Genomic DNA, 54,678 nt, shown 5'->3' on the forward strand with positions numbered 1-54,678 from the left:
TCGGGGCGGGTGGCGAGAACAGCATCGAGGCGACGCTGATCGACGTCGTGTTCCAGGGCGCTCGGGTCCAGCTCCATTTCGAGGCGCCGGCGGGCGGCCGCCTGCTCGTCGAGGCGCATGAGGCGCCATCGGGCGCAGCGCCGGGCGCCAGGCTGCCCTTGAGCTGGCGGCAGGCCGACACGCTGGTCTATCCCGCACCCGCAGAGGGAGGCGCGGCATGAGCGCCACCCGCCGATTCGATCCGATCCTGCTGCTGGCCGCTCCAGCCGTCGCCTACCTCACCGTCGTCTACGGCCTGCCACTGCTCTTCCTGCTCGGTCGCAGCCTGCTTGGAGCCGGCGGCTTTTCGGCCTTCGCCGGTTTCTTCGCCGATCCGTTCAGCTGGACCGTTCTCGGCAATACCGTTCGCAGCGCAGCGCTGGTGACGCTGGTCTGCCTCGTGATCGGCTATCCGACGGCGCTCGTGCTGGCGCGCGCCAGCGGATTCGTCCAGGCGGCGATCCTCGTCGCGATCATCCTGCCGCTTTCGGTCGGCGTTGTGGTCAAGGCCTTCGCCTGGCAGATCGTGCTGCGGCGCGACGGCGTCGTCTCGCAGATCTTCACCGGGCTTGGCATCTGGGACGAGCCGCAGCGCCTGCTCTTCACCGAGACCGGCCTCGTCATCGGGGCGGCCAATATTTTCGTGCCCTTCATGATCCTGCCGATCTATTCCGTGCTGAAGCTCGTCGATCCGCGACTGGGCGAGGCGGCGGCAACGCTCGGCGCCTCGCCGGTCTATCGCTTCTTCAAGGTGGCGATACCGCTGTCGCTACCCGGCATCATCACGGGCATAGCCTTCGTCTTCTCGATGGCCGCCTCGATGTATGTGATTCCAAGCCTAGTGATCGGCGACCGCTTCCAGACGCTGGCGACGCTGACGGGGCGCTCCTTCCTGTTCATGCGGAACGAACAACTCGGCTCGACGACCGCCGTCGTGCTGCTCGCGCTGACGATCGGCATCGTCGTGGCGAGTTCCAGGCTGTCGCGCCGGCTGGGAGGCGCCGCATGACCGCGATCGAAAAAATCGCCGGCCGGCTTGCCGGGCTGCTTGCGACCTTCACCGTCGTCTTTCTGCTCACCCCGCTCGTGGTAACGGTCGCCGTCTCCTTCGGTTCGAGCGCCGTCTTCACCTTGCCGCCGTCATCATGGTCGCTGCGTTGGTACGAGGCGCTGGCCCGCTCGCGCGATCTCTGGCCGCCGGTCTTCGCCTCGGTGAAGCTCGCCGCATTCTCGACCGCGGTCGCGCTGGTTCTCGGCACGCTCTGCGCCATCGGCCTCCTGCGCGGCCAGTTCCGCGGACGTGAGGCCGTGGTCACCTTCCTGGTCTCGCCGCTGATGCTGCCCGGCCTCGTCATCGGCATCGCCATGCTGGAGAGCTTCCGCGCGGCCGGCCTGCGCGACGTCTGGGTGAGCCTCGTGCTCGCCCATGTCGTGATCACGCTCCCCTATGTGGTGCGCACCGTCTTTGCAGCGCTCTCGCTCTTCGACTTCACCTTGATCGACGCCGCCCGCACGCTCGGCCTGACCTATCCGAAAGCCGTGTTCAAAGTGCTGGTCCCCTCGCTCGCGCCCGCCTTCCTGACCTCGGGCATGTTCGCCTTTCTCGCCTCCATGGACAATTATCCGATCTCGATCTTCTTCACCGATGCCTGGACCAAGACGCTGCCGATCCAGATGCTGCAATATGTCGAGGAAAGTCCCGATCCCACCATCGCCGCGATCTCGACGCTGCTGATCCTGCTGTCGATCGGCGTTCTCGTGCTCGGCGACCGCCTCGTCGGCCTGCGCCGCATGGCCGATCTGTGATGAGCGGGATCATCGGCAGCGACCGCGATTTCCGCGGCTACGGCAGCGCGCCTCCAGCCGTGCGCTGGCCCGGCGATGCGCGGCTAGCCGTCTCGGTCGTCATCAACATCGAGGAAGGCGCGGAACTCTCGCTCGGCCAGGGCGATGAGCGCAACGAGTCCGTCTATGAGGTCGTCGAGGAGATTTCCGGCGTCCGCGACCTGTGCATGGAGTCGCATTTCGAATACGGCCCGCGCGCCGGCTGGCCACGCATTCGCAAGCTGCTGCAGGACTATGGCGTGCGCGGAACGATGAACGCCAATGGCCGCAGCTTGGCGATATCGCCCTGGCTCGCACGGGAGGGTGTCACTGATGGCCATGAGGTCGCAGCCCATGGCTGGCGCTGGGAGCGCCACGCCAATATGAGCGAGGATGAGGAGCGTCTCGCCATCGCCCGCACGGTCGAGGCCATCACGGCCGCGGCCGGGGTGCCGCCGCGCGGCTGGCACACGCGCTCGGCAACCTCTCCGAACACCCGGCGCCTCCTCCTGGAACAAGGCGGATTTCTCTACGATTCCAATGCCTATAACGACGACCTGCCCTATCTCGTAGGGGTCGAGGGCCGCGACCACCTGGTGCTGCCCTATGCCTTCGACACCAACGACATGCGTTTCCAGCGCGGTGGCGGCTTCGTCTTCGGCGATGACTTCGCCCGCTACTGCATTGATGCCTTCGACCGGCTCCATGAGGAGGGCGCGGACGCGCCGCGCATGATGACGGTCGGCCTGCATCTGCGCATCATCGGCCGCCCCGGGCGGATCGCCGGTCTGGAGCGCTTTCTCGCCCATGCGGCGTCGAAGCCGGGAACCTGGTTCGCGCGGCGCGACGAAATCGCCCGGCACTGGCTGCGCGAGACCGGGCGCGAGGAGCTGATCGACGGGCGTTGAGGCGCCCACGCCCGCAGCCTCCGGGACAGCTCAAGTCAACGATGCTCGATGCGCGCCGCCAGTGCCTCCGAGAGACCCTGCGTCGGCTTCGCCGGCGGCCTGCGGAAGGTTCCGGCGCTCGCCTTGCGCGGCTGCAGGGCGACCAGAGCCTCGGCCTGCTTCAGCGCCGCGCCGACCTGATCGATGACGGGCACCGGGATGCGGTGGGCCACCTTGGCCGCCAGCCCGGCCAGCGGCGCCCCTGCGAGGATCACGCAATCGGCCCCATCCTCGACCACGGTCCGGTTGGCGAGCGCGACGATGACCTCCTCCTTCTCCTCCTGCACATCGCCGACATCGGCGAAGGTTTCGTCGAGCATGCGGACCCCGGCGCAGCGGCCGCCGAGCCCATGCATGGCGACGCATTCCTCGTACCAGGGCCCGAGCGCCCGCGCGAAGGTGACAATGGAAAAGCGCTTGCCGAGCATGCAGGCGGTCAGCATGGCTGCCTCGGCCATGCCCACGACAGGAATGTCGAAGAGTTCGCGCGCGCCCATCAGCCCGGGGTCGCCAAACGCGGCGATGATCGCGGCGTCGACCGCGTGGTGATGCTCGGCCAGCATGTCGAGCGCAATGGCTCCGCCGATCTGAGCCTCGGCACGGCTGGCGATATAGGGCACGCCACGCGGCGCCGTCAGCGGCACGATCTCGGTCTGCGGCGCCGCCACCGCCTTGGCCGCGACCAGGAGGCGCTGGGTAATCGCTTCGGTGGTATTGGGATTCAGCAGAAGGATGCGCATGGATCTCCGTCCTCACGGGCGCGTTCAGAAGCGGCCGCCGGGCAGATAGTGAAGCGCGTCGCCGCGTCCGTCGATCTCGCATTGGCTAAAGCGCCCGGCATGCAGGATCATCGCGTTTGCCTCCGCGATCCCCGGATGTCCCGGCAGTCGCCGGGGATCGTGATCGCTTACGTCGCAAGCCCTGGAGCGCCAGCCGGCCAGGCCGCGCGTTCCATCGGTCGTGGCCTGATTGGCTCGTCTCATTCCGCCCCTGCAGCGACGCATCCGTCCATGACCGCGGCGATTTCGGCAGCGGACAGGGCCGCCAGCTCGGCAATGAACACGATCCTCGCGCGCGGCAGCCCCGATGCCGGCGCACCAGCCGGGACCAGGGTCGCCCGGCCACCCGCGAGCTGAAACACAAACTGCCGGCCCGGCTGCTCCACCGTCTCGAACAGCCCCTTGGCGCGGGCGAGTTTCGGGGCAAGCCGGGCGATCGCCTGTTGCAGGAGCGGCAGCGAGACCGGCTGGTCGGAGGTCCAGCTCAGGCTCTCGAACCGCTCGAAGCTCGGGCGACGCCTGCCGGGCGCGCGCGGAACGGGCGGCCGATCCGGGCTGTCAGGGAAAACCAACTCTAGCGGCACCTGGCCGTGCGGGGCCTCGATCTGGAGCACGCCCGGGCGGATCGCTGCGACGGCGTCGCCAATCCGCTGCCGCTGCGCCGCGTCGACGAGATCGACCTTGCTCAGCGCCACCATAGTGGCGGCGCGAAGCTGCGCGCGCAGCAGAGGGTCGTCCAGCGCTGAAGAGGCCGCTGTCGCATCCACCACGCACAGCACCGTCTCCAGCGGCGCCTCCTGGAAGGTCACGGGATCCAGGAGATTGCGGACGATGTCCTCGGGGTCGGCGACGCCGCTCGTTTCGATCAGGATGGCGTCCGGCCTGGGCTTGCGCCGCAGGATCATCGCCAGCGTGCGCAGCAGGTCGCCCTCCAGCGAGCAGCAGATGCAGCCATTGGCCAGGCTGACGACCCCGTCGCTGGCCCCAGTGATGAGTTCGGCGTCTATATTGATGGCGCCGAAATCATTGACCACAGCGGCGATGCGCCGCCCCCCGGCATGGGCCAGGATATGGTTCACCACCGTCGTCTTGCCGGCCCCCAGAAAGCCGGCCACGAGCAGGATCGGGACGGACATGCCGGCTCAGGCGCCCGAGGCGACGGGCCGGCGCACGGGCTGGCCGGGGCGCGCCGCCACCTCCATGACGCCGTCGCTGATCACGGCCTGCCCATTGACCAGAAGATGCTTCACGCCCTCGGCCGGGCGGTTCATCGCCGTGAATTCGGCCCGGTCGGTCAGCGTCTCGAAATCGAAGACGACGATATCGGCATCGGCGCCGCGCCGCAGCCGCCCCTTGTCGCGCATGGCGGGCGTGCTCGCCGCCAGGATCTCCGCCGGGATCAGCGTGCATTTGGCGATGCCGTCCAGCAGCGAAACAGCCTGACGCTCCCGCACCCAGTGGCGCAGGAAACGGGTGAAGGTTCCAGCCGAGCGCGGATGCGAGGTCGCGTCCTCAGGCAGAGGCCAGGCATCGCCGGTATAGGTCGTGGCGTCCGGCAGGCTCCAGGGCATGGCGTCGGAGGCGATCGCGCCGCCGGGATAGAGCACGGAGAGATCGAGCATGCGGCGGTGGTGCTCGTTGTTCTCGGTGTCGAGGATATGCCAGAGCACCAGCGTGGAGGGCTCCTCGGCCTGCGCCGCCAGCAGCTCCTGCCGGTCGCGGAAGCGGCGCCCATCGGCGACGCGCTGCACGGAGTCATAGCCGGTGCCGTTGCGCGTCTCGAATTCGGGGTCGCTGAAGAAGGCGGCCGCCAGCACGGTGGAGCCGGTGCCATAGGGATAGGCCTCGACCGTGATCGGCAGGCCCTGTGCCTGCGCCTTCATCACCAGCTCGGCGCAGCGTTCCACATCGGTTTTGCTGGAGCTGTTGAAATGGCAGATATGCATATGCGCGCCGGTCGCGCCGGCATAGCCGATCAGGCGGATATAGGCCTCGACGGCGCTTTTGGGATCGATGCGCGACATATAGGCAATGTGGGTGAAGGTGGGCACGCCCTGGGCCGCCGCGAGCTGGCAGACCGCCGTCAGCTCCTGCACGCCGGCGCCCGGCGCATAGGCATTCAGGATGCCGATGCCGATGCCGCCCTCGTCCAGTCCCTGCGCGATGCGCGCGATGATCCCGGCCTGCTCGCTGTCGCTGGCGATATTGTCCATCCAGCGCGGGTCGCGCATGGCGCGGCCGAACGCCTCCAGAGACGATTCCTCGTTGATGCCGACCATGGCGCCGATCCGGGCGAAGGCCCAGTTGGTGGAGGCGCCATAGTTCAGGATCCGCCCCTGCTCGGCCTGGCGCCGATACCAGGAGGCGACCGGCATCACGCCGGCTTCGAGATCCAGCGTCGTGGTGACGCCGTCGAAGGCCTGCATGCGGTCTGCGGGGATGGACTGGCCATGCGCGTGCAGGTCGATGAAGCCGGGCGCCACGACCAGCCCCGTCGCGTCGATGACCCGTTCGGCCTCGCCGAGCCCGGTTCCAACAGCGGCGATCTTGCCATCGAGCACCGCTATCTCGGCCACCGCATCGATCCCGCTTTCAGGATCCACCACGCGTCCGCCCCGGATCACCAAACCGCTCATATCGCCGCTCCGTCTGCCAAACGCTGCGCCTCGGGCCGGCGTCGCCCCCGGCGACGCATTCGACCAGCCATGGGCGAACAGGGCCGGCAGTAGAGGCAGATTCTCCGGCGACCGCAATCGGCTGGCGGCGCATGCCGTGGCCGCGGATTTGCTTTCACGTCCTGACGCGACAGCGTTCGAGAGGACGAGGCCGGCCTCATGGCCGACAGGCCCGCCGCTTTGGACGAACGCCGCAAGAATCAGGAGAACAGATCAGCATGAAACGCCGCCACCTCCTTCTGGGCGCAGGAGCCCTCTTGGCCGGCAGCCGCCTCACGGCTCCCAACATCGTCCGCGCGCAGGACGCCAAGGTGCTTCGCTTCGTGCCCCAGGCCGACCTGCCCAATCTCGACGCCGTCGCCGGCACGCAGCTCGTGGTGCGCAATGCGAGCCTCTTGGTCTTCGACATGCTCTACGGCATCGGCGCCGACCTCACCCCCAAGCCGCAGATGTGCGAGGGCCATGAGGTCTCGGCCGACGGCAAGACCTGGACGCTGAAGCTGCGCGACGGGCTGAAGTTCCACGATGGCGAGCCGGTGCTGACCAGGGATGTCATTGCCAGCATCAACCGCTGGATGCCGCGCGACGGCATGGGGCAGATGATCCAGTCCCGCCTGGACGCGCTGGAGGCGGTCGACGACCGCAGCTTCCGCTTCCGCCTGAAAGCGCCGTTCCCGAAGCTGCTTTACGCGCTGGGCAAGAGCAACACGCCGCTCCTGGTGATCATGCCGGAGCGCATCGCCAGGACCGACCCCTATACCCAGATCAAGGAATATGTCGGCTCCGGCCCGATGGCGTTCAAGCGCGACGAATGGGTCTCGGGTTCGCGCGCCGTCTTCCAGCGCTTTGCCGGCTATCAACCGCGACTGGAGAAGAGCGACTGGCTCGCCGGCGGCAAGGTCATGAAGGTCGACCGCGTGGAATGGATGACCATGCCCGACCCCGGCACGGCCGCAAGCGCGCTCCAGAACGGCGAGATCGACTGGTGGGAGAACCCCATCGCCGATCTCGTTCCGCTCCTCGCCAAGAACCGCGCCATCAAGGTCGGCATCGCCGATCCGCTGGGCAATGTCGGCGCCATGCGCATCAACCACCTGCTGCCGCCCTTCAACAACAAGCTCTGCCGCCAGGCGCTGCAATGGGCCGTCAGCCAGGCCGACTACATGCAGGCCATCGTCGGTGAGGACACCGCGCTGTGGAAGGAGATGCCGAGCTTCTTCACGCCCGGCACGCCGCTCTACAGCGAGGCCGGCGCCGAGCGCCTGAAGGGCCCGCGTCAATACGACAAGGCGAAGGAGCTCCTGAAGCAGGGCGGCTACAACGGCGAGAAGGTGGTGATGCTGGTCGCCGCCGATGTGCCGATCACCAAGGCGCAGGGCGACGTCACCGCCGATATGCTGGGCCGCATCGGCGTCAATGTCGACTACCAGTCGCTGGACTGGGGCACGGTCGGCTCCCGCCGCACCAGCAAGAAGGCGGTCACCGAGGGCGGCTGGAACATCTTCTTCAGCTGGCATTCCGGCGTCGATTGCATCAACCCCGCCCCCTACAAGGGCGTCAGCGCCAGCGGCGACAAGGCCTGGTTCGGCTGGCCGAGCAATGACGAGGTCGAGCAGAACATCGCTGCCTGGTATGATGCGCCCGACCTCGCCGCCGAGAAGAAGGCGATCGAGGCCGTCAATCGCGCCGGCATGGACGATGTCACCTTCGTGCCGACCGGCTTCTTCCTCGGCCATTCCGCCTGGCGCAACGCGCTCTCGGGCGTGGCCCAGGCACCGTTTCCGCTGTTCTGGGACGTCAGCAAGGGCTGAGAGGCTTCTCTGTTTGGAAACCTCCCGAGCCCTCATCCTTCGAGACGGCCGCTTTCGCGGCCTCCTCAGGATGAGGGCTGGAGTTTCCAAACGAGTTCGGAGCAGGGCCTCTGCAACGCGAAGCGCGGCTCCGATCAGGCGACGCTGTCCGCGTCTTGCCGCGTGTCTTGCCGATAGCCGAGCCGTTCGCTGATCTGCCGGCAGGCCTCCTTCAGCATCGCGACCAACTCATGGCTGCGGGCGTGGTAGCGCATCGTCACCACGCCCAGATTGAGCGCCGCCACGACGCTGCCGTCGCGGCCGTGGATCGGCGCGGCGAGGCCCGTCGAGCCGGTGACATGCTCTTCGTCGCAGACGGAAACGCCCTCCGCGCGTATCCTCATGAAGAGCGCGCGGATCGCATCGGGGTCGGTCACGGTCTTAGGCGTCCGCGCGATCAGGGGAACGCGCGCCAGATAGGCATTGGCGAGGCCGGCCTCCCAATGCGCCAGCAGCAGCCTGCCGGTCGCGGTGCAGTAGGAATCGCTCTGGCCGTCGAGATCGACATCGAAACGGATGGCCTGGCGGCTCACGCATTTCGCCAGACGCTTCGATTCACCCCGGGTGGTGCGCACGGCCAGGACGACGGTCTCGCCGGACCTGTCGCGCAGCTGCTCCATGATCGGATGCGCAGCGGAGAGCAGCCTTGCCTCATGGGCGCGGGTCGCGGAGCGATGGCGGCTGGCGTGAACCAGGACATAGCGTTCGGTGGAATCCTGGATGGCGTAGCCGCGGGAGACCAGCGTCTGGGCGAGCGCATGGGCGCTGCTTTTAGGAAAGCCCAGCGCGGCGACGATCTCCTTGAGTTTCACCGGCTCGGCGCAGCCTGCGAGATACTCCAAGAGGTCGAGGATCCGGGCCGCCGATTTCACTTCGGTATTCATATATGTGAACCTGATCCTGCTTGTCGAACAAATTAGCCGACGATACGCTCCCCTTCAATCCTGATGAATTCAACACGTTCGAGCGGCAACACTTGCAAGCGGCAATACCTGCAAGCGGAGTGAATTCAACGCATGACGGCGGCGAGCGAAAGATCAGTGGCGATCGTGACCGGTGGCGCGCGCGGCATCGGCCGTGGCTGCGCCAAGGCGCTCGCCGGAGCCGGCTTCGACATCGCGCTCGTCGATCTGCTGCGGCCGGAGCTTGACCGCACCGCCGATGAAATCCGCGGGCTTGGCCGAGAGGTCCTGACCTTCGAGGCGGATGTCTCCTCTTTCGCGGAGGCGCAGCGCATCGCCGCGGAAGTCGTCGGCGAGTTCGGCCGCATCGACGTGCTGCTCAACAATGCCGGCCGCTCGATGGCCAAGGGCATCCTCGAGATCACGGAAGACGAGTTTGACCGCACCATCGCGATCAATCTGAAGAGCTGCTTCAACTATGTCCGCGCTGTCGCTCCGGCCATGCTGGCGCAGGGTGGCGGCCGCATCGTCTCGATGTCCTCGCTCAACGCGCATTCCGGCGGCGTCACCGCGGCCGTCAGCCGCTTCGCCTATGCCTCGGCGAAGGCCGGCATCATCGGCATGACCAAGGCCCTGGCCAAGGAACTGGGCCCGACGATCCTGGTCAATGCGATCTGCCCGGGCGTGATTGAGACCGAACTCGGCAATGTGCTGACGCGCGAGCGCGGCGCCGCCATCGCCGCAAATGGCATCGCGCTGCATCGGCTCGGCACCCCGGAGGATGTCGCGCAGCTCGTGCTGTTCCTGGCCGCCTCAAAACCCTGCTTCATCACGGGCCAGGCGATCACCATCGACGGCTTCCAGTATCAATGGTGAGCACCCGCCAATGACCGTCTCCATCCGAAGCGAGCCCCGGATCTGGCCCAAGGATGTCCGGCACAAGGCGCTCGGTCCTGTTCGCGCCGACCTGCTGCGCATCCTCGCGATTCCGACCGGGCGGAGCTGAATTATGGGCTATCGCGTCGGCGTCGATATCGGCGGCACCTTCACCGATTTCTGCGTGTTCGACGAGGACAGCTACGCGCTGCGCACGCTCAAGGTGCTGTCGCGGCCGGACGCGCCGGGGGCCGAGGTGCTGCAGGGGCTCGACGAGATCGAGCGCCGCTTCGCGATTTCACCCGGCGCCATCTCCTATTTCACCCATGGCTCGACCGTGGGCGTGAACAGCATCATCCAGGGCACCGGCGCGAGACTTTGCCTGTTCGTGACCGAAGGCTTCCGCGACGTGCTGGAACTGGCGCGGCTGAAGATTCCCGACCCCTATGACCTGTTCTCGCGCAGGCCGCCGCCGCTGGTGCCGCGCGACCGCGTGATCGAGCTCGGCGAGCGGATGAACGCGGCGGGCCAGGCCGAACGCGTGCCCAGCGATGCGGCCATCACCGACGCGCTGCGGCAGGCCGAGAAGGCGGGCGCGGAAGGCATCGTTCTCGCCTTCCTGCACAGCTACACCAATCCGGCGCATGAGCGATTGGTCAAGGCCCGCATCGCTGAGCTCAACCCGTCCCTGCCGGTGTTCTGCTCGGCCGATGTCTGGCCGATCGTGCGTGAATATGAGCGCACCATCACGGCCTGCATCCACGGCTCGGTGCAGCCGCGCGTGTCGCATTACATCGGCCGGCTCGAGGCGGCGCTCGCCGAGCGCGGCGTTGCGCCCGCGCCGATGATCACCAAGTCGAATGGCGGCGTCATGACCGCGGCTGCCGGCAAGGACCGCAGCATCGAGATGCTGCTCTCGGGTACAGCGGCGGGCGTGAACGGCGCCGGCTTTGTGGCGCAGCGCTCCGGTTTCAGCCGGGTGATGAGCCTCGACATCGGCGGCACCAGCGCCGATGTCGCGCTGCTGCGCGACGGCATGCCGGATTTCCGCTCCGGCGAGTTGGTCGGGCGTTATCCGATCTATCTCCCCACCGTCTCGGTCTCGTCGATCGGGGCCGGGGGCGGCTCCGTCGCCAGCGTCGATACGCTCGGCGTGCTGCGCGTCGGGCCCGAAAGCGCCGGATCGACGCCCGGCCCAGCCTGCTATGGGCGCGGCGGCGAGCGCGCGACGATCACCGACGCATTCGCCGCCATGGGCGTCCTCGGCACTGGGGGGCTCGGCTACGGCGCTGTCAATGTCGACCGGGAGCGGGCGCTTGCGGTGCTGACGCCGCTGGCGGCGGGGCTTTCGCGCGATGTAGCGGCGACCGCCGAGGCGATCGTCGATCTCGCTGTCGCCAACATGTATCGCGAGATCAGCCGCCTGTTCTCACAGGTCGGCGAGGAGCCGAGCGGTTATGCGCTGCTCGCTTTCGGCGGGGCCGGGCCGATGCTGGGCTGCCTCGTCGCCGAAGCGATCGGGATGGAGGCGGTGATCATCCCGGAGACGCCCGGCGTGCTCGCCGCGCTCGGCGGCCTGCTCGCCGATCTGCGCTCCGATTTCGTGCGCGTGGTCTTCCTGGACATGACCGCCGAGGCGATGGGCACGCTGGCCCGAGCGTTCGAGGGGCTCACTGCTGAGGCGCGGGACTGGCTCCACGGCAACCAGGGCCATTCCGGCGAGGCTGCCCTCACCATCTCCGGCGACATGCGCTATCGCGGCCAGTCCTACGAGATCGAGACGCCCTTGGAGGCGGCCTGGATCACCGCAGGCGACCAGGCTGCAATCACTGCCGCCTTCCACGCCAAGCATGCCGAGATCTATGGCCATGCCGACGACAAGGCGGCGGTGCAGATCGTCGCGCTGCGCGTCGTCATCGCCGGCCGCACGCCCAAGCCGGCCTTGCCGGCGCGCGAGATGACGAAGTCCCATGTCGTCGCAAGCCGGACGCTGATGGTCACGCATCGTGGCGCGGATATTGTGGCGGGCCTGTTCGAACGTCGCGAATTGCCGCCCGGCAGCCGCTTCGACGGGCCGGCCGTGGTGATCCAGGACGACACCACCACCTGGGCTCCCCCCGGCTTCACCGGCGAGGTCGACGCCTACGCCAACCTCATCCTGCGACGGAGCGGCACGGGACGGAGCAGCATGACATGAGCACGCTCGACCCGGTCACGCTCCAGATCCTGAAGAGCCATTTCGAGGCCGCAGCCGAAAGCATGGCCTATACGCTGCTGCGCACGGCCCATTCCGCCTTCGTCAAAGAGACCGAGGATTTCACCAGCGGGCTGACCACGCCATGCGGGCAGACCTTCGCCAGTCCGAAGGATCTTGGCGCGACCTGGTTCATCGGGCTCGACTATGCCGGCGCCATCGAGGCGATCCCGGATTACCGCCCCGGCGACATCTGCGTCACCAACGACCCTTATTCCGGCTTTGTCTGCACCCATGCGCCCGACATGCATTTGTGGATGCCGATCTTCGCGGGCGAGCGACTGATCTGTTTCGCCGTCGGCCATATCCACAACACCGATATGGGCGGCGCGGTGCCGGCCTCGCTGTCGCGGGCGCTGACGGAGGTCCATCAGGAGGGCATCCGGATTCCGCCGATGAAGCTCGTCGATGCCGGCCGAATGAATGACGAGGTGCTTCGGATCATGCTGCGCAATGTGCGCATGCCGGATCAGAACTGGGGTGACCTCAAGGCCCAGATCGCCTCGCTCAAGACGGGCGAGCGCAAGATCATGGACGCGGTCGCCCGCTTCGGCGCTGATACGGTCTGCGACGCGATGTATGGCGTGCTCGATCTGGCCGACCGGCAGGCCCGGCGCCTGTTCGCGGAGATGGCTGACGGCGACTACGTCTTCACCGACTATATCGACGAGGACAGCCCCGGCGGCGTGCCGTGCCGATTGAAGCTCTGCGTGCAAGTGCGCGGCGACGAAGCGGTGTTCGATTTCAGCGGCAGCGACCCGCAATTGCAATCGGCGCTCAACATGCCGACCGGCGGGTTGCCCAGGCATATCCTGCCGCTGGTCGGCTACAACTATGTCGTCTACTCGCTCGACACGACGGTCGCGCTCAATGCCGGGTTGCTGCGGCCAGTGCGCTGCATCCTGCCGGAAGGATCGGTGGTCAATCCGGTCTATCCGGCGGCAACCGGCATGCGCAGCCTAACCTGCACCCGGATCCAGGGCATGGTCGTGGGCGCCTTCTCGCAGGCCATGCCGGACCGGCTGCCGGCTGGCCCCGCCGGCGGCGGCGGCATCCTCAATGTGCGCACCACCGACAGCCGAACCGGGCGCCTCGCCATGGCCTCGATCAATCCGATCACGGGCGGCGGCGGCGGCTCGGCGCGCGAGGATGGGCAGGACGGCTCAAACTCCTTCCTCAAGAACACGCCGATCGAGATCACCGAAGCCGAGGTGCCGATCAAGGTGCTCGGCTACGGGCTGGTGCCCGATAGCGGCGGCGCCGGGCGCCATCGCGGCGGGCTGGCGGCCCAGATGACGTTCCAGCTGTTCTCGCCGAACTCGGTGGTCACGGCACGCAACCGCGACCGCGTGCGTTTTTCCTGCTGGGGCCTGGAGGGCGGCCAGCCTGGCGCGACCTGCGGCTTCCTGCGCAACCCCGGAACGGCGGGCGAGGAAGCGCTCGGCAACACCGATGTGGTGCGCTGCGCGCCCGGCGACGTGCTGATGATCTCGGCCTCGGGTGCCGGCGGCTGGGGCGATCCATTTACCCGGCCGCTAGCCGAGGTGCTCGACGACGTCGCGCAAGGCAAGGTCAGCGAAGCCGGCGCCTTGGCCTATGGCGTGGTGATCGCGGCGGGCATCGTCGACCAGGAGAAGACGCTCGCTTTGCGCGCCCGGCCAAAACCGGCGCTGAACGGCCCGACGCCAGGCGGCCTGACGCTCGATCCAGCGCGCCTCGCCTTCGAGACGGTCTGGTCCGACACGGCCTGGGACCATCTTTCCGAGAGGCTCTTTGCGCTGCCCGTCGAATGGCGTTTCTTCATGAAGCACCAGATCTTCGCCGCCGTGAGCGCTGATGCTGCCGCCGCGAGCGACCCCGTCGCCGCGATCGAGCGCGCCTATGCGAGCCTTCTGGGGTTGTATCCGCAGATGGCGCCCCGGACGATCGGAGCAGCAGCATGAACATCACGTTCGAGGGGCAGAGCGTGCTGATCGCCGGCGCCGCCCGCGGCATCGGGCGCGGCGTCGTCGAGAGTTTTGCTACGCGCGGAGCCAACGTTTTCGCCGGCGACCGATTGGCCGACGAGATGGCCGGGCTCGAAGCGCACAAGACTGCACTCGACCTGCGCGACAAGAGCCAGGTTCAGGCCTGGGTCGCCGGGAGCGAGACGATCGCCGGCCGGCCGGTCGATGTGCTGGTCTATGTCGCCGGCGGCGTGCTCGGCCAGAGCGCCAAGCCGCTCGAAGAGGTCGATGAGGCGGATTGGCGCGCCATTCTGGACGTCAACCTGACCGGAGCCTTTCTGGCCGCACAGGCGGTCGCGCCCGGCATGAAGTCACGCGGCAAGGGCCGGATTGTGCTCATCGCCAGCGGGGCGGGCCTGCGCACGTCGCTGACCGGCATCCAGGCCTATGCCTCGGCCAAGGCCGGTGAGATCGGGCTCGCGCGCCAGCTCGGCCAGGAGCTCGGCCCCTTCGGCATCACCGTCAATGCGGTGGCGCCGGGCTTCCAGCGCACCAGCCCCGATTATGAGCGCCAATGGAATTCCTATTCGCCCGAGCGCCAGGCCGGCATGATCGAGAACACGGCGCGCCGGCGGGCGGGGACGCCGCAGGATATCGCGCATGCCGTGATGTTCCTGGCCTCCGACTACGCCGACTTCATCACCGGTCAGGTGCTTTCGGTCACGGGAAGCCCCTGACCCAGCAACAGAGGAGGATGGCATGACCAAGACACGCAGAGATGCTCTGAAGACAGTTCTGGGTTCGGTCGCCCTCTCCTCGGCCGGATGGGCCGGCGCCTCGGCGCAAAGCGGCGGCAAATTCGTCTATGCGAACAACAGCCCCTACGACAATCTCGACCCCCACACGATCTTCGACACCGCCCGGGCCGCGTCGCGCTTCAATCTCTATGACGGGCTTTATCGCTGGGTCGACAATCCCCCGAAGATGATCCCCTGGCTCGCCGAGAGCCACAGCGTCTCCGGCGACGGCAAGGTCTACACCTTCAAGCTGCGCCAGAACGCGAGGTTCCATGACGGCAAACCCGTCACCGCCAATGATGTGGTCTATTCGATCGAGCGCATCATCGCGCTGAAGAAGGGCGCGGCCAGCCTCTATCTCGATGCGATCAAGCCCGGTTCGACCAAGGCGCTCGACGCACACACCGTCGAGTTCAATCTCAGCCAGCCCTCCGCGATCTTCCTGACCACGGTGCCCGACATCCTCGTCGTCAACAGCGAGCTGGTGAAGGCCAATGAGAAGAACGGCGACTGGGCCGAAGCCTGGCTCGCGCGCAACGAGGCCGGCAGCGGCTCCTATGCCCTGCGCCGGCATGATCCGGCGGTGGGCTGGACCGGCCGGCGCTTCGTCGAGCATTTCGCCGGCTGGACCGGGCAGCCCTTCGACGATGTCGAGTTCCGCACCGTGCTGGAGACCAATACCCGCGTGCTCGGGCTGATCCGCGGCGATTATCAGGGCGCCGACGGTTACCTGCCCTACGACCAGATCCAGCGCCTCAAGCAATCGCCCAATGTCCAGATCATCGACCAGGAGTCGATGCGCGTCTTCATCCTGGCGCTGAACACCAGCAAGCCCCTGATGAACAACGTCCATTTCAGGCGGGCTCTGGCCTATGCCTTCGACTATGACGGCTTCATCGCCAACATCATGAAGGGCTCGGTCAACCGCAATCCGGGTCCGAACCCCAACAACATCTGGGGCACGCCGCCGGGGCTGAAGGGCTACAGCTACAATCTCGAGCTCGCCCGCGAGGAGCTGAAGAAGGTGACCGAGCCGCTGCGGCCGATCACCATCAACGCGCTGGCGGGCTTCAGCGAGTCGGAGCAGGCCGCGACCCTGTTCCAGAACACGCTGCGGCAGATCGGCGTCGAGGTCGTGGTCGAGGTCTCGCCCTGGTCGGTCGTCTCGAACCGCATGCGCAACGCCCAGACGCAGGCGGACATCATCCCGCTCTGGAAGAGCACCTATTATGTCGACCCCAACAACTGGGTCGGCGAGCTCTACGGCACGCGCTACCACGGCACGCGAACCTTCTCCTATTACAGCAATCCCGAGATCGACAGGCGGCTCGACCGCGCCCTGGTCTCGAGCGACCAGGAGGAGCGCCGCAAGCTCTATGAGGAGATGACCCAGATCGTCAGCGACGAGGCGGCGGGCATCTTCGTCTACAACACCAAATGGTACGGCCCCTATTCGAGCAAGGTCGAGGGCATCCGCTTCTCGCCCGTCAGCAACGGCCAGGACATCCGCTGGGCGTCGTTGAAGCGAGGCTGAGCACGCGATGCGAGCGGAGGCGACTGCATGAACTGGCTGTCCCTGGTGGCGAACCGGCTGATCTGGTTTGTGCCGACCATGCTTGGCCTGCTTGCGATCGTCTTCGTCCTGTCGCGCGTCGTGCCGATCGACCCCGCGCTTCTGGCCGCCGGTGAAAACGCCTCCGCCGAGCAGCTGCAGCAGGTGCGGGAGCGCTTCGGCTTCGACAAGCCGCTGCCAGTGCAGTTCCTGCGCTATGTCGTCGATGTCGCCCAGGGCAATTTCGGCATCAGCCTGTTCACGCAGCAGCCGATCATCCACGACCTCGTCGCGCGCCTGCCGGCAACGCTGGAATTGACGCTCGTGGCGGTGCTGATCGCGGCGCTGGTCGGGATTCCGCTCGGCGTGCTCTGCGGGCTCAACCGCAATTCCTGGATGGACCACATCCTGCGCGTCGTCACGGTGTCGGGGCTCGCCGTCGCCTCGTTCTGGTTTGCGATGCAGCTCCAGTTCCTGTTCTCGATGAAGCTCGGCTGGCTGCCACTCTCGGGGCGGATCGAGGGCTTTCCGCCGACCCCGGTGACGAATCTCATGGTCGTCGACGCCCTGATCGAGGGCGATGGCGAGATGCTGGGCGACGCGTTGCGCCACCTGGCGCTGCCGGCGCTTACATTGGCATTGCCGGCGGCCGCGACGGTGGTGCGCTTCACCCGCAACGGCGTCATCGGCGTGATCAACTCGCCCTCCGTCGCCTATCAGAAGGCGATGGGCTTTCCGCGCCGGGTGATCGTCTGGAAATATGTGCTGCGCATGGCGATGACGGCGACGGTGACGCAGCTCGGCCTGATCTTCGGCATTCTGCTCGCCGGCGCCGTCGTGGTCGAGACGGTGTTCGACTGGCCCGGGCTCGGCGCCTATGCGGTGCGCTCCATCCTGCAATCCGACTACAACGCCGTGATGGGCTTCACGCTTTGCACCGGGGCGCTGTTCGTCTTCATCAACCTGCTGGTCGACCTGCTGCAGGCGGCGATCGACCCGCGCGGGGCCGCCTGATGCCGGCTCTGCTCAAACGCTTCGCGCGCGACAAGGCGGCCCTGCTTGGCGCCGGCCTGCTCGGGCTCCTCGTCATCGCGGCGATCTTCGCGCCATGGCTTGCGCCCCATCCCGGCGACGTCACCGATTTCCACATCGAGCGGCGCCTGCAGGCGCCGGCAGCCGCAGCGCTGTTCGGCACCGACCGGATGGGCAGCGACATTTTCAGCCGCCTGATCTTCGGGGCGCGCATCACCTTGATGCTGGCCGCCATCGCCGTCGGCTCGGCCCTGCTCATCGGCGTCCCGATCGGCCTTGTCGCCGGCTATTATAAGAACTGGGTCAGCGACGCCCTGATGCGCGTCGCCGAAATCTTCCTGGCGGTGCCGCAGATCGTTCTCGCCATCGCCATCGCGCAGACGCTCGGCCCCTCCATCGAGAACGTCATCCTGGCGCTGTCGCTGACCTATTGGCCGTTCTGGGCGCGGCTCGTCTATGCCGAGACGCGCTCGATGCGAAACGAGGTCTTCATCGAATCCGCCGTGGCGCTGGGCGCCTCGCCCTGGCGCGTCATCGTGTTGCACATCCTGCCCAACATCGCCTCGCCGATCATCGTGCGCACCTCGATCGGCATGGGGGCGACGATCCTCACCGCCGCGACGCTCGGCTTCCTGGGCCTCGGCGCTCCGCCGCCGACCCCGGAATGGGGCCGCATGATCGCCGAAAGCCGCGAATATCTGCCCGAGGCCTGGTGGTATGCGCTCGCGCCGGGCATCGCGATCTTCCTGACCGTGCTCGGCTTCAACCTGTTTGGCGACGGCCTGCGCGACATTCTCGACCCGCGCACGCGACGGAGCGTCTGAGGCGATGGCGCCCCTGCTCGACATCGCGAAACTCTCCCTCAGCTTTCGCACCGAGAGCGGGCCGGCGCGCGTGCTCGACCAGATCGACCTCGTCGTGCAGCCCGGCGAGATCGTCGGCCTTGTCGGCGAATCCGGCTGCGGCAAGACCACCTTGGCGCGCGCGATCCTCGGCACCTTGCCCGAGCGCCTGACCGAGATCGGCAGCGGCCATATCCGCCTCGACGGCGTCGACATGCTCCGCGACGACCAGGCCGCCGAGAGCCTGCGCGGCCGGGTCGTGACCTTCGTTCCCCAGGACCCCTTCGCCAGCTTCAACCCGCTGTTCCGCATCAGTGCCCAGATCGGCGACCTGATGCGCTGGAAGACGCCGCGCAGGACGGCCTCGCGCTTCGGCTGGCGCTCGCGCGCGGAGCAGAAGGCCGATGATGAGGCCGTGCTCGCCATGCTGGACACGGTGCAATTGCCGCAGCCGCGCCGCATCCTGGAAAAATATCCCCACGAGCTCTCCGGCGGCCAGCGCCAGCGCGTGATGATCGCGATGGCGCTCCTGCCGGAGCCGCGCCTGATCATCGCCGACGAACCGACCACGGCGCTCGACGTCACCGTCCAGGCGCAGATCCTCGGCCTGCTGCGCCGGCTGGCGGTCGAGCGCGGCGTCTCGGTGCTGTTCACCACCCATGATCTCGGCGCCGCCTGGGAGATCTGCGACCGCGTCGTCGTGATGTATGCCGGGCAGACCGCCGAGATCGCACCCCGCGAGGCCTTCTTCGCCCATCCCCGCCACCCCTATACCCGCATGCTGCTGCAGAGCCTGCCGGAAGAAGGGCGCGATGCGGTCGGCATTCCCGGCGCGGTGCCAAGCCCATTGCAGCCGCCGCCGGGCTGCCGCTTCAACCCGCGCTGCCCGCAAATGACCGGGATTTGCCGCGACGAGCGCCCTGCCCTATCCGGACAGCACGGCGCCCATCAGGTCGCCTGCCATCATCCCGTCGCGATGAGCGAGGTCGCTGGGAATGTCTGACCTCCCGGCGCCGGCCCTGCTCGAGGTCGATCGGCTCGGCCGCCATTTCCCGGTGCGCGGCTTCCTCAACCGCCGCGTCGGCACCTTGCGGGCTCTGGACGATGTCAGCTTTTCGGTCGGGGAAGGCGAGGTGCTCGGCATCGTCGGCGAATCCGGCTGCGGCAAATCCACCCTCGGCAAGACCCTGATGGGCATTCACGAGCCGACCAGCGGCGAGGTCCGCCTGGAGGGCGAGCGTATCGCAGCGCCCGGCCAGAAGCGGGCCGCGGCGGTGCGGGCCAAGCTGCAATATGTCTATCAGGATCCCGGCGCCTCGCTCGATCCGCGCTGGACCTTGCGGCGCTCGCTGCATGAGCCATTGATCATCCACACCGATTGGTCCCGGGCCAAGCGCGAGGAGCACGTCCAGGCGATCGTCAGCGCGGTCGGCCTGCCGCAGGCGCATCTCGACCTCTACCCGCATGAGATCAGTGGCGGCCAGCAGCGCCGTGTCGGCCTGGCCCGTATCCTCGTGCTCGGCCCGCAATTGATCATCTTCGACGAGCCGACCTCGGGCCTCGACGTTTCCGTACAGGCGACGGTGCTGGCGCTGTTTCGCGACCTGCGCGAGGAATTCGGGCTGACCTATCTCTTCATCAGCCACGACCTCGCCGTCGTCCGCTCGATCTGCAACCGCATCGTCGTGATGTATCTGGGCCGCATCGTCGAGATCGGCGACACCGCGGAGGTCTTCCGCGCCCCACGCCACCCCTATACCCGCTCGCTGCTCGCCGCCGCCCCGCGCATCGGCGGGCCGCGCATCACCGAGAGCTTCACCCTGCAAGGCGAGCCGCCGGACCCGTCCAACGTGCCCTCCGGCTGCCGCTTTCGCACGCGCTGCCCGCTTGCGATCGATACATGCGCGACAATCGAGCCGGCTATCGATCTTGAAAACGGCCATGGTGTTGCCTGCCTGCGCTGGCGCGAATACGCCGCGTGATGTCATCGATCACGCAACCCATTCCCATCTCCCCCGACCCGACAGGCTGACCCAAGCGATGTCTTCAGACGAGGTCCAGTCGGCGGCCGACAGCAAGCCTTCCGATGCTCCGCCGCAATGGATCTCGGCGCTCGTGACCATGACCGCCGTCCAGGCGGCGACGGCGTTCCTGTCGCGCATCCCGCCGACGCTCGCGCCGGCTTTCACGGCAGAAAGGGGCTGGTCGGATGCGATCATCGGCTATCTGGCGAGCCTGGGCACGCTCGGCTCGATCATCTTCCTGACGCTCGGCGCTCCGATGCTGCGCCGGCTGGGCTCGGTCCGCGCGCTGCAATGCGGGCTATGCCTCGGCGTCATCGGATTGCTGCTGCTCCTGCCGCCCTTCTGGCCGGCTGCCGCCGCGGCCTCCCTGCTGATCGGGCTCGGCTACGGCCCGTCCTCGCCGGCCGGCAACGATGTGCTGCACCGGACAGCGCCTGTGCGCCACCGCGCGATGATCTTCTCGATCAAGCAGGCCGGCGTGCCGGCGGGCGGCATCGTCGCCGGCCTGATCTTGCCGCCGGTGGTGGAAGCCTTCGGCTGGCGCGCCTCGCTGCTGGTATCGGCTGTTCTGGTCATGCTCGTGCTTCTCGCCGTGCAGCCCATGCGCGAGCGGCTGGACGCAGGCAGGACGCACGACCAGGCGGTGACGGTGCGGGCCTTCCTGTCGCCGGCGAATATCCGGGCGCCGCTTGCGGCGCTGACCAGCTCGACCTCCATCGTCAGGCTCGCCATGGCCGGGGCCTGTCTGGCGCTCGGCCAGGGCATCTGGTTTGCCTATCTGATGACGTTCTCGGTTTCGGCCATGGGGCATGATCTCCGCGCAGCCGGCATCGCCTTCGCGATCATGCAAGCGAGCAGCGTCGTCGGCCGCATGCTGCTCGGCTGGCTGGCGGACCGGCTCGGTTCGCCGCGGCAGCTTCTCGGATTGATGGGTCTGGCCTCCGGCCTGACCTCGCTCGCCATGGCTCTTGCCGGGCCGGAATGGTCCTACGGGCTCTTCTGCATTCTCGCAGCGGTGGCGGGCGTCACCGTGTCGAGCTGGAACGGCGTCCAGTTGTCGGAGGTCGCCCGGGCCTGCCCGGCCCATCTCGTGAGGGAAGCCTCCGCCGGTGCGACCTTGATCATCTTCCTGGGCTATGTCGTCGGCCCATCCGTCTTCGCGGTTCTGCTGATGCTCACGCATCGTTTCGATATCGGCTTCCTCCTCTGCGCCCTCTTCGGCGTCATCTGCTTCGCGATCATGCCGCGTCGCGCTTCGACCGCGCCTGGCGGCCACGACTAGTGCGGTTTTCGATCTGACAGAACCGTCATTGCGAGCGCAGCGAAGCAATCCAGGAGCGGCAGAGTTCTACGTCCTCCTGGATTGCTTCGCTGCGCTCGCAATGACGGGTCCGTTTTTCACTCAGATCCAAAACGGCTCTAGAGCCGGATCGATGCGAAAAACCGGTGCCCAGTTTTTCGCATCCTGCTCTAGGTTGCGGCTCGATCACATTGGAGTTGGCTGCGATGAGGATGGACGTCCTGGGCCTGCAGGCTTTCGTCAGCATTGCCGAACGTGGCAGCTTCCGGGCGGCGGCCTCGCATCTCAATCTGTCGCAGACCGCGCTCAGCCATCGCATCCGCAAGCTCGAGGAGTCGCTCGCAACGCCGCTCCTGCTGCGCACGACCCGGCAGGTCTCGCTCACCCCCGCCGGCCTCGCTTTGCTGCCACGGGCGCGGAAGATCTTCGAGGAGCTCGGCTCCGCGATCGACGAAGTCAGGGCCGATGCGAAGGACAGCGGCGAGCAGGTCGTCATGGGGTGCCTGCCGACGGTGGCGATGCATTGCATGCCAGGTGTGATCGCCGAATTCGAGAAGCGCTATGACGGCTTCCGGGTCAGGGTCCATGACAATTCGGCCTCCGAGATCGCCAGCAAGGTGCAGTCCGGCGAGGCGGAGTTCGGTGTGACCATCGTCGCTGCCAATCGCTGGGACCTTGAGCTCAAGCCGGTGGTCAAGGAGCCCTTCCTCCTCGTCTGCCATCGCAGCATGCCACTCGCCCAGTCCGAATCCCTGACCTGGGCGCAATTACAGGGGCTACCGCTGGTGCGCATCAGCGCCGAGACCGGCAATCGCATCCTGATCGACGATGCGCTCGGATCGCGCCGCGAGACGCTCACCTGGCGCTATGAGGTCCAGCGCGTCATCACCGCCGTCAGCCTGGTTCGCTCGGCCATCGGCTACGCGATCGTGCCGCAGCTCGCACTGGACATCGTCGACGCAGGAGAGCTCGTCGCGATCCCGCTGCGCTCGCCCACGGTCACGCGCACGCTCGGCATCATCACCCGCAAGAACCTGCCGCTGAAGCCCCCCGCCCGATATCTCCTGAAGCTGATCAGCGAGGCCCTCAAGCGCAGCGTCTCGGTGCGGTGACCACAGTCATTGCTGCATGAAAATCATCAATCGCTGCAAAGTGATCATTTGAAGTAAGAATAGCCTGGCCCCAGGCTTGTCGCGGGACATGGAAACGCACAAGCAAGGGGTCGACGGATGGCTGAAGCCACACCGGCAACGATCGCATTCATCGGATTTGGCGAGGTCGGGCAGACCTTTTCGCGCGGCCTGCTCGCCAGCGGCCGTGTGCGCATTCGCGCTTATGACGTGCTGTTCGGATCGGGCGCGGGACAAAAGCTCGAAACGGCTGCGAGCACGATCGGCGTCGCGACGGCGGCATCGCTCGAAGAAGCCTGCGCCGGCGCCGACATCCTGTTCTCGGCCGTGACCGCCGACAAAGCGGAAGCGGTCGCGGCCCAGGCCGCGCCGTGGCTCAAGCCCGGGCAGATTCTCGTCGACGTCAACTCGGCCGCGCCATCGACCAAGCAGCGCGCGGCGAAGGCCGTCGAGGCCGGCGGAGCGGATTATGTCGAGGGCGCCGTCATGGCGCCCGTGCTCAAGCCCGGCATCAAGGTGCCGATCCTGGCCGGCGGTCCGCTGGCCGAGCCGACCTCAGCCTCGCTCAACAGCCTGGGCATGAATCTGACGCCCGTCTCGGAAGTCCATGGCCGCGCCTCGGCGATGAAGCTGTGCCGCAGCATCATGATCAAAGGCCTGGAAGCGCTGATGGTCGATTGCACGGCAGCCAGCGAAGCCTGGGATGTGAAGGACGCGGTCTTTGCGAGCCTCCACGCGACATTCCCCTCGATCGATTTTCACGCGCTCTCCGCCGACATGCGCGAGCGTGTCGCGACGCATGGCGTCCGCCGGGCAGCGGAAATGCGTGAAGCCGCCGAGATGCTCGCCGCGCTCGGACTGGATCCCGAGCTCGCCCGCGCGGTCGCCGACAGCCAGCAGCGAGGTGCCCGCCGCAGCTAGCTCGAAGCCTGACCAACCAACTTAAAAAGCAAGATCAAGAGGGAAACGCACCATGTCGCTCAATCGCCGTTCGCTGCTCGCAGGAGCGAGCCTTTCGATGGTTGCCGCCGCCGCACCGCGCGCTTTCGCGCAGGCCGATACGATCAAGATCGGGCTCATCGCGCCGATGACCGGGCCCTTCACCTCGACGGGGCGCATGCTCGATGCCGGCACGCGGCTTTATATGCGGCAGAAGGGCGAGACCGTCGCCGGCAAGCGCATCCAACTCATCCTGCGCGACGACACCGGCGTCGCCGATGTGACGCGCCGCATCGCCCAGGAGATGGTCGCCAATGACGGCGTCCATGTGCTGGCGGGCTTTGGCCTGACGCCGCTGGCGCTGGCCGTCGCGCCGCTCGCGACGCAGGCGAAGGTGCCCCAGATCGTGATGATGTCGGCGACCTCCGTGGTCACCGAGCGCTCGCCCTTCATCATCCGCACCGCCTTCACCCAGGCGCAGACCACTGTGCCGCTGGCCGAATGGGCCTATGCCAATGGCGTGCGCAAGGTGGTGAGCCTGGTCGCCGACTATGCGCCGGGAATCGATGCGGAAGCCGGCTTCAACAACCGCTTCAAGGCGCTCGGCGGCGACATCGCGCAAACCATCCGCGCGCCGCTCGCCAACCGCGACTTCGCGCCCTTCCTGCAGCGCGCCGCCGACGCCAAGCCCGACGCGCTCTTCGTCTTCGTGCCGACCGGGCTGGGTGCTGCGCTGATGAAGCAGTTCGTCGAGCGCGGCCTCGACAAGGCCGGCATCCGCGTCCTCGGCGAAGGCAGCGTCACCGAGGACGACATCATCACGCAGATGGACGATTCCGTGCTCGGCATGGTGACCTCGCACCACTACTCCGCCGCCCATCCCGGCCCCGAGAACGAAGCCTTCTGCAAGGCTTTCCGGGCGGAGGCCGGCACGCGGCCAAACCACATCGCCGTCCACGCCTATGACGGCATGCACCTGATCTACGAGGCCTTGAAGAAGACCGGCGGCGCGACCGGCGGCGAAGCGCTCGTCGAGGCGATGAAGGGCCTGTCCTGGCAGAGCCCGCGCGGCCCCCTGAGCATCGACCCCGAAACCCGCGAGCCGATCCAGAACATCTACATCCGGCGCGTCGAGCGAGTGAATGGCGAGCTCTTCAATGTCGAGTTCGCGACGGTGCCCAACGTCAAGGATCCCGCGAAGGTCAAGGCCTGAGCGGTCGGCACCGGCACGGGGGGACAGGATCATGATCAACCGACGCAGCGTTCTGGCCGGGCTCGGCCTTGGCGGCTTCTCGGGCTCTGGGCCGCTGATGGCCCAGTCTCCCTGGCCGTCGCAGATCATCAGGCTCGTGGTGCCGTTCACGCCCGGCGGCAGCACGGATGTGCTGGCGCGCCTGATCGCCAACAAGCTCGAGCGCACGATCCCGGGCAAGGGCTTCGTGATCGAGAACCGTCCAGGTGCGGGCGGCATGAACGCCGCCGGCCAGGTCGCAAAGGCAGAAGCCGACGGATACACGCTGATGATGGGCCATATCGGCACGCTGGCCTTCTCGCCCTCGCTCTATCCCAACGTGCCCTACGACCCGGTGAAGGATTTCCAGCCGGTCGCGCTGGTCGCGATGCTGCCCAATGTGCTGGCGATCAATCCCAAGCTCCCGGTGAACAGTTTCCAGGAGTTCGTCGCCTATGCGAAGGCCAATCCCAGCAAGCTGAACTACAGCTCCGGCGGCCAGGGCAGCGCCGCCCATATCGCCGGCGCCTATCTCTGCTTCCGCGCGGGGATCGAGGCGGTGCATGTGCCTTATCGCGGCACCGCCCCCTCCGTGAGCGATCTCGTCGCCGGCTCGGTCGATTTCACGCTGACGGGCGGGCCGGCGGTGCTGCCTCTCGCCGAAGGGGGCCAGTTGAAGGTTCTGGCCGTCGCCAATCGCGACCGCGTCCCCTTCGCCCCGAACCTGCCCACCATCGCGGAGAGCGGCCTGCCCGGTTTCGAGGCGGTCCAGTGGTATGGCGTCGTCGCGCCGCGGCGCACGCCGATGGAGATCGTCACCCGGCTCAATCGCGAAATCAACATCCTGCTCGGCGAACCGGAATTCTCTGCCGCGCTCATTCGCGACGGTGCGATCGCCCGGCCGGAGACGCCCGACGGCTTCGGCAAGCTGATTGCGTCCGAGCTCGTGCTGTGGCGCGACGTCATCACCAAAGCCCACATCACGGCTGGAGGTTGAAGCGATGCAACGCGCGACCCCCTGCATGCTGATCCGCGGCGGCACCTCGAAGGGCGTCTATTTCCTCCGCGATGACCTGCCCACCGACCCAGCCGCGCGCGATGCGTTCCTGCTCGCGGTGATGGGCTCGCCGGACAAGCGCCAGATCGACGGGCTCGGCGGCGCGCATCCGCTGACCAGCAAGGTCGCGATCGTCTCACGCTCGAGCGAACCTGGCTGCGATATCGATTTCCTGTTCGCGCAGGTCGGCATCGAGACGGCCAAGGTCGACACGACGCCGAATTGCGGCAACATCCTCGCCGGCATCGGCCCCTTCGCCATCGCGCGCGGGCTCGTCACTGCTACGGGCGCGTCCACGATCGTGCGGGTCAGGACGCTGAACACCGGTACGATCGCCGATCTGGTGCTGGAGACGGCTGACGGCCAGGCGAATGCTGATGGCGATGCGCGCATCGACGGCGTGCCCGGCACCTCGGCGCCGATCAAGATCAGCTTCCTCGATACCGAAGGCTCGGTCTGCGGCGCCTTGCTTCCGACCGGAAACGCCGTCGACATCGTCGATGGCGTCGAGGTCACGCTGATCGACAACGGTATGCCGGTCATCGTGCTGCGCGCGGCCGATGTCGGGCGCAGCGGCTATGAGCCGCGCGAGGTGCTGGACAAGGACACCGAGCTCAAGGCGCGGCTCGAACGTATTCGCCTCGCTGCCGGTCCCCTAATGAATCTCGGCGATGTCTCGGCGAAGGTCGTGCCCAAGATCGCACTGGTCGCGCCGCCGCGCGAAGGCGGCGCCATCGCGACGCGCAGCTTCATTCCCCATGAATGCCATGCCTCGATCGGTGTTTTTGCGGCCGTCACGGTCGCCACCGCTGCGGCCCTGCCCGGCTCGCCGGCTGCCTCAGTCGTCGCCATGCCGGCGGGGCGCGAACGCTCGATCTCGGTCGAGCATCCGACCGGTGAGTTCACCGTCCACCTGACCATGGGCGGCACTGCGGAGCGGCCGGTCGTCGAGCGGGCCGGATTGCTGCGCACCGCGCGCATCCTGATGGAAGGCACGGCCTTCGTGCCGGCGCGCACCGCCGAGCAGAACACGGGCGGCGCCCTCCGCGCTGCCGAATGAACCCGAGACGAGAGGATTTTCGAGATATGTCGAGCCTGCAGAAGACAGGTCTGGTGATCACGGCTCATCCCGGCGATTTCGTCTGGCGGGCCGGCGGCGCGATCGCGCTCCATGCCAAGCGCGGCTTTCGCGTAAAAATCCTCTGCCTCTCCTATGGCGAGCGCGGCGAGAGCCAGTTCGCCTGGAAGAAGGCGGGCGTGAAGATGGAGGACGTCAAGGCGCAACGCCGCGACGAGGCGGAACGGGCCGCCGCGATCCTCGGCGCCGAGATCGAGTTCATGGATGCTGGCGACTACCCACTGCGCACCACCGAGGCGATGCTCGACCGCGCGATCGACATCTTCCACGAGCTTGGACCGAGCTTCGTGCTGACCCATGCCCTGGAAGACCCCTATAATGTCGACCATCCCGAGGCGACGCGCTTTGCCCAGGAGGCGCGGATCATCGCCCAGGCCGCCGGCCACAAGCCCGATCCGGAGCGGGCCTATGCCGCCCCGCCCCTCTTCCTGTTCGAACCGCACCAGCCCGAGCAGTGCAATTTCAAGCCGGACGTGATCCTCAACATCGACGAGGTCTGGGAGGCGAAGCGCCAGGCCTTCGAGATTCTCGCCGCCCAGAAACATCTCTGGGAATACTACACCCGCGTGGCGCTGAACCGCGGCATGCAGGGCGGGCGCAATTCCGGCAAGGCCATGACCTATGGCGAAGCCTATCAGCGGCTCTTCCCCGAAGCGCTGGAGGCGCTGGCATGACCCCCGTCGTCATTCGCACCAACAAGCGCGCCGCCGCATCCGACATCGCCGCTCTCGCCGAACTCGGCGTCTCCACCAGCCATGAGGCGATGGGGCGCAGCGGGCTGCTGAAGCCCTATATGCGGCCGATCTATCCAGGAGCCTTCATTGCCGGCTCCGCCGTCACCGTGCTGGCGCAGCCCGGCGACAACTGGATGATCCATGTCGCGATCGAGCAGGTGAAGCCGGGCGATGTCCTCGTCGTCGCCTGCACCACCGACAACACCGATGGCATGTTCGGCGACCTGCTTGCGACCTCGCTCAAGGCGCGGGGCGGTATCGGCCTCGTCATCGATGCCGGCGTGCGCGATGTCCGCGTGCTCACCGAAATGGGCTTCCCGGTCTGGTCGCGGGCGATCTCGGCCAAGGGCACGGTCAAGGCGACGCCGGGCAGCGTCAATGTTCCCGTCATCTGCGCCGGCGCGCTCATCCATCCCGGCGATGTGATCGTCGCCGATGATGACGGCGTCGTCGTGGTGCCGCGCTTGGATGCAGCGACCGTCGCTGCCGCCGGGCGCAAGCGCGAGGCGAATGAGGAGGAAAAGCGACGGCGCCTGGCCTCCGGTGAACTCGGCCTCGACATGTATGCGATGCGCGAGGGGCTGGCGAAGGCCGGTCTCGTCTATCGCGACGACCCGGAAGGGTGAGGCCATGCTGACGATCCTGTTTGACGGCGTGGCTTATGGGATGCTGCTGTTCATCCTGGCTTCGGGCCTGGCCGTGACGCTCGGCCTGATGAACTTCGTCAACCTGGCCCATGGCGCCTTCGCCATGGCCGGCGGCTATGTCACGGTCGTGCTGATGCAGCGCTACGATGTGCCCTTCGTCGCGACGCTGCCCTTCGCCTTCCTGGTTCCGGCCGCCATCGGCGCTGTGCTCGAGCGGACGATCTACCGGCCGATGTATGCCAAGAGCCATCTCGACCAGGTGCTGTTCTCGATCGGCCTCGTCTTCATGGTGGTGGCGGCGGTCGACTACGTCATGGGCTCGCAGCAGCAGCTCATCCGCCTGCCGGCCTGGCTGCAGGGCCGCTTCGACATCGCCGGTATCGGCATCGGGCGCTACCGCAGCTTCGTGATCGCGATCTGCATCGTCCTGACCATCGCACTCCAATATGTGCTGGTGCGCACGCGCTTCGGCAGCCGCTTGCGCGCGGCGGTCGACGACCAGCAGGTGGCGCGCGGGCTCGGCGTCAATGTCGGCGTGATCTTCTCGCTGACCTTCGCCGTCGGCTCGGGCCTTGCCGGGCTCGGCGGAGCGCTCGGGGTCGAGATGCTCGGGCTCGACCCGACCTTTCCGCTCAAATTCATGATCTATTTCCTGATCGTCGTGACCGTGGGCGGCCGCTCGAGCCTGATCGGGCCCTTCACCGCTGCGCTGCTGATCGGCATCGTCGATGTCGCCGGCAAATACTATGTGCCCCAGCTCGGCGCCTTCCTGATCTACGCCCTGATGGTCGCGGTGCTGTTCCTGCGCCCGCAAGGCCTGTTCGCGGTGGCGCGATGACCATGGCTCTCGACACGCCGCGTCCGGCGCTAACGGATCTGGTCGGCAAGACCCTGTCGCGGCGGCGACGCTGGAAACTGGGCGAGGTCGTCTTCTGGGGCCTCACGGCCGCTGCCCCCTTCATGCTCCCGCGCGGCATGCTGCTCCTGAACGAGGTCGCGATCCTAGCGCTGTTTGCCTTGTCGCTCGACCTCATCCTCGGCTTCGCCGGCATCGTCTCGCTCGGCCATGCCGCCTTCCTCGGCGCGGGCGCCTATGCGGCCGGGCTCTTCGCCCTGCATGTCAATGCCGATCCGTTGACGGGGCTCGTCGTGGCCGTGCTCGCAGCGGCTCTGCTTGGATTTCTCACGAGCTTCCTCGTCCTGCGCGGCACCGATCTGACACGGCTGATGGTGACGCTGGGCGTTGCCCTGCTGCTGTTCGAACTTGCCAACAGCTTCAGCACGATCACGGGCGGCGCCGATGGCCTGCAGGGCATCAGCATGGGCCCCTTGCTCGGGCTGTTCCCCTTCGATCTGCAGGGGCGGACCGCCTATCTCTATTCGCTGTCGGTCTTGTTCGTCCTGTTCCTGGCGGCGCGGCGGATGATGGCCTCCCCCTTCGGCCTGTCGCTGCGCGCGATCCGCGACAACCCGCTGCGCGCCTCGGCGACAGGCGTCGCGATCAACGGCCGGATCGTGATGGTCTATACGATCGCGGCCGCCTATGCCGGCGCTGCCGGCGCGCTGATGGCCCAGACGACGCAGTTCGTCTCGCTCGACGTATTGGAGTTCCACCGCTCGGCCGATCTGATGCTCGTCGTCATCATCGGCGGCGCCGGCTGGCTCTATGGCGGCATCATCGGCGCGATCCTGTTCAAGGTGCTGCAGGACGCGATTTCGCTGGCGACACCGCAATACTGGCAGTTCTGGATCGGCCTCCTGCTGGTCGTCTTCGTGCTCGGCGGCCGGGAGATCCTCCACGACCTGCTGGCCAGGTCGCGCGCAGCGCTTGCGAAACGCATCTCGCGGAGAGCGCCATGACTGCGCCGGCGCTCCAGACCATCGGGTTAGTCAAGCGTTTCGGCGGGATCGTCGCGACCAATGACGTCTCGCTCACGATCGAGCGCGGCGCCCGCCACGCGCTGATCGGCCCCAACGGCGCCGGCAAGACGACACTCGTCAACCAGCTCACCGGCGTACTCAAGCCCAGCGAAGGCAGGATCCTGCTGGAGGGGCGCGACATCACCACGGCCAAGCCGGAAGCGCGCGTGCGCCTGGGCATGAGCCGGACCTTCCAGATCAACCAGCTCTTCCAGTCGATGACGGCGCTCGACATGCTGCTGCTCGTCCTCTGCGAGCAGAGGAATCTCGGGCTCAAGCTCTGGCAGAAGCTCGATAAGAGCGGCGATCTGGCGCGGGAGGCGGCTGCGATCGCCGAGCGCTTCCGGCTCGATGACGTGATCGGAGAGCCGATCGCGACCTTGCCCTATGGCAAGCAGCGGCAGCTCGAGATCGCGGCCGCCTTCGCCGCCCGGCCGCGCGTGCTCCTGCTCGACGAACCGGCAGCCGGCGTGCCGGAGGCGGAACGGCGCGATCTGCTCGCAACCGTCGCCGATCTTCCCGCCGATGTCAGCGTGCTCCTGATCGAGCACGACATGGACCTCGTCTTCCGCTTCGCGACCCGCATCACCGTGCTCGTCAACGGCACGGTCATCACTGAGGGAACACCGGCCGCCATCGCGACCGATCCCGCCGTGCGCGCGGCCTATCTCGGGGAGAGCCTCGATGCCTGACCTCTTCTCCATCACCGGCCTGTGCGCGGGCTATGGCGAGGCGGCGATCCTGCATGATGTCAGCGTCTCGCTCGGTGAGGGCCGCTCGCTCGCGCTGCTCGGCCGCAACGGCGTCGGCAAGACCAGCCTGATCAACAGCATCGTCGGCATCACCCGCCGGACGGCGGGCGAGATCAATCTCGGCGGCGTTGCGCTGACGCGGCTGAAGCCCGAGCGCCGGGCGCTGGCCGGCATCGGCTGGGTGCCGCAGGAGCGCAACATCTTCCGCTCCCTGACCGTGACCGAGAACCTGACGGCCGTCGCCCTGCCTGGCCCCTGGACGCCGGAGCGCGTCTTCGCGATGTTCCCGCGCCTGGCCGAGCGCAAGCGCAATCTCGGTCACCAGCTGTCCGGCGGCGAGCAGCAGATGCTGGCGATCGGCCGCGCGCTCGTGCTGAACCCGAAGCTTCTCCTGCTCGACGAGCCGACCGAAGGCCTGGCGCCGATCATCGTCGAGGAACTGCTCAGGGCGTTGAAGCGGATCTTCATGGAAGAGAGGATTTCAGGGATCATCGTCGAGCAGCATGCCCAGAAGATCCTCAAGATGACCGACGACGCCATCATCATCGAGCGCGGGCGGGTGGTTCATGCAGCGCCCAGCGCGACGCTGCTCGCCGACCCCGCCACGCTGCAGCGCTATCTCGGCGTCACGCATCAGGCCGGGCCGCCACCGTCCGATCGCGCGGCCTAAGCGCTTCCAATCACAACCACCAGCTCGAACGGGCATGACCCAAAAGCAGGCCGCATCGACGGCCAAAGAATAGCGGGAGCAGACGCCATGAAGCCGGAACCGATCCACGACATCGCCCATCTCGCGCATGTCGAACTCCTGACCGACAAGCCCGAAGCCAGCCTCGACTTCTTCGTCAATGTCTACGGCCTGACCGAAGCCGGCCGCGAGGGCGACAGCGTCTATCTGCGGGCCTGGGACGATTACGAGTTCCACACGCTCAAGCTGACCGCATCGAACACCACCGGCGTCGGCCATATCGGCTACCGCGCCGCGAGCGAGCAGGCTTTGCTGCGGCGGGTCGAAGCGATCGAGGCGCTCGGCGCCGGCATCGGCTGGGTCGAGGGCGATCTCGGCCATGGCCGCGCCTTCCGTTTCCGCGATCCGGACGACCACATCTTCGAGATCTATTTCGACACGCACAAATATGTCGCGCCGCCCGCGGAAAGGCCGGCCCTGAAGAACCAGCCGCAGCGCAACCATGGCCGGGGCTGCGCCGTGCGCCGGCTCGACCATCTCAACCTGCTGGCGCGTGACGTCGCCGCGATCCGGGATTTCCTGCCGAAAGCGCTGGGCAGCCGCGTCACCGAGCAGATCGTGCTCGATTCAGGCGAGGTCGGCGGCTGCTGGTTCACGGTCAACAACAAGAGCTACGACATCGCCTATACGCGCGACCACACCGACAGCCTGGGCCGCTTCCACCATGTCACCTATGCGGTCGACCAGCGCGAGCATGTGCTGGAGGCCGCCGATATCTTTCTCGAGAACGGCGTCTTCATCGAAACCGGGCCGCATAAGCATGCGGTCCAGCAGACCTTCTTCCTCTATGCCTATGAGCCGGCCGGCAACCGTGTCGAGATCGCCAATGCCGGCGCGCGCCTGATCCTCGATCCAGACTGGCAGACCGTGACCTGGACCGAGACCGAGCGGAAGAAGGGGCAGGCCTGGGGACTGAAGACGATCGAGAGCTTCCACACCCATGGCACCCCGCCCGTGCCGACAGCGGGGCATTGATCCGGTCTGTTCGATCTCTGGAACGTCGCCCCGGGATGCCGCGCCCCTGCCTTGTTTGAGTGGCTCTTCCGCAGGCGACAGCGGTTCCACCGAGTGCGGTGGCTCCGGCTGCCTGGCTTTGCTTCGGCGCGAGATGGATCGATGGACGGACAAATCACGGCTGTGCTCGAGGCCTATCATGCACGGATGCAGGAAGAGATCGGGACGAGGCAGGCCGCGTCGCAGGCCGGCCTCAAGGATGCCCTGCGCGATCAGTTCCTGCTTTCCGTGGGGCCGGAGAGCGGGCAACTCATCAACATCCTGGCGCGCAGCCTGAAGGCGCCGAATATCCTCGAACTGGGGACCTCCTATGGCTATTCGACCATCTGGCTGGCCGAAGCGGCGCGCTCGGCCGGCGGGCGGCTGACGACGATGGAGCTGCACGACTACAAGGCAGCCCATGCGCGCGACATGGCGGGACAGGCCGGGCTGGCCGAGCATGTCGACTTCAAGGTCGGCGATGCCGTGCAGATGATCACCGAGCTTTCAGGCGGGATCGATTTCGTGCTGATCGATCTCTGGAAGGAGTTCTACCTGCCGTGCCTGGAGGCGTTCTACCCCAAGCTCAATCCCGGCGCGATCATCGTCGCGGACAACATCATCCGGCCGGGCAAGGATGGCGCCCTGCGCTATGTCGAGGCCGTGCGCGCCAAGCCCGGCATGACCAGCATCCTGCTGCCGGTCGGAGCTGGGCTGGAGGTCAGCCGCTTCGACAGGCCGTAGCCGCCAGGCACGCGTCGATGATCGGGCGACGCGCGGCTGCTCTCAACCTTGGCCCTCAATCCTGCCACTCGAAGCGCAGCGGCGCCTCGCGGAAGGCGAAGCGGTCGAGATGGCTTGCGACGACGCCTTTCAGTGCTGCGAGCTGCTCGGGCACGCTGGCCTCGATGCGGCATGCGAGATTGTCGTCATGGGCCTGCAGGTCGAGCGTGGCGTCGCCGGGCCAATCCGCGCCGCGTACGTCTCGCGGAAAGGTCACGCGCCCCATTTGAGGCGTGAACGTGACCTCGAGATTATGGCTCCAATGCTTGCAAAGCTGCTGGAGATAGCGGCTGCCATTTTCGGTCGGCACGCGCGCGATGCTGGAAACAGTCATGGTCTCTCCTGAGTGGGAGCGGGCGCGATGGGCAGCCCGCCCGGGCTTCCCTCTTCAAAGCCGTTCGATCCGCTGCGCGGCCTCGTCGAGGATCGCGGCGATATCGTGAACGATGGCCTGCTCGGAATCGCTGCCACCGAGACGGCCGCGCAGCGCATGTTTGAGGTTCTCCATGGCGCGGCGAACCGGCCCGCCATCGGTGCGCTCGCGCATGCTGGCGATCGCGGCCAAGCGAGCCATTTGCGACTCGACCTTGTCCGCATTGACGGCAAGATCGGCCTTGCCCGTCTCGGTGACGGCGAAGGCCTTGCGCGCGCCTTCCGAGGCGACTTCGCCGATATGTCCGAGGTCCTGCAGCATCGACAGCGCGGGATAGATGACGCCGGGGCTGGGGACATAGCTGCCACCCGAGGCCTCCTCGATCGCGCGGATCAGGTCGTAGCCATGGCGCGGTTGATCGGCGATCAGCTTGAGTAGGACGAGGCGCAGATCGCCGGAATCGAAGACACGCCTGCGGCCGCCGCCGCGTTCTCCGCGTTCCCGGCCCCATTCATGGCCGAAATGATGGGAATCGCGCGAGCGGTGCTGGGCAAATTCGCGGGAATGCGGATGCCCGCGGCGGTTTCGATGTGAGCGGTGAGTGAAATCCATCTTGAGGTTCTCCATTTTAAGATGCGTCTAAGATATATCGCAGAATATCTGAATTACAAGGGGCTCGTTTCATCACCACCGCCGGACAGCTTGTTCCGATGCTGGCGGGCGGGCGAAGCCCGGCTTGCAGCGCGCGCACCGAGCGCGGAAGAAACCCGAGCGGCAGCGGCTTCCCGCGCGGCAAGGCGGAATGCTATGGGGTGCGAGGTTCGGTCGATGTCGGTTCAGGCTTCCAGCCCGCGCTGAGCGAATCCCTTCGCAGCCGAATGACAATTCCCCGATGGCAAGCGCCAGCAAAAGGCCAGACCCCGCGCCATGGATGACGATGCCGCCCCGTCTTCGCGCGAGCGCCAGCCGCTGGTCCTGATCCCCGGCCTCCTCAACGACGCCGATCTCTGGCGCGATCAGGTTTCTGCGCTCGGCGATGTCGCCGCATGCCAGGTGGCGGATATTTCCCAGGGCGAGACGCTGGAGGCTCTGGCCGAGAGCGTGCTGGCGACGGCGCCGTCGCGCTTCGCGCTGGCCGGATTTTCGATGGGTGGCTATGTCGCCCAGGAGATCATGCGCCGCGCGCCCGACCGGATCGTCCGGCTTGCGCTGCTCGACACCTCGCTGCGCGCAGACACGCCCGAGCGCCTCGCATCGCGACGCGCCCTCGACAAGACCGCGGTCCTGCCGGGCAAGTTCCACGGTTTCGGCGACCGGCTGCTGGGAGCCTATCTCGCTCCCTCGCATCTGAAGGACGAGGTGATCATCGGCCGCATCCGGGCCATGACCGCAAGGCTCGGCGCGGAAACTTTTCTGCGGCAGAACGGGATCGAGCGGAAGGACGGCATCGCCGTGCTGCGCACGCTGTCATGCCCGCTCCTGATCCTGTGCGGCGAGCACGACAGCCTGACGCCGGTCGCGGATCATCGGGCCATGGCGACGCTGGCTCCGCATGCGACGCTCGTCATCGTTCCCGATAGCGGCCATATGACGCCGCTGGAAAACCCGAAAGCGGTGACGCAGGCCTTGCGGAGCTGGCTGGAGGTGCCGGTCGCTTAGAGCGGTTTTCGATCCAATTGGGCTGCGTGACCAAGCGAGCGGCAGCTCATTCCGGCTGGATGCCGGCGGCCTTGACGATATCGGCCCATTTCTTGATCTCGGTTCCGACGAAGGCCCTGAGCTCCTGGGATGTGCTGGTCTCCGGCTCGATGCCAGCGGCGAGCAGCTTCTCCTGCGTGGCCTTGTCGTTGATCGCGGCCACGAGCGCCTGGCGCAGCTTGTCGATGACCGGCTGCGGCGTCTTCGCGGGAACGAAGGCCGCAAACCAGGCGGCGAGGTCGTATCCGGCGACGCCAGACTCCGCCATCGTCGGCAGCTCGGGCGCCAGGGCGCTGCGCTTGGCCGTGGAAACGCCGAGGCCGTTCACCTTGCCGGCCTTGATCTGGGGCAGCGTCGTCGAGATGTCGGCGAAGACGATGTTGATCTGGCCGCCGAGAAGATCGGTGATCGCCTGCGGATTGCTGCGATAGGGCACATAGGTGAGATCGATGCCGCCAAGCGTCCTGAGCATCTCGCCGGCGATCCGCGACGAGCTCGACCCCGCCCCGAAAGTGAGCTTGCCGGGATTGGCCTTGGCATGGGCGATCAGCTCCTGCACGGTCTTGGCCGGCACCGATGGGTTGGTCGCCAGCGCAAGCGTGATGGTGCCGAGCTTGGTCACAGGCTCGAAGCTCTTCTCCGCGTCATAGGGCACGGTCTTCAACAGGCTCTGGTTGGCGCCATGCGTCGTGTTCGTCGTGATCAGCACGGTGTGGCCGTCGGGCTCGGCCCCCGCCACGGTCTGGGCCGCGAGGATGCCGTTTGCGCCACCCTTGTTCTCGACGATGATCGGTCGACCCAACGTCTTCGATGCGTGGTCGCCGAGGATGCGCGCCAGCACGTCGGTCGCGCTGCCGGCCGCGAAAGGCACGATGAATTTGATGTTCTGCGTCGGATAGCCCTGCGCCGAGGCAGGCAGGCCTGCCAGCAAGGCGCCGCCGAGCGCCAGGACGGCCAAGCTCCAGCTCTTCGATGTCATGGTCGTTTTCTCCGAGAGGTTTAGAGCAATTTCCGATCCGCTTGGATCAGAAATTGCTCTATGTCTTTGTTGTAACGCGTTTTCTTCACGCGAACCGGTATCCACTTCGCTCGAAAACGCTTTAGTGATCGCCGTCTTGTCGCGGCGTCGTGCGGGAAGGGCTTTCGTCGGGGATGTCGAGGTCGAGCAGGGCCGAGCTCAGGCCCTTGCCATGCGTGTCGAGGGCGAGCGAACGGGTCACGCCGCCACTGAGGGCCTGGCGCAGGACGAAGTTGAGGGCACTGATGCTGGGAATCTCGTATCGCACCACCTCGCCGGCCACGAGCTCGCCGAAATGCGCCTTGACGCGCTCGGCCGTGACATGGCGCAGCAGCAGGGCATAGTCGGCGGCCTCATAAGCGATCACCGAGATGCTCGAGGTGTTGCCCTTGTCGCCGGTGCGGGAATGAGCAATTTCGCGCAGCTTCATCTCAGCTCTCGACATAATGGATGGCTGTCGCGACGCGCTCGCGCGGGATCAGGGTCGAGAGAATGCCCACCACCTCGCGGGCGGATTTCGTGACGCCGCCCCCGCCCGCCGGGCCGTTGGTGTAGAGCGTCTCGACCTCGTTGCCGATGCGCAGGGCCTCAATGAGGCTGTCAGTTCGTCCCGCGACGCGAACGCGCACTTCATAGGGTTCATGACCACCGCCATGGCTCGAGAGCCTGTCGCCATGCAGCGCATTCGCGCCGATCAGGTCGAAGCGCAATTCGCTCGTGCGCACCCCGGTCAGCGCCAAGCGCTCACGGACGATCTCCAGCGCCAGAGCACCGCGCGCCCGCGCGCCGGGACCCGCATAGGAGATCTGGCCTTCGCCGACGAAGCCTTCGATCGTCCCGAGCGAGACTTTCAGCGTCCCGGTCCTGGGATGGCCGGAGGCACCCTCGACGCGGACACGATCGAAGCCGATCTCCTCGACCGTGACGTTCGAGAAATCGGCCACGACATCCGGCGTGAGATAGCGCGCCGGATCGTGGATCTCGTAGAGGATCTGCTCCTTGCAGGTGGCGGGCGTGACCTGCCCGCCGGAGCCCGCGACCTTGGTGACGACGACCGAGCCATCCTCCCCGACCTCGGCGATGGGGAAGCCGAGCCGGGCGAGATCGGGCACGGATTTGTAGCCGGGATCGGCGAAGTATCCCCCCGTGACCTGGCCCGCACATTCCAGGAGATGCCCGATCAGCGTGGCCTGGCCGAGCCGGTGCCAATCATCCATGGCCCAGCCGAGGGCATGCACGAGCGGGCCGACGAACAGGGACGGGTCGGCCGCACGGCCAGTGATGACGATGTCGGCTCCATCAGCCAGAGCCTCTGCGATGGCTTGCGCTCCGGTATAGGCATTCGCCGAAATCAGGTTGCCGCCGAGATCGGCAACGGAGGCGCCGGTCTCGTCGATGCGATAATCGCCTGTTGCCACGGACGACAGGACATCGTCGCCCGTCACGGCCGCGATCTTCAACCCGTGCAGGCCGAGTTCGCCGGCGATGGCCCCGATGCGCTCCGCGCCGGCGACGGGGTTTGCCGCGCCCATATTGGTGACGATGCGTGTACCGGCCTGCCGGCACGGCCGCAGCACCGCCCGAAACCGCTCCGCCAGCAGCGGGTCATAACCGGCTTTCGGGTCCTTGAGCTTCGCCTGTTGGGCCAGCGCGATGGTGCGCTCCGCCAGGCACTCGAAGACCAGATAATCGAGCCCGCCTTTTTCGGCGAGCTCGATCGCCGGCTCGATCCTGTCGCCGGAATAGCCCGCGCCTGCGCCGATCCGAACCTGCTTCACCACCGCCTCCGAAAACCAGCGGCATAGGAGCATCAGCGGATTGATCACACAATTGAAATGAATCTATCAGAGTGATAGCCGTTCATTATGAATATCGACGTTCGGCAGTTGCGCGCTTTCATCACCCTGGCGCAATTCGGCAGCTTCACGCGGGCGGCAGGCAGCCTGAACCTGTCGCAGCCGGCGCTGACGGTTCAGATCCAGAAGCTCGAGGACGGGCTCGGCGTCCGTCTGTTCGACCGCAACACCCGCAGCGTGTCGCTGACCCGGATCGGCCGCGAATTGGCGCCCCAGCTCGGGCGTATTCTCAGTGACCTCGACGCGGTCGTCGGCGATACGCGCCAGCTCGCCCAAGGCCAGCAGGGCGTGGTGCGGCTGGCGGTGCTGCCATCCTATGCCTCAGGCATCCTGCCTGAGATCATCGCGGCCTTCCGCCGGACGAACCCACAGGTCAGCTTCATCATCCGCGATGTGATCGCAAGCCGCGTCGCCGAGCTGACCCGGCAGGAACAGGTCGACCTCGGCATCATGGGCGGGGCGCTCAGCGACCCCGACCTCGAAGTGCTGCACCGGACGCAGGATCACATGCATGTGGTTTTTCCCGATGGTCACAAATTAGGCAATCTCGATTCCGTCACCATCGACGACATCGCACCTCTCCCGCTGGTCCTGATGGACCCGGCGACCAGCGTCAGGGCGATCGTCGATGCCGCCTTCCTGACCGCGGGCCATCGGCCGATCGTCGGTGCGGAAGCGACCTATATGTCGACCGCGGTCGGGATGGTGCGCGCGGGCCTCGGGGTCGCGATCCTGCCCGGCTCGGCAATGGAGGTGCGTGCCGAGCAGACCTTGCGCTCCCGGCCCCTGAAGGCTGCGGATTTCGCGCGCCAGATCGCGCTCATCAAGCGCAGCGGCCGAACATTGCCGCCAGCGAGCGAGAGCTTTGCACAGATGCTGATGAAGGAACTGCCTGCCGCGCAAGGCGCGGACACAGCCTGAAGCGCGCCGGCGGCGTTGGTCTCCGCAATGCGGTCACGGCCTCACGCCGCCTCACGCTCCCGCCTTCTCCCGCTCCCCTCGCCGAGTTGTCCTGATCCCAGCGCCGCGGCGCTGCAAGGCAGCGCCGAACCGCGGCGAGATGACGCAAGGAGATGAGGGAACCGACAGGGGTTGAGCACAATTTATTCGCAGATGGGCATCACAAAACAGGAAGTGCATACTTTTGCGCATTGCCAGCCCGGCGCTTGAGAGCGATTCTGGCATCCGATAGCAGATGCTGATTCGCAGTTGACGTGCGCCGTGTTTCGACCAGGGGCGTTGCTGATTCTCGTTTGCCTGCGTCGAGCCGCGGCATAACCATATGCAGAGGGCTCATGTACAACGACTCTTTGTTCAACGCTTTCGCTCGCTCCTATGAGGCACGCCGCGAAACGGACATGCCGATCTCCGACTACTTGGAGGCCTGCAGAGGCGATCCGATGCTATACGCTAATGCAGCCGAACGGCTGCTGGCGGCCATCGGCGAGCCTCAGATGATCGATACGGCCAAGGATCCACGCCTTGGCCGTATTTTTTTGAACCGAACCATCCGGACCTATCCGGCCTTTGCCGGCTTCTACGGCATGGAAGAGACGATCGAGCGTATCGTCTCCTTCTTCCGTCACGCCGCCCAGGGCCTGGAGGAGCGCAAGCAGATCCTCTATCTGCTCGGCCCGGTCGGCGGTGGTAAGTCGTCCCTCGCTGAACGGCTCAAATCACTGATGGAGGTCCACCCCATCTATGTGCTGAAGGCCGGCGACGAGATCAGCCCCGTCTTCGAGAATCCCCTGAACCTCTTCGATCCCGGGACGATGGGGCCCATCCTCGAGCAGCGCTACGGCATCCCTCAGCGGCGGCTGACGGGCCTGATGAGCCCCTGGTGCCTCAAGCGGCTCGAGACGTTCGGCGGCGACATTTCCCGCTTCCAGGTCGTCAAGCTGCAGCCCTCGCGGCTGCGCCAGATCGCCATCGCCAAGACCGAGCCCGGCGACGAGAACAACCAGGACATCTCCTCGCTCGTCGGCAAGGTCGACATCCGCAAGCTCGAAAACTTCTCCCAGAACGACCCCGACGCCTACAGCTATTCGGGCGGCCTCAACCGCGCCAACCAGGGCGTTCTCGAATTCGTCGAGATGTTCAAGGCGCCGATCAAGATGCTGCATCCGCTGCTGACGGCGACGCAGGAGGGTAACTACAACGGCACCGAGAACATCGGCGCCATCCCCTTCTCCGGCGTCATCCTCGCGCATTCCAACGAGGCGGAATGGCAGAGCTTCAAGAGCAACAAGAACAACGAGGCCTTCATCGACCGGATCTGCGTCATCAAGGTGCCCTACTGCCTGAGGGCGACCGAGGAACAGAAGATCTATGACAAGCTGATCGAGGGCTCGGCGCTGAGCCGTGCCCCCTGCGCGCCAGGAACTCTGTCGATGCTGGCGCGGTTCTCGGTTCTGTCGCGGCTGCGCAACCATGAGAACTCCACCCTGTTCGCCAAGATGCGCGCCTATGACGGCGACAGCCTGCGGGAGACCGACCCAAAAGCCCGTAGCGTCCAGGAATATCGCGACGCCGCCGGCATGGACGAAGGCATGGACGGCATCTCGACGCGCTTTGCCTTCAAGGTCCTGGCGGCAACCTTCAACCACGACACGATCGAGCTCGGCGCCGATCCGGTGCATCTGATGTATGTGCTGGAACAGGCAATCCGCCGCGAGCAGCTCCCCGATGAGACCGAGAAGCGCTATCTTGAGTTCATCAAGGCCGACCTTGCCCCGCGCTATGCGGAGTTCATCGGGCACGAAGTCCAGAAGGCCTATCTCGAATCCTATGCGGATTATGGGCAGAACCTGTTCGACCGCTATGTCGACTATGCCGACGCCTGGATCGAGGATGTCGACTTCAAGGATGCCGACACCGGCCAATTGCTCGACCGCGAACTCCTCAATCAGGAGCTGACCAAGATCGAGAAACCGGCGGGAATCGCCAATCCGAAGGATTTCCGCAACGAGATCGTCAAGTTCTGCCTGCGCTCGCGGGCGAGCAATGGCGGCAAGAACCCGTCCTGGACCGGGTATGAGAAGATCCGCGAAGTCATCGAGAAGCGGATGTTCTCACAGGTCGAAGACCTGCTGCCGGTCATCTCCTTCGGCTCGAAGAAGGACGGCGAGAGCGAGAAGAAGCATGGCGAGTTCGTCTCGCGCATGGTGGAGCGTGGTTACACCGAACGCCAGGTCCGGCGTTTGATCGAATGGTACATGCGCGTGAAGCAGGCTGGTTGAGCCAGGCGCGGGAGCCATCATGAACATTGTCGACCGACGCCTGAACCCACGCGGCAAGGCTCTCGAGAATCGTCAGCGTTTTCTGCGCCGGGCCAAGGGCGTCGTGCAACAAGCGGTGAAGCAGTCCCTGCAGAGCCGCAATATCCGAGACGTGCTGGAAGGCGGGGAAGTCAGCATTCCGATGGACGGGATGGAGGAGCCCAGCCTTCGCCGGGGGAGCGGGGGCACGCATGACCACGTGCTGCCCGGCAACAAGACCTTCATTGAAGGCGATGTGCTGCCGCGCTCAGGAGGAGGCGGCAGCGGCAAGCCCGACAAGGCCGGCGAGGGAGCCGGCGAAGACGCGTTCCGCTTCGTCCTGACCCGCGAGGAGTTCCTCAACGTCTTCCTCGACGATCTGGAGCTTCCCGATCTCGCCAAGCGGCGGCTCACCGAGACCGAGCATGAAAGCCCCGTCCGCGCCGGCTATTCGGTCTCGGGGTCGCCGGCCAACATTGCGGTCAACCGCACGACGCGGCTTGCGATGATGCGCCGGATGGCGCTGCGCCGCCCGAACCCCGAGACGATTGCACGGCTTCAGGCGGAAATCGCCGCCTGCGAAGAGGATGGCTTACGCCTGGTGCTCGAGGACAAGGTCAAGGCGCTCGAAGCCAAGGTGCGGCGCATTCCCTATATCGACCCCGTCGATGTGCGCTACCGGCGCTATGAGAACGAGCCGAAGCCGGTCGCGCAGGCCGTGATGTTTTGCCTGATGGATGTGTCCAGCTCGATGACGGAGCACATGAAGGACCTAGCCAAGCGGTTCTACATGCTTCTCTATATTTTCCTGTCGCAGCGCTACCGCCATGTCGAACTCGTCTTCATCCGTCACACCGACCGGGCCGAGGAGGTGGATGAAGACACCTTCTTCCACAGCCCCGCGACGGGCGGGACGCTGGTTTCGAGCGCGCTCGAGGCGATGCGTTCGGTCATCGCGAAGCGCTATTCTCCCGAGGACTGGAACATCTACGCCGCCCAGGCCTCGGACGGCGACAACTCCTATTCGGACGAGGCCACGACGGAGCGCCTGCTCAAGGACGCGATCCTGCCGGCCAGCCAGTATTTCGCCTATCTCGAAGTTGGCGAATCCGGCCGCGAATCCATGTCCCACTCTGCCCTGTGGCGGCTCTATGAGCGATTGCGTTCGGAGGGCGCCCCGCTCTCGATCCGCAAGGTCAGTCATCGCAGCGAGATCTTCCCGGTCTTCCGCGAGCTGTTCCAGCGCCGCCAGGGCCATGAGAAGGCCGCATCATGACAACAGCCGCGATGGAACCGCTTTTCGAAGGAGCCGATTGGAGCTTCACCACGCTCCAGCGGATCCATGACGCCTGCCAGGAGATCGCGCTCTCCGAACTCGGCCTGGATGTTTACCCGAACCAGATCGAGGTCATCACGGCCGAGCAGATGCTCGACGCCTACTCCTCCACCGGCATGCCGCTGTTCTACAAGCATTGGTCCTTCGGCAAGCATTTCGCCCATCACGAGGCGTTCTACCGCAAGGGCCTGAGGGATCTGGCCTACGAGATCGTGATCAACAGCTCGCCCTGCGTGTCCTACCTCATGGAGGAGAACACGGCGACGATGCAGACGCTGGTCATTGCGCATGCCGCCTTCGGCCATAACCATTTCTTCAAGAACAACTATCTGTTCAAGACCTGGACCGATGCGGAAGGCATCCTCGACTATCTCGACTTCGCCAAGGGCTATATCGCGCGCTGCGAGGAGCGCTACGGCCAGGCGGCCGTCGAGCGGACGCTGGACGCGGCGCATGCCCTGATGTCGCACGGCGTCCACCGCTATCCCGGCAAGAGCAAGCTCGACCTGCGCCAGGAGGAAAGGCGCGAGCGCGAGCGCCGCGCGCATGAGGAGCAGATCTTCAACGACCTCTGGCGCACCGTGCCGGCCGGCCCCAGCAAGAGCGCTCTGGATCTCGGCGCCGAGCGGCGGCGCACCGTGCTTGGGCTACCGCAGGACAATCTGCTGTACTTCCTTGAGAAATCCGCCCCCCGCCTGCAGGCCTGGCAGCGCGAGATCCTGCGGATCGTGCGCCATGTCGCGCAATATTTTCATCCGCAGCGACAGACCAAGGTAATGAACGAGGGCACCGCGACCTATGTCCATTACCGCATCATGACGCGGCTGCATGAGAAGCAAGCGATCAGCGACGGGAACTTTCTCGAATTTCTCACCTCGCATTCCAACGTCGTGTTTCAGCCAGCCTTTGACCATCCGCGGTTTCCTGGCTTCAATCCCTATGCGCTCGGCTTCGCGATGATGCAGGACCTGGAACGGATCGTGACCGCGCCCGAGGCGGAAGACCGCGAGTGGTTTCCCGATATCGCCGGCACCGGGGATGCGATGGCCGTCCTGCGCGACATCTGGGCCAATTACCGCGACGAGAGCTTCATCAGCCAGTTCCTCAGCCCGCGCCTGATGCGGCAGATGCGCATGTTCCATATCTGCGACGACCCGGCGCGGACCGAAGGCGTGACGGTCGAGGCGATCCATGACGAGGCCGGCTATCGCCGGATCCGGCGCCAGCTCGCCCGCGAATACGACATCAGCTGGACCGATCCCAATATCGAGGTCGTCGATGTCGACCTCGCCGGCGACCGGCGCCTGCTTCTGCGCCATACCGTCGTGAACGGATGCCTGCTTCAGGACAAGGCCGCGACGCATGTGCTCCAGCACATCGCCGATCTCTGGAGCTATGATGTCCGGCTCCAGGAGGTCGATCCCACTGGCACGGTCTTGAAGGAACATCTGGCCAGCCCGCGCGCCATGACCCGCGCGGCCTGAACGGCGCGGCCCGGGACAAGCCTTTGATCTTGCATCGGCTTGCCCCGAAAACCGGTTCCCACTTTTCGGGCCGATGCCCTAGAATGCAGCGATTGGAGCGTTGAGCCGATCAGGCGCGAGCGTCGGCGACTGCACAGTAAGCGATGTGCTGCTCGCACCTTGGCGGGACAATCTCGGATGTCCGTTTCAAACGCCAAACTATGATAGCTAAGCGCCAACAGCGGTCGTTCGTCCATGGCCTTCCCGAGCGTACTGCTATGACGGTGCGCTCGGCGCGGGAATGCCCAGTTAGCTGGGAACTGGCCGGATCAGCTCAATCCCTCCTCTGCAAGCGCCTGGATGACCGAAGGCATTGCCTTCATGCGGGTCAAGCAGTTTCGGAGATTTTCCGGCAGATCAACGCCGCTCTTTGGCGCGACCATCAGAATCCAGAAGAGATAGCAGTCAGCGATTGTCATCTCATTGCTCACCAGGAACGCCTTGTCATCCATTTGATCCGCAAGAATGGTGAAGGCCTTCTTGATCTTCTCACGAGCACGCAGCTTTTCCGGTTCCGGGAAGTCCTTGAAGAATGGGCTATAGGCTCCATGGATTTCGGAGGACATGAAGGCGAGCGCCTCGAATGTCCGCCACCTAAGCATGTTATCATCGGGCAGAAGCTTGCCGCTCTGATCCGCAATATAGGCAAGAATGACCTGGTTCTCAGTGAGGATTGTTCCGTCGTTCATCTCAAGGGCCGGGATATAACCCTTTGGGTTAAGCGCCAGAAAATCGCGGCCATCTTCGGTCTTCCTGTTGCGGTCGATGCTGAGGAGCTTGTAGGGAAGCCCGGCCTCAATGAGCGCTATATGATCGGCCAGGCTGCAGGCGGCGGGAAAATAGAAGAGGTTCATGCTCGGTCTCCGTGTCTGGACCCATCCGAACCTCACGGGTCGGATGCCGGTCTAAAATGTTGACCACAGCCATGTATGGGACTTAAAAAGAGCCGTCAAAAGCATATATTTAGGAGCAGGTCAGATGGATATGACTGCCAAGGCGGCAGGAGCTGACTGCCGCGCTGTGAGCGAAATCCTCAGCCGCGTGGGCGACAAATGGACAATCCAGGTGGTTGTCGCTCTTCGCTCGGGCTCACAGCGCTTCAACGGGATCAAGCGGCGTGTGGGCGGGATTTCGCAACAGATGTTAACGAGGACGCTCAAGACGCTGGAACGGGACGGTATGGTCGAACGCACCGTTCGCCACACCACTCCGCCGCAAGTCGAATACATGCTGACGCCGCTCGGACATTCCCTATCTGAAACCGCGAGGCATCTCGCCGATTGGGCTGCAGCCCATCAAAGGGTAATTGCAGGTAACCGCCTCCAATACGACGCTCGCCAGCTTTGATTGTCCGCCGTCTGATATTTGCCGCTGTCCGACCATCGGCATCAAGAAGTCCGCTTCAGGCCGACTGCGGTCAATGGCGGGAATTGTATTGTATGGCGGGATAATTCCACGGCAGCAGCCCATCGATCTGGCTCTGTTTGTGACCGTTGACGGTGGCGGTGAGCGTGGCGGTCAAATACGCGAGCGGATCGACAGTGTTGAGTTTACAGGTCTCAACGAGCAAGGCGAGGGGCGCCCAGTTCTCGGCTCCTGTGTCGTGGCCAGCAAAGAGCGCATTCACTGCACATCCGCCGCCTCGCCTGTAAAGCCGCCCTCATGCGCGGCAACGAGGAGATTGGCGAAGAGCCGGCCTGGCGACGACAAGGGCCGGCTTTTCTCATAGGCCAGGAAGAACTGCGTCTTGTAGAAGACTGGCCCGGCGCCTGCGACCTCGCGCAGGCGATAGCTTTGCGACAGCTCCGAAGCGTAATGCGCCGGCAGAAAGCCGACGAAGCCGCCGGCGGCGAGAAAGGTCGCAACCGCTTCCAGGCCGGACGCCACGGCCTGCCTGGTCAATTTCAACCGTGCAGCCAGGGCGCGGGGCCGGGCGTCGCCGTCGCGCGTGACGAGAACGTAGCCAAGGCGCTCCAACTCGCCGATATGTGGCGCCGGGTCGTCGGGCCCGCCGCTGACATAGAGCCGGAACTCCTCATCGAAGATGTGCTGGAGGGTAAATTTCCCGTGCTCGCCCGGCATCCCCGTAACGCAAAGGTGCAGATGGCGCGTCGCAAGGTCTTCGAGCAGCTGGGCCGGTGGACGGATCGACATATGCAGCCGGACGCCGGGCGCTTGCAGCCGGAAGGTTGCGACAGCCGAGACGATGCGCGCATGGGGATTGCTGAGGCAGTTATCGGCGAGACCGATCATCAGATCGCCCGTCATGACGCTGCGGGCGAGGTTCAGCTCGTCGCGGACATGGTCGAGCGTGTCGCAGGCGGTGATCGAGGCGCGCAAGGTCGTGCGGCCGAGTTCGGTCAGTTCGAACCCCGCCGGCCCACGCATGCAGAGCTGGCCGCCGAGACGCTCCTCCAAAGCCTTGATGTGACGGCTGATAGTCGAGCGCTCCATATGGAGCCTGGTTTCCGCAGCAGTCAGACCGCCTGACTCAGCAACGACGCGAAATATCCGCATCAACCGAAGATCAGCTTCGGTTATGCTGGCAATCTCTTTGTGCATCCTGATGTTCATGTTGCACAAACCACAACCATGGTTTCTCAGATTGCAATTGCGACAACCAGTCCTCAACCCATAACCTGTTGAGGATGATGTTTAATCGATCAAATGCAGGCTCAAATAATACGCTTGTGCACAGCTTTTGATCGAGCGATCCGAAAGGCTCCAGCGCGTATGACCCTGCCCCTGACTGTGCCGCCCAAACCCGGGCACCAGACCTTCCTCTGGTCACCCTTGGTCACGGACCTCGACACGCTGGACGCTCATATCGCCATCATCGGCATGCCCTATGGCAATGCCTATGAGCCGCATGCGGTCTCCAATGACCAGACCAGGGCGCCCGATGCCGTCCGGAGCGTGACCGACCGCGTCTGCCGCAGCCTGGAGCGCTATGATTTCGATGTCGGCGGCCCGATCTATGCCGACCGCGCCCTCAAGGTCGTCGATATCGGCAATGTGCCCTTCGATATCCATGATCACAGAAGCCATTTCGAGCGCGCAGAAGCCGCCGTGCGCAAGGTCCTGAAGGCCGGCGCCATGCCGATCACCATCGGCGGCGATCACGGCATCCCGATCCCGATCTTCCGCGCGCTCGACGGCGAAGGGCCGGTGACGCTGATCCAGGTCGATGCCCATATCGACTGGCGCGAACATGTGAACGGCGTGCATGACGGGCTGTCGAGCCCGATCCGGCGCGCCTCCGAGATGGCCCATATCGACCAGATCTTCCAGATCGGCATCCGCGCCCAGGGCAGCGCCCGCAGCGAGGAGGTCGCGGCGGCACGCGCCTATGGCGCCAACATCATCCCGGCCTTCGAGGTGCATGACGCCGGCATCGACGCGATCATCGACCGCATCCCCGATGGCGGCCGCTACTACATCACCATCGACGCCGACGGGCTCGACCCCTCCGTCATGCCGGCAGTGGAAGGCCCGGCGCCGGGCGGCCTGCTGTTCCATCAGGTGCGCAAGCTGATCCATGGCCTGGTCCGCAAGGGCCGTGTGCTCGGCATGGATATCGTCGAGATCACCCCCTCCGCTGACGTGAACAACATCACCAGCATCGTCGCCGGCCGTCTGATCGTGAACCTGATCGGGGCCGCCGTGCGGGCCGATTATTTCGACGCGCCTCCGGTCTGATCCGGCAACGGCTGCAAATCTGCCTACGCCCAGCCGACGCCATTTCCGCCACCACGCCAGAGCACTCTGGCCATCAGAGGAGCAGCATCATGTCGCATCCGAGCCGCAGGCAATTCGGCATCATCGCGGGAGGCACGGCGCTCGCCGGGCTGCTGCCGCCTTCCCTCGCCTTCGCCGAGACGACGCTTGAAAAGATCAAGCGCCTGGGCACCGTCACCGTCGGCACCGAGGCCGCCTTCCCGCCCTTCGAATTCGTCAAGGACGGCAAGATCGTCGGCTATGGCAGCGATCTCCTCGTCGAGATCGTCAAGGAGCTCGGCGTCAAGGTCAACCAGCTCGACCTGCCCTGGCAAGGCATTCTGCCCGGCGTTCTTGCCGGCAAGTTCGATTTCGTCGCCACCACCGTTGGCATCAATGAGGAGCGGGCCAAGCGCTACGCCTATACGATGCCGATCGCCAATGGCGTGCCCTATGCGATGATGCGCAAGGGCGACAAGATGAAGGTCATCGAGGATCTGAACGGCAAGGTCGTCGCGACCCAGCTCGCCTCCTCGACCGAGCCGACCTCGCGCGCCATGGACGCCAAGCTCAAGGCCGCCGGCGGCGCGGGCTTCAAGGAACTGAAGCTCTTCACGGCCTTCACCGAAAGCTATGTCGCGCTTGCCAGCGGCGAGGTCGACGCCGTGATCCAGTCCCTCCCCAGCCTCGCCGTGCTGGTCAAGGAGAAGCCCGACACCTTCGCGCTGCTCGCGCCCGTCACCGCCGGCAGCCCCTATACCTATCTCGCCTGGGTGACGCGGCCCGACGACAAGGAACTGCGCGACTTCATCAACGGCGTCATCCGCAAGATGCGCGACGATGGCCGCCTCGCCGCGCTGCAGGAGAAATGGTTCGGCTTCAAGATGGACATCCCCGATAGCGGCTATCTTCCGCCCGGCGCCGTCTGACGCGCTGTCCAGCAGGATCGGGAGCGCAGCCTTGTCGTTTCAATTCGCCTATCTGCTCTCGGTCCTGCCTACGCTGTTTACTGCTGCCCTGGTCAATGCCCGCCTCGCCGCGATCATCGTGGTGATCGCCGTCCTCGGCGGCACGGCATTGACCATCCTGCGCTCCCTCAAGATCGCTTGGGTCAACGCGGTCATCGCGTTTCTGATCAGCTTCATCCGCGGCACGCCGCTGCTGATCCAGATCTTCCTGTTCTATTATGTCCTGCCCGCAATCGGCCTCGACCTGTCGCCCGAGGCCGCGGGTATCGCCGCGATCGCGCTGAACAGTTCAATGTTCATCACCGAGATGATGCGCGGCGGGCTTCAGACCATCGACCCCGGGCAGATCGAGGCGGCGACCGCGCTCTCCCTGCCGCGGCGGGCGATCTGGCAGAGCGTGGTGCTGCCGCAATTGTTCCGGCGCATCCTGCCCGTCCTGATCAACGAGATCACCATCGTGGTGAAAGGCACCGCGCTGCTTTCGGTCATCACCGTCGTCGACGTGTTGCGCACCGCCCAGCAGATCGCCAGCGCCAGCTACCGGCCGTTCGAGACGCTCGCCGGGGCTGCCCTGATCTTCCTCTTGATGAACCTCGTCGTGATCGCCGCCGGCTCGCTGACCGAAGCCCGGCTCGCCGTCAGGAGGGGCTGAGCCATGGCGTTCGACCCCTCGATCCTCATCCAGTACTGGCCGCTTTTCGCGCAGGGCGCCTGGCTGACGATCCAGATCACCGCCATGGCCTTCGTGCTCGGCTATGCCGTCGGCATCGTCGTGGCGCTGATCGCGCAGATTCCCAACCGGCTGGTGCGCATCCTGGTGGCCGCTTATGTCGGGGTCCTGCGCGGCATCCCCTTCATCATCATCCTCTTCCTGGTCTATTACGGCCTGCCCTTTGCCGGCATCAGGCTGCCGGCCTTCATCACCGGCACGGTCGCGCTCTCGCTCTTCGCCAGCGCCTATTATGCCGAGATCATCCGCGCCGCGATCCTTGCCTTGCCACGCGGCCAGTTCGAATCCGCACGCGTCGTCGGCATGTCGCCGCTCCAGGCGATGCGGCATGTCATCGCCCCGCAGATCCTGCGCAGCCTGGTGCCGCCCTCCACCAATATGACGCTGACGATGATCAAGGAATCCTCCGTGCTGAGCTCGATCACGGTGGCCGAGCTGACCTATCAGGGCCTGATCGTGCAGGGGAACACCTTCGCACCCTTCGAGGTCTTCGCGGCGGTGACGCTGATCTACTGGGCCATCACCATGGCGGTGGCCTGGCTTGCCGGGCTGATTGAGGCCCGCGTCGGCCAGGCACAGCGGGAGACCATCATCCGCAACCCGCTCGCCGCGGAATTCCTCTCCTTCGACAGGAGGCCGGTGCGATGAGCGCTCCTCCCATCCTCGGCGTCTCCGGGCTGACCAAGCGCTTTCGCGGCACGACCGCCCTGGACCAAGTCTATCTCGACATCGCCAAGGGCGAGGTCGTCGCGCTGATCGGCCCGAGCGGCTGCGGCAAGAGCACCTTGCTGCGCTGCCTGACCTGGCTCGAGCAACCCGATGACGGCTTCATCACCATCGAGGGCAAGCCGTTCGGGCGCGAGACCAACGGCACCGTCGTCAGGCGCCATGGCGGCCGGCAGATCGACGCCATGCGCCCGCGCATCGGCATGGTCTTCCAGCAGCTCAATCTCTGGCCGCATCTGAGCGCGATCGAGAACGTCATCCGGCCGCAAATGGTCGTGCTCGGCCGGCCGCGCGAGGAGGCGACGCAGCGTGCCCGCGCCCTGCTCGCCAGCCTCAGCCTCGCCGACAAGGCGCAGCACTATCCCGATGCGCTGTCCGGCGGCCAGCGCCAGCGCGTCGCCATAGCACGCGCGCTGGCCATGGACCCGGCCCTGATGCTGTTCGACGAACCGACCTCAGCGCTCGATCCGGAGCTCGTCGGCGAGGTCCTCGCCCTGCTGCGCGAGCTCGCCGGCACCGGCATGACCATGCTGGTGGTGACGCATGAGATCGGCTTCGCCGCCCATGTCGCCGACCGCATCGCCTTCATGGACAAGGGCCGCATCATCGAGGACGGCCCGGCGGCGCAAGTCATGAACCGGCCGGCCGACGCGCGCGTCGCCGCCTTCCTCGACCTGATCGGCTCCGGACGAGCCCCGCTGGAGACATACGCATCATGAGCCGCATCGACAGGCCCTATGTCGGCATCCCCTCCTTCCTGCGCGCGCCAGTCGTCACCGACCTTGATCGGCTCGATGCCGCCATTGCGATCATCGGCGTGCCCTTCGACGAGGGGTCGCCCTTCCTGCCGGGCAGCCGGCTAGGCCCGCGCGCCCTACGCGAGCATTCGCTGCGCTTCACCGGTGGGCTCTACGACCCGGCGACGCGGCGCGACTTCCTGACGGAGGAGCTGGCGCAGGGGCTGATCGCCGATCTCGGCGATGTCGACATCGCGCCCACCAATGTCGAGCAAAGCTTCGCCAATATCACCGCCACCGTCCGCAAGGCGCTGGACGCCGGCGCATTTCCCATCGTGCTCGGCGGCGACCATTCGATCACCTATCCGATCTTCCGCGCCTTTGACCGGCCCGTGCATGTCCTGCATTTCGACGCGCATATGGACTATGCCGACGAGGCCAACGGGTTGCGCTACACCAATGGCCACGCCTTCCGCCATGTCGCGGCGCTCGATACCGCGCTCAGCCTGACCCAGGTCGGCATCCGCAGCCTGCGCAGCGCGCGCAAGCAGCATGAGGATATCGAGGCGGGCGGCAACCGCGTCATACCGATGCACGAAGTCCGCGCGCTCGGCCCAGCCGGCATCGCAGCGCTGCTGCCGGAAGGAGCGCCGGTCTATGTCAGCATCGATGTCGACGCGCTCGACATGTCGCTGGTGCCAGGCTGCGTCTCGGCCGAGCCGGACGGCATGAGCTATCCCGATCTGCGCGACACGCTGAAGGCCGTGGCCGAGCGCAATGAGGTCGTCGGCTTCGACTTCGTCGAGGTGAATCCGCCGCTCGACGTCGGGACCGGCGTCACCGCCTATCTCGGCGCGCTCGTCGTGATCGGCTTCCTCGGCGAGATCTGCGCCCAGCCGCGCTGGCGCGACCGCCTCAAAGCCCGCTGAACATCAGGAGGATCATCACCATGCCAAGCACGCCCGTCACCATTCCCGCCCGCCGGGGCAAGGCCGCCCATGTCAGGCAAGGCCAGATCGTCAAGGTCATCAACACCCATGGCGACCAGGTCGTCGATACCTGGGCCTTCAATGCTCAGGACCTGAAGGAATTCATGTCGATGGAGCACAGCCGGCCGCATATGCTGAAGACGATCCCGATCGTCGGCGACATCATGCGCAGCAACAAGCGCCGCCCGATCCTGACGCTCGTTGAGGATACCTCCGGCGGGATCCACGACACCCTGATGGCCGCCTGCGACTGCCATCGCTATAAATTCCTCGGCGTCGAGGCGTATCACGACAATTGCGAGGATAATCTCCACGCTGCGATGCGCGAGATCGGCCTCGAAGCGCCGGAGACGCCAAGCCCGCTCAACCTCTTCATGAACATCCCGGTCAAGCCCGACCGCTCGCTCTCCTTCGAGGCGCCGGTCTCGACGCCTGGCAGCTATGTCGCACTGCGCGCCGAGATGGATCTCGTCATCGCCTTCAGCGCCTGCCCGCAGGACATCCTGCCGATCAACGGCGTCGGCCATATGCCGACCGAAGCGCATTTCACGGTGGAATGACGCGCGACATGTCCCTGCTTATGACGACCATTCCCGCCGGCCATGGCAAGGCGCTGCGGCTCAAGGCCGGCCAGACCGTGCGATTGATCAACACCCATGGAACCCAGGTCGTCGATTGCTGGGCCTGGAACGCCCATGATCTCGACGAGCACATGTCGATGGAGGCAAGCCGCGTCTGGAGCCAGCGGCTCAACCCGATCACCGGCGACAGCTTCGTCAGCAACTACCGCAACCCGATCCTGACGCTGGTCGAGGATACCTCGCCGGGTATCCACGACACCTTCATGGCGGCCTGCGACTGCCATCGCTATCGCCGCCTCGGCGTCGCCGCCTATCACCGCAACTGCCTGGACAACATGTTCGAAGGCCTTGCGGAGATCGGCCTCACAGTGCCGAGGCCGATCCTGGCCTCGTTCAACATCTTCATGAACATCGCCGTGCAAGCCGATGGGCGCAGCCTCAAGACCGCGCCGACACCGGGCCGGGCGGGCGATTACATCAGCCTGCGCGCCGATATGGACTGCGTGGTCGCCTTCTCCGCCTGTCCGCAGGATATCGTGCCAATCCAGGGCGGAGCGGCCAATATCCCGCGTGACGCACATTACGGCGTGATCGAGGACAGCTTCCCGGCCATCCCGCCTTCCCAGCCCTGGGTTCCCTGAAGGGGCTGGGCTGAGGGCGTGGTTTCGCCGCTCAGAACTCTTCCCATCCGGCGTCGCCGGCGCGGCTGTTGGCAACCTTCCTGGCCGGCGCGCGCGACGCTGGTGCAGCGGCCTGAGCCCGAGGTGCCGGTGCCGGCACTTTGGTTTGCCCAAAGGCGGCCTCGGCGAGCTTGCGCAGGCGCGCGGGCTCCGAGCCATGACCGGCCGGTGAGGCGGTTGCACCCTCAGGCCCCGTCCTGAAGGCGGCGACGAGGTCGTTGAGTTGGACGATGCGGCCCGAGAGCGAACCGGCCGAGGCTGCGCTCTGTTCGGCAAGCGCCGCATTGGCCTGCGTCATCTCGTCGAGATGAGCGACAGCCTGGCTCATCTCGTCGATGCCGTTGGCCTGCTCGCCGGAGGCCGCCGAGATCTCGGCAATGGTGGCCGCGACCTTTTGCGAGGCGGCGAGAATCTGGGTCAGGGCGTCGCCGGCCTGGCGCACCAGCGTGACGCCGGCCCCGACCTCGGCATTGGACGAGGAGATCAGGCCCGAAATGTCCTTGGCGGCGGCACCCGAGCGCTGCGCCAGCGTGCGCACTTCCGAGGCGACCACGGCAAAGCCCTTGCCGGCATCGCCGGCGCGCGCCGCCTCCACCGCCGCATTCAGCGCCAGCAGATTGGTCTGGAAGGCGATGTCGTCGATCACCCGGATGATGTCGGAGATCTTCTGCGAGGCGCTCTCGATGCGCGCCATTGCAGCGACCGCCTCAGTCGCGATCGTGCCGCCCGACTGCGCCGCCTGCATCGCTTCGGTTGCGATCGCGGCGGCCTGCCTGGA

At 66.0% G+C, this 54,678-nt stretch carries 55 protein-coding genes and 1 pseudogene (1 of these 56 cut by a window edge); 42 read left to right on the plus strand and 14 right to left on the minus strand.

Going from position 1 to position 54,678, the window contains the following annotated elements; translation table 11 throughout:
- The 4 genes in view from BMZ97_RS29260 to BMZ97_RS29275 are tightly spaced (each overlapping or abutting the next) and all read left to right on the plus strand, a layout consistent with a single transcriptional unit that may run on beyond the window.
- Positions 1–221, plus strand: partial view of an ABC transporter ATP-binding protein gene (locus tag BMZ97_RS29260; RefSeq protein ID WP_210188360.1) — the final stretch only. The gene continues 856 nt to the left of window position 1, outside the view; only the last 221 of its 1,077 coding nucleotides appear in the window; the start codon falls outside the window, past its left edge; the stop codon is at positions 219–221.
- A complete protein-coding gene (locus BMZ97_RS29265; protein WP_092178114.1) occupies positions 218–1,048 on the plus strand; it encodes an ABC transporter permease in 831 nt (276 codons plus the stop codon). Before BMZ97_RS29260 ends, BMZ97_RS29265 begins: the two co-directional genes overlap by 4 nt.
- A complete protein-coding gene (locus BMZ97_RS29270) occupies positions 1,045–1,845 on the plus strand; it encodes an ABC transporter permease (RefSeq protein WP_092178116.1) in 801 nt (266 codons plus the stop codon). Before BMZ97_RS29265 ends, BMZ97_RS29270 begins: the two co-directional genes overlap by 4 nt.
- Positions 1,845–2,771 carry a polysaccharide deacetylase family protein gene (locus BMZ97_RS29275; protein WP_175525793.1) on the plus strand — a complete coding sequence of 309 codons (927 nt, stop codon included), beginning with the start codon at positions 1,845–1,847 and terminating at the stop codon, positions 2,769–2,771. Before BMZ97_RS29270 ends, BMZ97_RS29275 begins: the two co-directional genes overlap by 1 nt.
- Positions 2,772–2,806: 35 nt before the next feature.
- Here the strand turns inward: BMZ97_RS29275 and BMZ97_RS29280 are convergent, their stop codons facing one another.
- Genes BMZ97_RS29280 through BMZ97_RS29290 form a run of 4 tightly spaced genes read right to left on the minus strand, consistent with a single transcriptional unit; the run spans position 2,807 to position 6,225 of the window.
- A complete protein-coding gene (locus BMZ97_RS29280; protein ID WP_092178118.1) occupies positions 2,807–3,550 on the minus strand; it encodes an aspartate/glutamate racemase family protein in 744 nt (247 codons plus the stop codon).
- Between the two features lie 24 nt (positions 3,551–3,574).
- The gene (locus BMZ97_RS31065) at positions 3,575–3,793 is read right to left on the minus strand and encodes a hypothetical protein (RefSeq protein ID WP_139221387.1); all 219 of its coding nucleotides are present in this window, start codon (positions 3,791–3,793) and stop codon (positions 3,575–3,577) included.
- The gene (locus tag BMZ97_RS29285; RefSeq protein ID WP_092178120.1) at positions 3,790–4,725 is read right to left on the minus strand and encodes a CobW family GTP-binding protein; all 936 of its coding nucleotides are present in this window, start codon (positions 4,723–4,725) and stop codon (positions 3,790–3,792) included. The genes BMZ97_RS31065 and BMZ97_RS29285 overlap by 4 nt, the downstream gene beginning before the upstream one ends.
- 6 nt (positions 4,726–4,731) lie before the next feature.
- Positions 4,732–6,225 carry an amidohydrolase family protein gene (locus tag BMZ97_RS29290; protein WP_092178122.1) on the minus strand — a complete coding sequence of 498 codons (1,494 nt, stop codon included), beginning with the start codon at positions 6,223–6,225 and terminating at the stop codon, positions 4,732–4,734.
- 257 nt (positions 6,226–6,482) lie between these two features.
- Here BMZ97_RS29290 and BMZ97_RS29295 point away from each other — a divergent pair, with 257 nt between their 5' ends.
- Entirely contained in the window at positions 6,483–8,075 is a 1,593-nt protein-coding gene (locus BMZ97_RS29295; protein WP_092178124.1) for an ABC transporter substrate-binding protein, read from the plus strand.
- Positions 8,076–8,209: 134 nt separating this feature from the next.
- On the opposite strand, the gene BMZ97_RS29300 is transcribed toward BMZ97_RS29295, so the two are convergent.
- The gene (locus BMZ97_RS29300; RefSeq protein WP_092178126.1) at positions 8,210–8,998 is read right to left on the minus strand and encodes an IclR family transcriptional regulator; all 789 of its coding nucleotides are present in this window, start codon (positions 8,996–8,998) and stop codon (positions 8,210–8,212) included.
- Positions 8,999–9,154: 156 nt separating this feature from the next.
- On the opposite strand from BMZ97_RS29300, the gene BMZ97_RS29305 reads away from it, so the two are divergent.
- From BMZ97_RS29305 to BMZ97_RS29415, 23 genes are all read left to right on the plus strand, one after another.
- On the plus strand, positions 9,155–9,892 hold the full coding sequence (locus BMZ97_RS29305; RefSeq protein WP_244546666.1) for an SDR family NAD(P)-dependent oxidoreductase: 738 nt from the start codon (positions 9,155–9,157) through the stop codon (positions 9,890–9,892).
- Positions 9,893–10,025: 133 nt separating this feature from the next.
- Positions 10,026–12,089: a hydantoinase/oxoprolinase family protein gene (locus BMZ97_RS29310; protein ID WP_092178130.1), complete on the plus strand. Its 2,064-nt coding sequence runs from the start codon at positions 10,026–10,028 to the stop codon at positions 12,087–12,089.
- Entirely contained in the window at positions 12,086–14,089 is a 2,004-nt protein-coding gene (locus BMZ97_RS29315; protein ID WP_092178132.1) for a hydantoinase B/oxoprolinase family protein, read from the plus strand. Before BMZ97_RS29310 ends, BMZ97_RS29315 begins: the two co-directional genes overlap by 4 nt.
- Positions 14,086–14,829 (plus strand): SDR family NAD(P)-dependent oxidoreductase, encoded by a 744-nt coding sequence (locus tag BMZ97_RS29320; RefSeq protein WP_092178134.1) that lies wholly within the window; start codon positions 14,086–14,088, stop codon positions 14,827–14,829. Before BMZ97_RS29315 ends, BMZ97_RS29320 begins: the two co-directional genes overlap by 4 nt.
- Positions 14,830–14,851: 22 nt before the next feature.
- Positions 14,852–16,423, plus strand: a complete 1,572-nt coding sequence (locus tag BMZ97_RS29325; protein ID WP_092178136.1) for an ABC transporter substrate-binding protein — start codon at positions 14,852–14,854, stop codon at positions 16,421–16,423.
- A gap of 27 nt (positions 16,424–16,450) precedes the next feature.
- Positions 16,451–17,455, plus strand: coding sequence for an ABC transporter permease (locus BMZ97_RS29330; RefSeq protein WP_092178138.1), 1,005 nt, complete (start codon positions 16,451–16,453; stop codon positions 17,453–17,455).
- Positions 17,455–18,297 carry an ABC transporter permease gene (locus tag BMZ97_RS29335; protein ID WP_092178140.1) on the plus strand — a complete coding sequence of 281 codons (843 nt, stop codon included), beginning with the start codon at positions 17,455–17,457 and terminating at the stop codon, positions 18,295–18,297. The genes BMZ97_RS29330 and BMZ97_RS29335 overlap by 1 nt, the downstream gene beginning before the upstream one ends.
- A 4-nt stretch (positions 18,298–18,301) precedes the next feature.
- Positions 18,302–19,318, plus strand: coding sequence for an ABC transporter ATP-binding protein (locus BMZ97_RS29340; RefSeq protein ID WP_092178142.1), 1,017 nt, complete (start codon positions 18,302–18,304; stop codon positions 19,316–19,318).
- On the plus strand, positions 19,311–20,297 hold the full coding sequence (locus tag BMZ97_RS29345; RefSeq protein WP_092178144.1) for an ABC transporter ATP-binding protein: 987 nt from the start codon (positions 19,311–19,313) through the stop codon (positions 20,295–20,297). Before BMZ97_RS29340 ends, BMZ97_RS29345 begins: the two co-directional genes overlap by 8 nt.
- Positions 20,298–20,355: 58 nt before the next feature.
- Positions 20,356–21,621, plus strand: coding sequence for an MFS transporter (locus BMZ97_RS29350; RefSeq protein WP_175525794.1), 1,266 nt, complete (start codon positions 20,356–20,358; stop codon positions 21,619–21,621).
- 224 nt (positions 21,622–21,845) lie between these two features.
- The gene (locus BMZ97_RS29355; protein ID WP_092178148.1) at positions 21,846–22,751 is read left to right on the plus strand and encodes a LysR family transcriptional regulator; all 906 of its coding nucleotides are present in this window, start codon (positions 21,846–21,848) and stop codon (positions 22,749–22,751) included.
- 117 nt (positions 22,752–22,868) lie between these two features.
- Entirely contained in the window at positions 22,869–23,690 is an 822-nt protein-coding gene (locus tag BMZ97_RS29360) for an NAD(P)-dependent oxidoreductase (RefSeq protein WP_092178150.1), read from the plus strand.
- Positions 23,691–23,742: 52 nt separating this feature from the next.
- Entirely contained in the window at positions 23,743–24,921 is a 1,179-nt protein-coding gene (locus BMZ97_RS29365; RefSeq protein ID WP_092178152.1) for an ABC transporter substrate-binding protein, read from the plus strand.
- Between the two features lie 31 nt (positions 24,922–24,952).
- Positions 24,953–25,936 (plus strand): Bug family tripartite tricarboxylate transporter substrate binding protein, encoded by a 984-nt coding sequence (locus BMZ97_RS29370; protein WP_175525795.1) that lies wholly within the window; start codon positions 24,953–24,955, stop codon positions 25,934–25,936.
- Positions 25,937–25,940: 4 nt separating this feature from the next.
- On the plus strand, positions 25,941–27,056 hold the full coding sequence (locus tag BMZ97_RS29375) for a 4-oxalomesaconate tautomerase (RefSeq protein WP_092178156.1): 1,116 nt from the start codon (positions 25,941–25,943) through the stop codon (positions 27,054–27,056).
- 26 nt (positions 27,057–27,082) lie between these two features.
- A complete protein-coding gene (locus BMZ97_RS29380) occupies positions 27,083–27,808 on the plus strand; it encodes a PIG-L deacetylase family protein (protein ID WP_092178158.1) in 726 nt (241 codons plus the stop codon).
- Positions 27,805–28,494, plus strand: a complete 690-nt coding sequence (locus BMZ97_RS29385; protein WP_092178160.1) for a 4-carboxy-4-hydroxy-2-oxoadipate aldolase/oxaloacetate decarboxylase — start codon at positions 27,805–27,807, stop codon at positions 28,492–28,494. The genes BMZ97_RS29380 and BMZ97_RS29385 overlap by 4 nt, the downstream gene beginning before the upstream one ends.
- A gap of 4 nt (positions 28,495–28,498) precedes the next feature.
- Positions 28,499–29,353 (plus strand): branched-chain amino acid ABC transporter permease, encoded by an 855-nt coding sequence (locus BMZ97_RS29390; RefSeq protein WP_092178162.1) that lies wholly within the window; start codon positions 28,499–28,501, stop codon positions 29,351–29,353.
- Between the two features lie 2 nt (positions 29,354–29,355).
- Entirely contained in the window at positions 29,356–30,375 is a 1,020-nt protein-coding gene (locus BMZ97_RS29395; protein WP_092178164.1) for a branched-chain amino acid ABC transporter permease, read from the plus strand.
- Positions 30,372–31,127 (plus strand): ABC transporter ATP-binding protein, encoded by a 756-nt coding sequence (locus tag BMZ97_RS29400; RefSeq protein WP_092178166.1) that lies wholly within the window; start codon positions 30,372–30,374, stop codon positions 31,125–31,127. Before BMZ97_RS29395 ends, BMZ97_RS29400 begins: the two co-directional genes overlap by 4 nt.
- Positions 31,120–31,857 (plus strand): ABC transporter ATP-binding protein, encoded by a 738-nt coding sequence (locus BMZ97_RS29405; protein ID WP_092178168.1) that lies wholly within the window; start codon positions 31,120–31,122, stop codon positions 31,855–31,857. The genes BMZ97_RS29400 and BMZ97_RS29405 overlap by 8 nt, the downstream gene beginning before the upstream one ends.
- Positions 31,858–31,944: 87 nt before the next feature.
- A complete protein-coding gene (locus tag BMZ97_RS29410) occupies positions 31,945–32,910 on the plus strand; it encodes a catechol 2,3-dioxygenase (RefSeq protein ID WP_092178170.1) in 966 nt (321 codons plus the stop codon).
- A gap of 141 nt (positions 32,911–33,051) precedes the next feature.
- Positions 33,052–33,672, plus strand: coding sequence for an O-methyltransferase (locus tag BMZ97_RS29415; RefSeq protein ID WP_092178172.1), 621 nt, complete (start codon positions 33,052–33,054; stop codon positions 33,670–33,672).
- Positions 33,673–33,727: 55 nt separating this feature from the next.
- Here BMZ97_RS29415 and BMZ97_RS29420 read toward each other — a convergent pair whose 3' ends face one another.
- Together BMZ97_RS29420 and BMZ97_RS29425 are read right to left on the minus strand one after the other, a co-directional pair.
- The gene (locus BMZ97_RS29420) at positions 33,728–34,045 is read right to left on the minus strand and encodes a DUF2218 domain-containing protein (protein WP_092178174.1); all 318 of its coding nucleotides are present in this window, start codon (positions 34,043–34,045) and stop codon (positions 33,728–33,730) included.
- 54 nt (positions 34,046–34,099) lie between these two features.
- Complete coding sequence (locus BMZ97_RS29425) at positions 34,100–34,696, minus strand: PadR family transcriptional regulator (protein WP_092178239.1); 597 nt, start codon at positions 34,694–34,696, stop codon at positions 34,100–34,102.
- 315 nt (positions 34,697–35,011) lie between these two features.
- Here BMZ97_RS29425 and BMZ97_RS29430 point away from each other — a divergent pair, with 315 nt between their 5' ends.
- Positions 35,012–35,743 (plus strand): alpha/beta fold hydrolase, encoded by a 732-nt coding sequence (locus tag BMZ97_RS29430; protein ID WP_092178176.1) that lies wholly within the window; start codon positions 35,012–35,014, stop codon positions 35,741–35,743.
- A gap of 46 nt (positions 35,744–35,789) precedes the next feature.
- Here the strand turns inward: BMZ97_RS29430 and BMZ97_RS29435 are convergent, their stop codons facing one another.
- The 3 genes from BMZ97_RS29435 to BMZ97_RS29445 all read right to left on the minus strand — a co-directional run bounded on the left by BMZ97_RS29435 (position 35,790) and on the right by BMZ97_RS29445 (position 38,578).
- Positions 35,790–36,761 carry a Bug family tripartite tricarboxylate transporter substrate binding protein gene (locus BMZ97_RS29435; RefSeq protein ID WP_092178178.1) on the minus strand — a complete coding sequence of 324 codons (972 nt, stop codon included), beginning with the start codon at positions 36,759–36,761 and terminating at the stop codon, positions 35,790–35,792.
- A gap of 121 nt (positions 36,762–36,882) precedes the next feature.
- Positions 36,883–37,230 carry an AtuA-related protein gene (locus BMZ97_RS29440; RefSeq protein ID WP_092178180.1) on the minus strand — a complete coding sequence of 116 codons (348 nt, stop codon included), beginning with the start codon at positions 37,228–37,230 and terminating at the stop codon, positions 36,883–36,885.
- A gap of 1 nt (position 37,231) precedes the next feature.
- On the minus strand, positions 37,232–38,578 hold the full coding sequence (locus BMZ97_RS29445; RefSeq protein ID WP_092178241.1) for an acyclic terpene utilization AtuA family protein: 1,347 nt from the start codon (positions 38,576–38,578) through the stop codon (positions 37,232–37,234).
- Positions 38,579–38,665: 87 nt separating this feature from the next.
- Here BMZ97_RS29445 and BMZ97_RS29450 point away from each other — a divergent pair, with 87 nt between their 5' ends.
- The 4 genes from BMZ97_RS29450 to BMZ97_RS29465 all read left to right on the plus strand — a co-directional run bounded on the left by BMZ97_RS29450 (position 38,666) and on the right by BMZ97_RS29465 (position 44,733).
- Positions 38,666–39,577, plus strand: coding sequence for a LysR family transcriptional regulator (locus tag BMZ97_RS29450; RefSeq protein WP_092178183.1), 912 nt, complete (start codon positions 38,666–38,668; stop codon positions 39,575–39,577).
- Between the two features lie 374 nt (positions 39,578–39,951).
- Positions 39,952–41,895 carry a PrkA family serine protein kinase gene (locus BMZ97_RS29455; protein ID WP_092178185.1) on the plus strand — a complete coding sequence of 648 codons (1,944 nt, stop codon included), beginning with the start codon at positions 39,952–39,954 and terminating at the stop codon, positions 41,893–41,895.
- Between the two features lie 19 nt (positions 41,896–41,914).
- Positions 41,915–43,189, plus strand: a complete 1,275-nt coding sequence (locus tag BMZ97_RS29460; RefSeq protein ID WP_092178187.1) for a YeaH/YhbH family protein — start codon at positions 41,915–41,917, stop codon at positions 43,187–43,189.
- A complete protein-coding gene (locus BMZ97_RS29465; protein ID WP_092178189.1) occupies positions 43,186–44,733 on the plus strand; it encodes a SpoVR family protein in 1,548 nt (515 codons plus the stop codon). The genes BMZ97_RS29460 and BMZ97_RS29465 overlap by 4 nt, the downstream gene beginning before the upstream one ends.
- A gap of 308 nt (positions 44,734–45,041) precedes the next feature.
- On the opposite strand, the gene BMZ97_RS29470 is transcribed toward BMZ97_RS29465, so the two are convergent.
- Positions 45,042–45,626 (minus strand): glutathione binding-like protein, encoded by a 585-nt coding sequence (locus BMZ97_RS29470; RefSeq protein ID WP_092178191.1) that lies wholly within the window; start codon positions 45,624–45,626, stop codon positions 45,042–45,044.
- A 124-nt stretch (positions 45,627–45,750) separates the two neighbouring features.
- On the opposite strand from BMZ97_RS29470, the gene BMZ97_RS29475 reads away from it, so the two are divergent.
- Entirely contained in the window at positions 45,751–46,119 is a 369-nt protein-coding gene (locus BMZ97_RS29475) for a winged helix-turn-helix transcriptional regulator (RefSeq protein WP_092178193.1), read from the plus strand.
- Positions 46,120–46,189: 70 nt separating this feature from the next.
- Here the strand turns inward: BMZ97_RS29475 and BMZ97_RS29480 are convergent.
- Positions 46,190–46,396 (minus strand): annotated as a pseudogene (locus tag BMZ97_RS29480) (transposase domain-containing protein); the annotation flags it as partial.
- Positions 46,396–47,346 (minus strand): LysR substrate-binding domain-containing protein, encoded by a 951-nt coding sequence (locus tag BMZ97_RS29485; protein WP_092178195.1) that lies wholly within the window; start codon positions 47,344–47,346, stop codon positions 46,396–46,398. The pseudogene BMZ97_RS29480 and the gene BMZ97_RS29485, both read right to left, overlap by 1 nt.
- 159 nt (positions 47,347–47,505) lie before the next feature.
- On the opposite strand from BMZ97_RS29485, the gene BMZ97_RS29490 reads away from it, so the two are divergent.
- From BMZ97_RS29490 to BMZ97_RS29525, 8 genes are all read left to right on the plus strand, one after another.
- A complete protein-coding gene (locus BMZ97_RS29490) occupies positions 47,506–48,471 on the plus strand; it encodes an agmatinase (RefSeq protein ID WP_092178197.1) in 966 nt (321 codons plus the stop codon).
- An 89-nt stretch (positions 48,472–48,560) separates the two neighbouring features.
- On the plus strand, positions 48,561–49,418 hold the full coding sequence (locus BMZ97_RS29495; RefSeq protein ID WP_092178199.1) for a transporter substrate-binding domain-containing protein: 858 nt from the start codon (positions 48,561–48,563) through the stop codon (positions 49,416–49,418).
- Positions 49,419–49,470: 52 nt separating this feature from the next.
- Positions 49,471–50,109 (plus strand): amino acid ABC transporter permease, encoded by a 639-nt coding sequence (locus BMZ97_RS29500; protein WP_348272138.1) that lies wholly within the window; start codon positions 49,471–49,473, stop codon positions 50,107–50,109.
- 3 nt (positions 50,110–50,112) lie between these two features.
- The gene (locus tag BMZ97_RS29505) at positions 50,113–50,835 is read left to right on the plus strand and encodes an amino acid ABC transporter permease (protein WP_092178203.1); all 723 of its coding nucleotides are present in this window, start codon (positions 50,113–50,115) and stop codon (positions 50,833–50,835) included.
- Positions 50,832–51,632 carry an amino acid ABC transporter ATP-binding protein gene (locus BMZ97_RS29510; RefSeq protein ID WP_092178205.1) on the plus strand — a complete coding sequence of 267 codons (801 nt, stop codon included), beginning with the start codon at positions 50,832–50,834 and terminating at the stop codon, positions 51,630–51,632. Before BMZ97_RS29505 ends, BMZ97_RS29510 begins: the two co-directional genes overlap by 4 nt.
- Positions 51,629–52,579 (plus strand): arginase family protein, encoded by a 951-nt coding sequence (locus BMZ97_RS29515; RefSeq protein WP_092178207.1) that lies wholly within the window; start codon positions 51,629–51,631, stop codon positions 52,577–52,579. Before BMZ97_RS29510 ends, BMZ97_RS29515 begins: the two co-directional genes overlap by 4 nt.
- Positions 52,580–52,599: 20 nt before the next feature.
- Positions 52,600–53,199, plus strand: a complete 600-nt coding sequence (locus BMZ97_RS29520; RefSeq protein WP_092178209.1) for a DUF1989 domain-containing protein — start codon at positions 52,600–52,602, stop codon at positions 53,197–53,199.
- 8 nt (positions 53,200–53,207) lie between these two features.
- Positions 53,208–53,861 carry a DUF1989 domain-containing protein gene (locus tag BMZ97_RS29525; RefSeq protein WP_210188362.1) on the plus strand — a complete coding sequence of 218 codons (654 nt, stop codon included), beginning with the start codon at positions 53,208–53,210 and terminating at the stop codon, positions 53,859–53,861.
- A gap of 31 nt (positions 53,862–53,892) precedes the next feature.
- Here the strand turns inward: BMZ97_RS29525 and BMZ97_RS29530 are convergent.
- On the minus strand, positions 53,893–54,678 hold a 786-nt coding region (locus BMZ97_RS29530; RefSeq protein WP_280141798.1), incomplete at its 5' end, for a methyl-accepting chemotaxis protein.

Source organism: Allobosea sp. OK403 (assembly GCF_900113835.1).
Lineage (GTDB): Bacteria > Pseudomonadota > Alphaproteobacteria > Rhizobiales > Beijerinckiaceae > Allobosea.

What these genes read in the sequence shown, in the direction of transcription:
- BMZ97_RS29465 (WP_092178189.1), top strand. Translation starts at nt 43,186, where the DNA reads ATGACAACAGCCGCGATGGAACCGCTTTTCGAAGGAGCCGATTGGAGC.
- BMZ97_RS29295 (WP_092178124.1), top strand. Translation starts at nt 6,483, where the DNA reads ATGAAACGCCGCCACCTCCTTCTGGGCGCAGGAGCCCTCTTGGCCGGC.
- BMZ97_RS29315 (WP_092178132.1), top strand. Translation starts at nt 12,086, where the DNA reads ATGAGCACGCTCGACCCGGTCACGCTCCAGATCCTGAAGAGCCATTTC.
- BMZ97_RS29325 (WP_092178136.1), top strand. Translation starts at nt 14,852, where the DNA reads ATGACCAAGACACGCAGAGATGCTCTGAAGACAGTTCTGGGTTCGGTC.
- BMZ97_RS29525 (WP_210188362.1), top strand. Translation starts at nt 53,208, where the DNA reads ATGTCCCTGCTTATGACGACCATTCCCGCCGGCCATGGCAAGGCGCTG.
- BMZ97_RS29490 (WP_092178197.1), top strand. Translation starts at nt 47,506, where the DNA reads ATGACCCTGCCCCTGACTGTGCCGCCCAAACCCGGGCACCAGACCTTC.
- BMZ97_RS29405 (WP_092178168.1), top strand. Translation starts at nt 31,120, where the DNA reads ATGCCTGACCTCTTCTCCATCACCGGCCTGTGCGCGGGCTATGGCGAG.
- BMZ97_RS29400 (WP_092178166.1), top strand. Translation starts at nt 30,372, where the DNA reads ATGACTGCGCCGGCGCTCCAGACCATCGGGTTAGTCAAGCGTTTCGGC.
- BMZ97_RS29520 (WP_092178209.1), top strand. Translation starts at nt 52,600, where the DNA reads ATGCCAAGCACGCCCGTCACCATTCCCGCCCGCCGGGGCAAGGCCGCC.
- BMZ97_RS29375 (WP_092178156.1), top strand. Translation starts at nt 25,941, where the DNA reads ATGCAACGCGCGACCCCCTGCATGCTGATCCGCGGCGGCACCTCGAAG.
- BMZ97_RS29370 (WP_175525795.1), top strand. Translation starts at nt 24,953, where the DNA reads ATGATCAACCGACGCAGCGTTCTGGCCGGGCTCGGCCTTGGCGGCTTC.
- BMZ97_RS29310 (WP_092178130.1), top strand. Translation starts at nt 10,026, where the DNA reads ATGGGCTATCGCGTCGGCGTCGATATCGGCGGCACCTTCACCGATTTC.
- BMZ97_RS29385 (WP_092178160.1), top strand. Translation starts at nt 27,805, where the DNA reads ATGACCCCCGTCGTCATTCGCACCAACAAGCGCGCCGCCGCATCCGAC.
- BMZ97_RS29355 (WP_092178148.1), top strand. Translation starts at nt 21,846, where the DNA reads ATGAGGATGGACGTCCTGGGCCTGCAGGCTTTCGTCAGCATTGCCGAA.
- BMZ97_RS29285 (WP_092178120.1), bottom strand. Translation starts at nt 4,725, where the DNA reads ATGTCCGTCCCGATCCTGCTCGTGGCCGGCTTTCTGGGGGCCGGCAAG.
- BMZ97_RS29515 (WP_092178207.1), top strand. Translation starts at nt 51,629, where the DNA reads ATGAGCCGCATCGACAGGCCCTATGTCGGCATCCCCTCCTTCCTGCGC.
- BMZ97_RS29435 (WP_092178178.1), bottom strand. Translation starts at nt 36,761, where the DNA reads ATGACATCGAAGAGCTGGAGCTTGGCCGTCCTGGCGCTCGGCGGCGCC.
- BMZ97_RS29345 (WP_092178144.1), top strand. Translation starts at nt 19,311, where the DNA reads ATGTCTGACCTCCCGGCGCCGGCCCTGCTCGAGGTCGATCGGCTCGGC.
- BMZ97_RS29410 (WP_092178170.1), top strand. Translation starts at nt 31,945, where the DNA reads ATGAAGCCGGAACCGATCCACGACATCGCCCATCTCGCGCATGTCGAA.
- BMZ97_RS29430 (WP_092178176.1), top strand. Translation starts at nt 35,012, where the DNA reads ATGGATGACGATGCCGCCCCGTCTTCGCGCGAGCGCCAGCCGCTGGTC.
- BMZ97_RS29475 (WP_092178193.1), top strand. Translation starts at nt 45,751, where the DNA reads ATGGATATGACTGCCAAGGCGGCAGGAGCTGACTGCCGCGCTGTGAGC.
- BMZ97_RS29505 (WP_092178203.1), top strand. Translation starts at nt 50,113, where the DNA reads ATGGCGTTCGACCCCTCGATCCTCATCCAGTACTGGCCGCTTTTCGCG.
- BMZ97_RS29265 (WP_092178114.1), top strand. Translation starts at nt 218, where the DNA reads ATGAGCGCCACCCGCCGATTCGATCCGATCCTGCTGCTGGCCGCTCCA.
- BMZ97_RS29380 (WP_092178158.1), top strand. Translation starts at nt 27,083, where the DNA reads ATGTCGAGCCTGCAGAAGACAGGTCTGGTGATCACGGCTCATCCCGGC.
- BMZ97_RS29365 (WP_092178152.1), top strand. Translation starts at nt 23,743, where the DNA reads ATGTCGCTCAATCGCCGTTCGCTGCTCGCAGGAGCGAGCCTTTCGATG.
- BMZ97_RS29420 (WP_092178174.1), bottom strand. Translation starts at nt 34,045, where the DNA reads ATGACTGTTTCCAGCATCGCGCGCGTGCCGACCGAAAATGGCAGCCGC.
- BMZ97_RS29335 (WP_092178140.1), top strand. Translation starts at nt 17,455, where the DNA reads ATGCCGGCTCTGCTCAAACGCTTCGCGCGCGACAAGGCGGCCCTGCTT.
- BMZ97_RS29415 (WP_092178172.1), top strand. Translation starts at nt 33,052, where the DNA reads ATGGACGGACAAATCACGGCTGTGCTCGAGGCCTATCATGCACGGATG.
- BMZ97_RS29300 (WP_092178126.1), bottom strand. Translation starts at nt 8,998, where the DNA reads ATGAATACCGAAGTGAAATCGGCGGCCCGGATCCTCGACCTCTTGGAG.
- BMZ97_RS29270 (WP_092178116.1), top strand. Translation starts at nt 1,045, where the DNA reads ATGACCGCGATCGAAAAAATCGCCGGCCGGCTTGCCGGGCTGCTTGCG.
- BMZ97_RS29495 (WP_092178199.1), top strand. Translation starts at nt 48,561, where the DNA reads ATGTCGCATCCGAGCCGCAGGCAATTCGGCATCATCGCGGGAGGCACG.
- BMZ97_RS29330 (WP_092178138.1), top strand. Translation starts at nt 16,451, where the DNA reads ATGAACTGGCTGTCCCTGGTGGCGAACCGGCTGATCTGGTTTGTGCCG.
- BMZ97_RS29275 (WP_175525793.1), top strand. Translation starts at nt 1,845, where the DNA reads ATGAGCGGGATCATCGGCAGCGACCGCGATTTCCGCGGCTACGGCAGC.
- BMZ97_RS29460 (WP_092178187.1), top strand. Translation starts at nt 41,915, where the DNA reads ATGAACATTGTCGACCGACGCCTGAACCCACGCGGCAAGGCTCTCGAG.
- BMZ97_RS29280 (WP_092178118.1), bottom strand. Translation starts at nt 3,550, where the DNA reads ATGCGCATCCTTCTGCTGAATCCCAATACCACCGAAGCGATTACCCAG.
- BMZ97_RS29395 (WP_092178164.1), top strand. Translation starts at nt 29,356, where the DNA reads ATGGCTCTCGACACGCCGCGTCCGGCGCTAACGGATCTGGTCGGCAAG.
- BMZ97_RS29425 (WP_092178239.1), bottom strand. Translation starts at nt 34,696, where the DNA reads ATGGATTTCACTCACCGCTCACATCGAAACCGCCGCGGGCATCCGCAT.
- BMZ97_RS29485 (WP_092178195.1), bottom strand. Translation starts at nt 47,346, where the DNA reads ATGAACATCAGGATGCACAAAGAGATTGCCAGCATAACCGAAGCTGAT.
- BMZ97_RS29510 (WP_092178205.1), top strand. Translation starts at nt 50,832, where the DNA reads ATGAGCGCTCCTCCCATCCTCGGCGTCTCCGGGCTGACCAAGCGCTTT.
- BMZ97_RS29290 (WP_092178122.1), bottom strand. Translation starts at nt 6,225, where the DNA reads ATGAGCGGTTTGGTGATCCGGGGCGGACGCGTGGTGGATCCTGAAAGC.
- BMZ97_RS29455 (WP_092178185.1), top strand. Translation starts at nt 39,952, where the DNA reads ATGTACAACGACTCTTTGTTCAACGCTTTCGCTCGCTCCTATGAGGCA.
- BMZ97_RS29350 (WP_175525794.1), top strand. Translation starts at nt 20,356, where the DNA reads ATGTCTTCAGACGAGGTCCAGTCGGCGGCCGACAGCAAGCCTTCCGAT.
- BMZ97_RS29440 (WP_092178180.1), bottom strand. Translation starts at nt 37,230, where the DNA reads ATGAAGCTGCGCGAAATTGCTCATTCCCGCACCGGCGACAAGGGCAAC.
- BMZ97_RS29470 (WP_092178191.1), bottom strand. Translation starts at nt 45,626, where the DNA reads ATGAACCTCTTCTATTTTCCCGCCGCCTGCAGCCTGGCCGATCATATA.
- BMZ97_RS29320 (WP_092178134.1), top strand. Translation starts at nt 14,086, where the DNA reads ATGAACATCACGTTCGAGGGGCAGAGCGTGCTGATCGCCGGCGCCGCC.
- BMZ97_RS29450 (WP_092178183.1), top strand. Translation starts at nt 38,666, where the DNA reads ATGAATATCGACGTTCGGCAGTTGCGCGCTTTCATCACCCTGGCGCAA.
- BMZ97_RS29360 (WP_092178150.1), top strand. Translation starts at nt 22,869, where the DNA reads ATGGCTGAAGCCACACCGGCAACGATCGCATTCATCGGATTTGGCGAG.
- BMZ97_RS31065 (WP_139221387.1), bottom strand. Translation starts at nt 3,793, where the DNA reads ATGAGACGAGCCAATCAGGCCACGACCGATGGAACGCGCGGCCTGGCC.
- BMZ97_RS29340 (WP_092178142.1), top strand. Translation starts at nt 18,302, where the DNA reads ATGGCGCCCCTGCTCGACATCGCGAAACTCTCCCTCAGCTTTCGCACC.
- BMZ97_RS29390 (WP_092178162.1), top strand. Translation starts at nt 28,499, where the DNA reads ATGCTGACGATCCTGTTTGACGGCGTGGCTTATGGGATGCTGCTGTTC.